Annotated in this window: 56 protein-coding genes, 1 pseudogene and 1 riboswitch (1 of these 58 cut by a window edge); of the genes and pseudogenes, 15 read left to right on the top strand and 42 right to left on the bottom strand. The window is 72.3% G+C overall.

Annotated features, from left to right (window positions below; all coding sequences use genetic code 11):
- Positions 1-375 carry the 3' end of a cytochrome P450 gene (locus ABD120_RS22960; RefSeq protein WP_343952044.1) on the top strand. Its footprint begins 807 nt before the window's first position, so 375 of the gene's 1,182 nt are visible here — the last part of the coding sequence; its start codon lies beyond the left edge, outside the window; its stop codon occupies positions 373-375.
- 25 nt (positions 376-400) lie between these two features.
- Here ABD120_RS22960 and ABD120_RS22955 read toward each other — a convergent pair whose 3' ends face one another.
- Positions 401-1,225 (bottom strand): class I SAM-dependent methyltransferase, encoded by an 825-nt coding sequence (locus ABD120_RS22955; protein WP_343952043.1) that lies wholly within the window; start codon positions 1,223-1,225, stop codon positions 401-403.
- A 28-nt stretch (positions 1,226-1,253) separates the two neighbouring features.
- Positions 1,254-2,315, bottom strand: a complete 1,062-nt coding sequence (gene pdhA / locus ABD120_RS22950) for a pyruvate dehydrogenase (acetyl-transferring) E1 component subunit alpha (RefSeq protein ID WP_343952042.1) — start codon at positions 2,313-2,315, stop codon at positions 1,254-1,256.
- 329 nt (positions 2,316-2,644) lie between these two features.
- Positions 2,645-2,758: riboswitch (TPP riboswitch) on the top strand.
- On the opposite strand from pdhA, the gene thiC reads away from it, so the two are divergent.
- Positions 2,754-4,490 (top strand): phosphomethylpyrimidine synthase ThiC, encoded by a 1,737-nt coding sequence (thiC, locus tag ABD120_RS22945; protein ID WP_343952041.1) that lies wholly within the window; start codon positions 2,754-2,756, stop codon positions 4,488-4,490. It overlaps the preceding riboswitch by 5 nt.
- A 154-nt stretch (positions 4,491-4,644) precedes the next feature.
- On the opposite strand, the gene ABD120_RS22940 is transcribed toward thiC, so the two are convergent.
- The 5 genes and pseudogenes from ABD120_RS22940 to ABD120_RS22925 form a co-directional block, all read right to left on the bottom strand.
- Positions 4,645-5,055 (bottom strand): VOC family protein, encoded by a 411-nt coding sequence (locus tag ABD120_RS22940; protein WP_343952040.1) that lies wholly within the window; start codon positions 5,053-5,055, stop codon positions 4,645-4,647.
- Between the two features lie 10 nt (positions 5,056-5,065).
- Positions 5,066-5,500, bottom strand: coding sequence for a helix-turn-helix transcriptional regulator (locus ABD120_RS22935; protein WP_343952039.1), 435 nt, complete (start codon positions 5,498-5,500; stop codon positions 5,066-5,068).
- Positions 5,497-5,646 (bottom strand): hypothetical protein, encoded by a 150-nt coding sequence (locus ABD120_RS22930; protein WP_343952038.1) that lies wholly within the window; start codon positions 5,644-5,646, stop codon positions 5,497-5,499. Before ABD120_RS22930 ends, ABD120_RS22935 begins: the two co-directional genes overlap by 4 nt.
- A 121-nt stretch (positions 5,647-5,767) precedes the next feature.
- Positions 5,768-6,070: pseudogene (locus tag ABD120_RS39865) on the bottom strand (SDR family oxidoreductase); the annotation flags it as partial.
- Between the two features lie 37 nt (positions 6,071-6,107).
- Positions 6,108-6,683 carry a TetR-like C-terminal domain-containing protein gene (locus ABD120_RS22925; RefSeq protein WP_343952037.1) on the bottom strand — a complete coding sequence of 192 codons (576 nt, stop codon included), beginning with the start codon at positions 6,681-6,683 and terminating at the stop codon, positions 6,108-6,110.
- A gap of 115 nt (positions 6,684-6,798) precedes the next feature.
- Here ABD120_RS22925 and ABD120_RS22920 point away from each other — a divergent pair, with 115 nt between their 5' ends.
- The 5 genes from ABD120_RS22920 (at position 6,799) to ABD120_RS22900 (ending at position 11,528) form a co-directional block, all read left to right on the top strand.
- The gene (locus tag ABD120_RS22920) at positions 6,799-8,076 is read left to right on the top strand and encodes an alpha/beta hydrolase (RefSeq protein WP_343952036.1); all 1,278 of its coding nucleotides are present in this window, start codon (positions 6,799-6,801) and stop codon (positions 8,074-8,076) included.
- Between the two features lie 134 nt (positions 8,077-8,210).
- Entirely contained in the window at positions 8,211-8,930 is a 720-nt protein-coding gene (locus ABD120_RS22915; RefSeq protein WP_343952035.1) for an SIR2 family NAD-dependent protein deacylase, read from the top strand.
- A gap of 101 nt (positions 8,931-9,031) precedes the next feature.
- On the top strand, positions 9,032-9,889 hold the full coding sequence (locus ABD120_RS22910) for a GNAT family N-acetyltransferase (protein WP_343952034.1): 858 nt from the start codon (positions 9,032-9,034) through the stop codon (positions 9,887-9,889).
- Positions 9,890-9,960: 71 nt separating this feature from the next.
- Positions 9,961-10,431 carry a carboxymuconolactone decarboxylase family protein gene (locus tag ABD120_RS22905; RefSeq protein ID WP_343952033.1) on the top strand — a complete coding sequence of 157 codons (471 nt, stop codon included), beginning with the start codon at positions 9,961-9,963 and terminating at the stop codon, positions 10,429-10,431.
- Positions 10,432-10,682: 251 nt separating this feature from the next.
- The gene (locus ABD120_RS22900) at positions 10,683-11,528 is read left to right on the top strand and encodes a S1 family peptidase (RefSeq protein ID WP_343952032.1); all 846 of its coding nucleotides are present in this window, start codon (positions 10,683-10,685) and stop codon (positions 11,526-11,528) included.
- Between the two features lie 35 nt (positions 11,529-11,563).
- On the opposite strand, the gene ABD120_RS22895 is transcribed toward ABD120_RS22900, so the two are convergent.
- Positions 11,564-12,448: an NAD(P)-dependent oxidoreductase gene (locus ABD120_RS22895; RefSeq protein WP_343952031.1), complete on the bottom strand. Its 885-nt coding sequence runs from the start codon at positions 12,446-12,448 to the stop codon at positions 11,564-11,566.
- A 59-nt stretch (positions 12,449-12,507) separates the two neighbouring features.
- Here ABD120_RS22895 and ABD120_RS22890 point away from each other — a divergent pair, with 59 nt between their 5' ends.
- On the top strand, positions 12,508-12,894 hold the full coding sequence (locus tag ABD120_RS22890) for a MerR family transcriptional regulator (RefSeq protein WP_343952030.1): 387 nt from the start codon (positions 12,508-12,510) through the stop codon (positions 12,892-12,894).
- Here ABD120_RS22890 and ABD120_RS22885 read toward each other — a convergent pair.
- From ABD120_RS22885 to ABD120_RS22830, 12 genes are all read right to left on the bottom strand, one after another.
- Positions 12,885-13,745 carry a hypothetical protein gene (locus ABD120_RS22885; RefSeq protein WP_343952029.1) on the bottom strand — a complete coding sequence of 287 codons (861 nt, stop codon included), beginning with the start codon at positions 13,743-13,745 and terminating at the stop codon, positions 12,885-12,887. The two genes, ABD120_RS22890 and ABD120_RS22885, sit on opposite strands and share 10 nt — an antisense overlap.
- A 20-nt stretch (positions 13,746-13,765) precedes the next feature.
- Positions 13,766-14,527, bottom strand: coding sequence for an alpha/beta fold hydrolase (locus ABD120_RS22880; protein ID WP_343952028.1), 762 nt, complete (start codon positions 14,525-14,527; stop codon positions 13,766-13,768).
- A gap of 87 nt (positions 14,528-14,614) precedes the next feature.
- Positions 14,615-15,592, bottom strand: a complete 978-nt coding sequence (locus ABD120_RS22875; protein ID WP_343952027.1) for a phage baseplate protein — start codon at positions 15,590-15,592, stop codon at positions 14,615-14,617.
- A 224-nt stretch (positions 15,593-15,816) separates the two neighbouring features.
- Complete coding sequence (locus ABD120_RS22870; protein ID WP_343952026.1) at positions 15,817-16,602, bottom strand: enoyl-CoA hydratase/isomerase family protein; 786 nt, start codon at positions 16,600-16,602, stop codon at positions 15,817-15,819.
- Positions 16,595-17,779, bottom strand: a complete 1,185-nt coding sequence (locus tag ABD120_RS22865) for a beta-ketoacyl synthase N-terminal-like domain-containing protein (RefSeq protein ID WP_343952025.1) — start codon at positions 17,777-17,779, stop codon at positions 16,595-16,597. The genes ABD120_RS22870 and ABD120_RS22865 overlap by 8 nt, the downstream gene beginning before the upstream one ends.
- Positions 17,772-18,530, bottom strand: coding sequence for a hypothetical protein (locus tag ABD120_RS22860; RefSeq protein ID WP_343952024.1), 759 nt, complete (start codon positions 18,528-18,530; stop codon positions 17,772-17,774). The genes ABD120_RS22865 and ABD120_RS22860 overlap by 8 nt, the downstream gene beginning before the upstream one ends.
- A 20-nt stretch (positions 18,531-18,550) precedes the next feature.
- Positions 18,551-18,790, bottom strand: a complete 240-nt coding sequence (locus ABD120_RS22855) for an acyl carrier protein (protein WP_343952022.1) — start codon at positions 18,788-18,790, stop codon at positions 18,551-18,553.
- Positions 18,791-18,984: 194 nt separating this feature from the next.
- Positions 18,985-20,082: a class-II aminoacyl-tRNA synthetase family protein gene (locus ABD120_RS22850; protein ID WP_343952021.1), complete on the bottom strand. Its 1,098-nt coding sequence runs from the start codon at positions 20,080-20,082 to the stop codon at positions 18,985-18,987.
- A complete protein-coding gene (locus ABD120_RS22845) occupies positions 20,079-21,470 on the bottom strand; it encodes a condensation domain-containing protein (RefSeq protein WP_343952020.1) in 1,392 nt (463 codons plus the stop codon). Before ABD120_RS22845 ends, ABD120_RS22850 begins: the two co-directional genes overlap by 4 nt.
- Positions 21,471-21,479: 9 nt before the next feature.
- Positions 21,480-22,817, bottom strand: coding sequence for an MATE family efflux transporter (locus ABD120_RS22840; RefSeq protein WP_343952019.1), 1,338 nt, complete (start codon positions 22,815-22,817; stop codon positions 21,480-21,482).
- The gene (locus ABD120_RS22835; RefSeq protein WP_343952018.1) at positions 22,814-23,653 is read right to left on the bottom strand and encodes a hypothetical protein; all 840 of its coding nucleotides are present in this window, start codon (positions 23,651-23,653) and stop codon (positions 22,814-22,816) included. Before ABD120_RS22835 ends, ABD120_RS22840 begins: the two co-directional genes overlap by 4 nt.
- A gap of 50 nt (positions 23,654-23,703) precedes the next feature.
- Entirely contained in the window at positions 23,704-24,636 is a 933-nt protein-coding gene (locus ABD120_RS22830; RefSeq protein WP_343952017.1) for a 3-oxoacyl-[acyl-carrier-protein] synthase III C-terminal domain-containing protein, read from the bottom strand.
- A gap of 205 nt (positions 24,637-24,841) precedes the next feature.
- Between ABD120_RS22830 and ABD120_RS22825 the strand changes: the two genes are divergently transcribed.
- Positions 24,842-25,096: an acyl carrier protein gene (locus ABD120_RS22825; RefSeq protein ID WP_343952015.1), complete on the top strand. Its 255-nt coding sequence runs from the start codon at positions 24,842-24,844 to the stop codon at positions 25,094-25,096.
- Between the two features lie 86 nt (positions 25,097-25,182).
- Here the strand turns inward: ABD120_RS22825 and ABD120_RS22820 are convergent, their stop codons facing one another.
- Genes ABD120_RS22820 through ABD120_RS22805 form a run of 4 tightly spaced genes read right to left on the bottom strand, consistent with a single transcriptional unit; the run spans position 25,183 to position 29,619 of the window.
- On the bottom strand, positions 25,183-26,193 hold the full coding sequence (locus ABD120_RS22820; protein WP_343952014.1) for a hypothetical protein: 1,011 nt from the start codon (positions 26,191-26,193) through the stop codon (positions 25,183-25,185).
- Positions 26,190-27,311: a hypothetical protein gene (locus ABD120_RS22815; RefSeq protein ID WP_343952013.1), complete on the bottom strand. Its 1,122-nt coding sequence runs from the start codon at positions 27,309-27,311 to the stop codon at positions 26,190-26,192. The genes ABD120_RS22820 and ABD120_RS22815 overlap by 4 nt, the downstream gene beginning before the upstream one ends.
- Positions 27,308-28,297 (bottom strand): Gfo/Idh/MocA family protein, encoded by a 990-nt coding sequence (locus tag ABD120_RS22810; RefSeq protein WP_343952012.1) that lies wholly within the window; start codon positions 28,295-28,297, stop codon positions 27,308-27,310. Before ABD120_RS22810 ends, ABD120_RS22815 begins: the two co-directional genes overlap by 4 nt.
- A complete protein-coding gene (locus tag ABD120_RS22805) occupies positions 28,294-29,619 on the bottom strand; it encodes an aspartate aminotransferase family protein (RefSeq protein WP_343952011.1) in 1,326 nt (441 codons plus the stop codon). Before ABD120_RS22805 ends, ABD120_RS22810 begins: the two co-directional genes overlap by 4 nt.
- Positions 29,620-29,817: 198 nt before the next feature.
- On the opposite strand from ABD120_RS22805, the gene ABD120_RS22800 reads away from it, so the two are divergent.
- Positions 29,818-32,196, top strand: coding sequence for a chorismate-binding protein (locus tag ABD120_RS22800; RefSeq protein WP_343952010.1), 2,379 nt, complete (start codon positions 29,818-29,820; stop codon positions 32,194-32,196).
- Between the two features lie 98 nt (positions 32,197-32,294).
- On the opposite strand, the gene ABD120_RS22795 is transcribed toward ABD120_RS22800, so the two are convergent.
- Positions 32,295-33,671 (bottom strand): class I adenylate-forming enzyme family protein, encoded by a 1,377-nt coding sequence (locus tag ABD120_RS22795; RefSeq protein ID WP_343952009.1) that lies wholly within the window; start codon positions 33,669-33,671, stop codon positions 32,295-32,297.
- Complete coding sequence (locus ABD120_RS22790) at positions 33,668-33,916, bottom strand: acyl carrier protein (RefSeq protein WP_343952008.1); 249 nt, start codon at positions 33,914-33,916, stop codon at positions 33,668-33,670. Before ABD120_RS22790 ends, ABD120_RS22795 begins: the two co-directional genes overlap by 4 nt.
- Positions 33,917-34,142: 226 nt before the next feature.
- Here ABD120_RS22790 and ABD120_RS22785 point away from each other — a divergent pair, with 226 nt between their 5' ends.
- The 3 genes from ABD120_RS22785 to ABD120_RS22775 all read left to right on the top strand — a co-directional run bounded on the left by ABD120_RS22785 (position 34,143) and on the right by ABD120_RS22775 (position 36,707).
- Entirely contained in the window at positions 34,143-35,162 is a 1,020-nt protein-coding gene (locus tag ABD120_RS22785; protein WP_343952007.1) for a MupA/Atu3671 family FMN-dependent luciferase-like monooxygenase, read from the top strand.
- A 150-nt stretch (positions 35,163-35,312) separates the two neighbouring features.
- Positions 35,313-35,885 carry a LuxR C-terminal-related transcriptional regulator gene (locus ABD120_RS22780; protein ID WP_343952006.1) on the top strand — a complete coding sequence of 191 codons (573 nt, stop codon included), beginning with the start codon at positions 35,313-35,315 and terminating at the stop codon, positions 35,883-35,885.
- Between the two features lie 9 nt (positions 35,886-35,894).
- Positions 35,895-36,707 (top strand): inositol monophosphatase family protein, encoded by an 813-nt coding sequence (locus tag ABD120_RS22775; RefSeq protein ID WP_343952005.1) that lies wholly within the window; start codon positions 35,895-35,897, stop codon positions 36,705-36,707.
- Between the two features lie 62 nt (positions 36,708-36,769).
- On the opposite strand, the gene ABD120_RS22770 is transcribed toward ABD120_RS22775, so the two are convergent.
- The 7 genes from ABD120_RS22770 to ABD120_RS22740 are packed head-to-tail and all read right to left on the bottom strand — an operon-like array spanning position 36,770 to position 42,078.
- On the bottom strand, positions 36,770-37,180 hold the full coding sequence (locus ABD120_RS22770; RefSeq protein WP_343952004.1) for an HIT family protein: 411 nt from the start codon (positions 37,178-37,180) through the stop codon (positions 36,770-36,772).
- On the bottom strand, positions 37,177-37,989 hold the full coding sequence (locus ABD120_RS22765; RefSeq protein ID WP_343952003.1) for an HAD family hydrolase: 813 nt from the start codon (positions 37,987-37,989) through the stop codon (positions 37,177-37,179). Before ABD120_RS22765 ends, ABD120_RS22770 begins: the two co-directional genes overlap by 4 nt.
- The gene (locus tag ABD120_RS22760; RefSeq protein ID WP_343952002.1) at positions 37,986-39,062 is read right to left on the bottom strand and encodes a glycosyltransferase family 4 protein; all 1,077 of its coding nucleotides are present in this window, start codon (positions 39,060-39,062) and stop codon (positions 37,986-37,988) included. The genes ABD120_RS22765 and ABD120_RS22760 overlap by 4 nt, the downstream gene beginning before the upstream one ends.
- On the bottom strand, positions 39,059-39,583 hold the full coding sequence (locus ABD120_RS22755; protein ID WP_343952001.1) for a dCTP deaminase: 525 nt from the start codon (positions 39,581-39,583) through the stop codon (positions 39,059-39,061). The genes ABD120_RS22760 and ABD120_RS22755 overlap by 4 nt, the downstream gene beginning before the upstream one ends.
- Positions 39,580-40,107 (bottom strand): dCTP deaminase, encoded by a 528-nt coding sequence (gene dcd / locus ABD120_RS22750; protein ID WP_343952000.1) that lies wholly within the window; start codon positions 40,105-40,107, stop codon positions 39,580-39,582. Before dcd ends, ABD120_RS22755 begins: the two co-directional genes overlap by 4 nt.
- Positions 40,104-41,069, bottom strand: a complete 966-nt coding sequence (locus ABD120_RS22745; RefSeq protein WP_343951998.1) for a diiron oxygenase — start codon at positions 41,067-41,069, stop codon at positions 40,104-40,106. Before ABD120_RS22745 ends, dcd begins: the two co-directional genes overlap by 4 nt.
- A 1-nt stretch (position 41,070) precedes the next feature.
- Positions 41,071-42,078: a polysaccharide deacetylase family protein gene (locus ABD120_RS22740; protein ID WP_343951997.1), complete on the bottom strand. Its 1,008-nt coding sequence runs from the start codon at positions 42,076-42,078 to the stop codon at positions 41,071-41,073.
- A 150-nt stretch (positions 42,079-42,228) separates the two neighbouring features.
- Between ABD120_RS22740 and ABD120_RS22735 the strand changes: the two genes are divergently transcribed.
- On the top strand, positions 42,229-44,022 hold the full coding sequence (locus ABD120_RS22735) for a glycosyltransferase (protein ID WP_343951996.1): 1,794 nt from the start codon (positions 42,229-42,231) through the stop codon (positions 44,020-44,022).
- An 82-nt stretch (positions 44,023-44,104) separates the two neighbouring features.
- Here ABD120_RS22735 and ABD120_RS22730 read toward each other — a convergent pair whose 3' ends face one another.
- Positions 44,105-45,328: an MFS transporter gene (locus ABD120_RS22730; protein WP_343951995.1), complete on the bottom strand. Its 1,224-nt coding sequence runs from the start codon at positions 45,326-45,328 to the stop codon at positions 44,105-44,107.
- Positions 45,325-46,263, bottom strand: a complete 939-nt coding sequence (locus tag ABD120_RS22725; protein WP_343951994.1) for a ParB/RepB/Spo0J family partition protein — start codon at positions 46,261-46,263, stop codon at positions 45,325-45,327. Before ABD120_RS22725 ends, ABD120_RS22730 begins: the two co-directional genes overlap by 4 nt.
- A 182-nt stretch (positions 46,264-46,445) precedes the next feature.
- Here ABD120_RS22725 and glf point away from each other — a divergent pair, with 182 nt between their 5' ends.
- Complete coding sequence (glf, locus tag ABD120_RS22720) at positions 46,446-47,582, top strand: UDP-galactopyranose mutase (protein ID WP_343951993.1); 1,137 nt, start codon at positions 46,446-46,448, stop codon at positions 47,580-47,582.
- Here the strand turns inward: glf and ABD120_RS22715 are convergent.
- The 7 genes from ABD120_RS22715 to ABD120_RS22685 all read right to left on the bottom strand — a co-directional run.
- A complete protein-coding gene (locus ABD120_RS22715; protein WP_343951992.1) occupies positions 47,573-49,363 on the bottom strand; it encodes an ABC transporter ATP-binding protein in 1,791 nt (596 codons plus the stop codon). The two genes, glf and ABD120_RS22715, sit on opposite strands and share 10 nt — an antisense overlap.
- Positions 49,360-51,195, bottom strand: a complete 1,836-nt coding sequence (locus tag ABD120_RS22710; protein WP_343951991.1) for an ABC transporter ATP-binding protein — start codon at positions 51,193-51,195, stop codon at positions 49,360-49,362. Before ABD120_RS22710 ends, ABD120_RS22715 begins: the two co-directional genes overlap by 4 nt.
- Complete coding sequence (locus ABD120_RS22705; protein WP_343951990.1) at positions 51,192-52,781, bottom strand: hypothetical protein; 1,590 nt, start codon at positions 52,779-52,781, stop codon at positions 51,192-51,194. Before ABD120_RS22705 ends, ABD120_RS22710 begins: the two co-directional genes overlap by 4 nt.
- A gap of 165 nt (positions 52,782-52,946) precedes the next feature.
- Positions 52,947-54,140 carry a cytochrome P450 gene (locus ABD120_RS22700; protein WP_343951989.1) on the bottom strand — a complete coding sequence of 398 codons (1,194 nt, stop codon included), beginning with the start codon at positions 54,138-54,140 and terminating at the stop codon, positions 52,947-52,949.
- A gap of 2 nt (positions 54,141-54,142) precedes the next feature.
- Complete coding sequence (locus ABD120_RS22695; protein WP_343951988.1) at positions 54,143-54,646, bottom strand: GbsR/MarR family transcriptional regulator; 504 nt, start codon at positions 54,644-54,646, stop codon at positions 54,143-54,145.
- A gap of 70 nt (positions 54,647-54,716) precedes the next feature.
- The gene (locus ABD120_RS22690; RefSeq protein ID WP_343951987.1) at positions 54,717-55,346 is read right to left on the bottom strand and encodes a response regulator; all 630 of its coding nucleotides are present in this window, start codon (positions 55,344-55,346) and stop codon (positions 54,717-54,719) included.
- Positions 55,343-56,085, bottom strand: a 743-nt coding sequence (locus ABD120_RS22685) for a sensor histidine kinase (RefSeq protein ID WP_343951986.1), incomplete at its 5' end; no start/stop codon positions are given. The genes ABD120_RS22685 and ABD120_RS22690, both read right to left, overlap by 4 nt.

Below are 56,085 nucleotides of genomic sequence, written 5' to 3'. Positions count from 1 at the left end.
GAGGAACTGCTGCGCGCCCAGTCCCACGGCGGCGACGGACTCGCCCGGTACGCCCGCACCGACCTCGACGTGGCCGGGGTGCCGGTGAAGGCGGGCGACCTCCTGCTGCTGGACCTCGGCGCGGCCAACCACGACGGCTCGGCGTTCGAGGATCCCGACCGCCTGGACGTCACCCGGGGCATGAACGGTCACCTGTCCTTCGGGCACGGCTCCCGCTACTGCCTCGGCGCACCCCTGGCCCGTATCGAGCTGCAGGTCGCCCTCACCCAGCTCGTCACCCGCTTCCCGACCCTGCGTCTGGACGCGGAGGTGGAGGAGCTGACCTTCAACACGACCGTCACCGGCGGGCTCATCTCCCTGCCCATCGCCTGGTAGTCCCCCTTCCACCTCCCGCCGACCCTCAGCGGCGCAGCCTGCGCCAGATCCTGATCTCCGTGGGCGGGAGGTGTTCGGCGTAGGGGCCGTTCCCGAGCAGGGCGCGCAGGTCCCGCTCGAAGTCTCCGGCCTGAGCGCCGAACAGGTGCGGCGCGGAATCGGAACGGGAGAACGCCCACGCCACGAGATCGTCGGCGCTGCGGGCCACCACCTGCCCGCCCGGCACCACGTGACGCTCGTACCCCTCGAACCCGGCCCGCGCGACGACCAGGTCCTCCCGGTCCGGGGTCGAGCCGGTGGCGATCACACCCTGCCCCGCGCGCCGTACCGGGCCGAGATAGCGGCGGACCAGTTCCCCGATCAGCCCGTACGGCGGAGCGGGCGCCGGCAGCGGCGTCCGCGCGGCGGGTGCCTCCTTCAGGTCGGCCACGTGCACGAACGCGCCGCCCGGCACCAGCATCCGCAGCACGGTCGCGGCCACCCGGTCCCGATCCATCCAGTGGAAGGAGGAGGCGAACACCACCGCGCGGAACTCTCCCAGCCCGGCGGGGAGGTCCTCGGCGCGGGCGCGCACCCAGCGCACGCCGGTCACGCCCCGGTCGGCGGCGTGACGCGCGGCCTCCGCCAGCATGCCGCCGTCCGGATCGAGTCCGACGGCCTCCTCGACCAGCGGAGCGAGGGCGAGCGTCACGTTCCCCGGACCGCAGCCGACGTCGAGCAGCCGTCCCCTGCCGTCGAAGCCGAGCGCCGCGCCGATCGTCTCCGCGAAGCCGGGGGCGTACGGAAGCCGTCCCCGCAGGTAGTGCTCCGCCGCCCCGGCGAAAAGGCTCTCATCCCACTGCCAGCTCATGCCGGTATCTCCCCCGTCGATGGCCGGCTCAGGCGAACTGCTCCAGGTATGCCTGGTACCAGGCGCGTTCCTCGGCCAGCAGGGCGTGCTCCCCCGTGTAGACGTGGTCGAACAGGTTCGTCACCGGCGGGTCGGGCATCGAGGTCACCCCCTCGCGCAACTCGGCCGCCAGCCGGTCGCCCTCCTGCCTGACCTCGGCGAAGAACGCCTCGTCCGCCATCCCCTCGGCCTCCAGGAACCGCTTCAGCCGGTCGATCGGGTCGCGGCGACCCCACTCCTCCACCTCGGCGGAGGGCCGGTAGCGTGCCGGGTCGTCGGAGGTGGTGTGGGGGCCCATCCGGTAGGTGTGCGCCTCGACGAAGACCGGGCCCGCTCCGGAGCGGGCGTGGTCGAGCGCCGCCCGGGTGACCGCCAGGCAGGCCAGCACGTCGTTGCCGTCCACCCGCACGCCCGGCATGCCGAACCCCTGCGCCCGCCGGTACAGCGGCGCGCCGGTCTGCCTGGCCGCCGGGTGGGAGATGGCCCACTGGTTGTTCTGGCAGAAGAAGACGACGGGGGCCTGGAAGACGGCGCCGAAGTTGAGGGCCTCGCTGACGTCGCCCTGGCTGGCCGCGCCGTCGCCGAAGTAGGCGATCACCGCCGACGGTTCCTTGTCCAGGCGCATGCCCATCGCGTACCCGACGGCGTGCAGCGCCTGCGAGCCGAGCACGATCGTGTACAGGTGGAACCTCTCCCGCTGCGGGTCCCAGCCGCCGTTGGTGGTGCCGCGCATCACCGCCATCAGCGACAACGGCGGCAGGCCCCGGCACCAGGCCACGCCGTGCTCGCGGTATGACGGGAAGACGTGGTCGTCGTGGGCGAGCGCGCGCCCCGAACCGATCTGCGCCGCCTCCTGCCCCAGACTGGGGATCCACAGGCCCAGTTCGCCTCGGCGTTGCAGGGCGAACGCCTCGTGGTCCATCCGGCGTACCAGCGCCATGTCGCGATATAGCCCGCGATACTGGCCCTTGGACAGGTTCACGTCGTAGGCGGGGTGGGAGATCCGCTCGCCGTCCGGGGTGAGCAACTGTACGAAATCCTCGTTCTCCACCTGGCCTCCTCTCAAGTCACGGTCACCTCCGGCCAGGTCGTGCGCCGAGACCTGACAGCTCCTCAGAGGGCGCACACCGAGTCGGCGGCGAGCAGATCGTAGACCTGTCCGGCCAGGTAGTGCCAGGTGATCCTGCCCGCGCGGCCATCGTGCCAGTCACCTGATGCGGATTACGGTCGAACCCGCCCGCCGGCGACCGACGGTCCAGGGGCGGGTGAGCACGGTGCCCGTGAGCGTCACCCGGCCCGTGCCATCGGGTACCCGTCTCGTTCCTGATCCGCTCGCCGGGTGACTATCCCAAGCGGGGCGGCACGGGTTAAGGTCGGGGACGAAAAGATCGCGGGGGTCCGGCGAACCGGGCTGAGATCGCGGCTGAGACGGCCGCTGACCGCTGGAACCTGACCGGGTAATGCCGGCGTAGGGAGAGATCGAGTCGTCATGACCGACAATGCGATGACGCCTGCCCGTAAGACGTACCTGCACGGATCGCGCTCGGACCTCCGGGTACCGATGCGGGAGGTGCCGCTCAGCACGGGCGAGGCCGTGGTGCTTTACGACACCTCGGGTCCGTACACCGACCCGGACCACGACGCCGACGTACGGCGCGGCCTGCCCCCGCTGCGGGCGGCCTGGATAGCCGAGCGCGGCGACACCGTCGCCTACCCCGGCCGCGCCGTACGCCCGGAGGACGACGGCCGCCGCACCGGCGACCCGCTGCGGCACGCCGCCGAATTCCCGGAGCGACCGCCGCGCCGGGCGAACGGCACGGGGGCGGTGACGCAGCGGGCGTACGCGCGGCGCGGCGAGATCACCCCCGAGATGGAGTTCGCGGCGCTCCGCGAAGGGGTCGCGCCGGAGGTCGTCCGGGCCGAACTGGCGGCGGGCCGGGCAGTGCTGCCCGCCAACGTCAACCATCCGGAGATCGAGCCGATGGTCATCGGGCGCGCCTTCCTGGTGAAGGTGAACGCCAACATCGGCAACTCGGCGGTGGCCTCCTCGATCGAGGACGAGGTGGCCAAGATGACCTGGGCCACCCGCTGGGGCGCCGACACGATCATGGACCTGTCGACGGGGCGGGACATCCACACCACCCGCGAGTGGATCCTGCGCAACTCCCCCGTCCCAGTCGGGACGGTGCCGCTCTACCAGGCGGTGGAGAAGGTCGGGGGCGACCCGGCCGAGCTGACCTGGGAGATCTTCCGCGACACCGTGATCGAGCAGGCCGAGCAGGGCGTGGATTACATGACGGTGCACGCCGGCGTGCTGCTGAGGTACGTGCCGCTGACCGCGCGCCGCCGTACGGGCATCGTGTCACGCGGCGGTTCGATCATGGCGGCCTGGTGCCTGGCACACCACCGGGAGAACTTCCTGTACACCCACTTCCGGGAGCTGTGCGAGATCTTCGCCGCCTACGACGTGACCTGGTCGCTCGGCGACGGGCTGCGGCCGGGCTCGATCTCCGACGCCAACGACGAGGCCCAGTTCGCCGAACTGCGCACCCAGGGCGAGTTGACGCGGATCGCCGCCGAGCACGACAACCAGGTGATGAACGAGGGCCCTGGGCACGTGCCCATGCACAAGATCAAGGAGAACGTCGACCTGCAGCGCGAGTGGTGCGACGACGCGCCGTTCTACACGCTGGGGCCGCTGACCACCGACATCGCGCCCGGTTACGACCACATCACCTCGGCGATAGGCGCGGCGATGATCGGCTGGTACGGCACCGCCATGCTCTGCTACGTCACGCCCAAGGAGCACCTGGGCCTGCCGGACCGCGACGACGTCAAGGCCGGAGTGATCGCCTACAAGATCGCCGCGCACGCCGCCGACCTGGCCAAGGGCCACCCCGGCGCGCAGGCGTGGGACGACGCGCTGTCGGACGCCCGGTTCGACTTCCGATGGGAGGACCAGTTCGACCTCTCGCTCGACCCGGACACGGCACGGGCCTTCCATGACGCCACGCTGCCCGCCGCACCCGCCAAGACCGCGCATTTCTGCTCGATGTGCGGCCCGCACTTCTGCTCCATGAAGATCACCCGGGATGTGCGGGCGTACGCGGCCGAGCGCGGCCTGGACGACACCGACGCGCTGGCCGAGGGGCTGCGTGAGAAGGCCGCCGAGTTCGGCGCGTCCGGCGGCCGCATCTACCTGCCGGTCGTGGGCGAAGACCGGTGACCCTGCGGGTCTCCGGCGGGTCCGCCGGGGACCCGTCCGGGCCGGTGGCAGCAGCCGCTCGTACGGCACCGCACGGCTCGCGCCCCCACCGACGTCAAGCCGGGGCAGCGCTGTGGGCCGCTGGGGACGAGGTGCCGACGGTGATCGCGGTGGTTCAGCGCACCTCGTCGATGCGGACGAGGTTGCCCGCAGGGTCGCGGAAGGCGCAGTCGCGGACACCGTACGGCTGGTCGGTCGGCTCCTGAACGACCTCACCCCCTTTGTCCTGCACGCGGGTGAACACGCCGTCGAGGTCGTCGGTCGACAGGACCACGCAGGCGAAGCTGCCCTTGGCCATCATCTCGGCGATCGCGCGACGCTCGTCGTCGGTGATGGCAGGGTCGGCGAACGGCGGCTGCAGGACGATCGAGGTGCCGGGCTGCCCCGCCGGGCCGACGGTGATCCAGCGCAGCGTGCCGTACCCCACGTCGTTGCGGACCTCGAACCCGAGCGCGTCGCGGTAGAAGGCCAGCGACACGTCGGGGTCGTCATAGGGCAGGAAGGTCTTGTGAATGCTGAGGTCCATGGTCAACAGCTTAGTTGACCTGCGCTTTCCGGCTTCTGACCGGCCGGGTCACGCGTTTCGCCACGCACGGCGGCATGCCCGCCGTCGCCCGCGCCGCCTCACGCCGGTAGACGCTGGGCGGCACCCCGACCAACTCGGTGAAACGCGTGCTGAACGTGCCCAGGGACGAGCAGCCGACCGCGAAGCAGACCTCGGTGACGCTGAGGTCGCCTCGGCACAGCAGCGCCATCGCGCGCTCGATGCGCCGGGTCATCAGGTAGCTGTAGGGCGATTCGCCGTAGGCGAGCCGGAACGCGCGGCTGAGATGCCCCGCCGACATGTGGGCCTCGCGGGCGAGCGCCTCGACGTCGAGCGGCTGGGCGTACTCGCGGTCGATGCGGTCGCGGACGCGACGCAACCGGGCGAGATCGCGTAGGCGCTGGTCAGTGACGGGTTTGCTGGTCACCTGTGCATCGTACGCGGTCGCACCGACAATTCCTCCGCCCGCTCCTGAGCGGCCATCACCTCGTCGCCGTGTCCGAAGGCCCACGCGCCGAACGCGTCGATCGTGCCCCCGCTGGCGTCCGCCGGGCCGATCGCGAACTGAGCCATTGGCAGATCGCGACCGGCCGCGAGGTGACGGGTGCGCCGAGGTCCGGGTGCGCGATCGACGCCGCCGCCGAGGCTTTCGCCGGCAGCCGGGCCCTGCTCGCGCCGCGGGCACCTCGTCGAAGTCGCTATCAGCGGCGTCGCGGATGTTCCTCATCGGATTGATCGCCGCGTTGTTGACCACCACGTCCAACCCGGCCAGGCTCCGGTCGACCTCGCCGAAGAGGCGCTGCACGTCCTCCAGGCGTCCCAGGTCCGCTCGTGCCGCCGCCTGACCGCCGAAGGCCGCCACTTCGGCCACCACGTCCTCAGCCGCCGCCCGGTCGCGGTTGAAGCTGAACACCACTACCGCGCCCTCGCGAGCGGGTCTCGCCCGATCCCCGCGACCCGCGGTCACCAGTGCCGTCTTCTTCTCCAAGGTTCCCATGTCGGCTCCTTGCCGTCGACCGCTCCCCTGATGGGAGTCAGGCTGCCCAGCCGCGCAGCGCGGCGGGGATCGTCGAGCGGAACGTGCTCTCGGCTGTGGCGGTGTCGAGGGCTCCGGCCAGTTCGAGAGTCACCAGGCCGTGCAGGGCCACCCAGAGTGAGAGCGCGATGGAAGTCGCGTCGCCGGAGAGCACGGAGGCCGACCGAGCGCGGTCGATCGCCTCGATGAGCGGCCTGATCGGATCCGCGGCGCCCACGTCGCCGGACGGGTCGAAGCTCTGAACACCGCCGAACAACACCGTGTAGAGGTGGGGGTGCTCGCGCCCCCAACGCCGGTACGCGACCGCGAGCGCGTAGAGGTCGGCGAGGGGGTCATCGCAGGACGACACCGCCGACAGTTCTCGCGACAGCCCGGCGACGGCCCTGTCGCGCACCTCGGCGATCAGCCCGTCCTTGCCGCCGAACAGCGAGTAGACCGCAGCGGTCGCGGTACCGGCGGCGGCGGCCAGAGCGCGGATGGTGATCGACTCCTTGGGGCGGGTCGCGAACATCTCGGTCGCCGATTCGATGAGGCGGTCCTTCACGGTGTCGTCGTTGGTTCTCGGCCTTCCCATGACGACCAGCCTAGCCGAGCTGATAGCGTATCCAAACATTGTTTTGAAACAGCGTTTGGATAAAATGATGTCTCTCCCCGTTCCTCTCCGCCTCATCGGTCGCCTGGTTCCGGCCATGCTCGCCGTCGTGGGCCTGGCCGGGCTGTTCCTCGCCTTGATCGTTCTGACGGACGGCGCACGCTCCGGGCTCGCCGCCTGGCTGACGGTCCTCGGCGCCGGAATCGTCGCCGCCCTTTGGCGAGGCCGAGGTCGTTCTCTGAGGGGCCGGCTGTGGCCCTTCGCGCCGCTTATCGTCGCCGCGGCGCTCACGGCGTCGGTCTGCATCCCCGCCTTCCCCACGACTCGGGAGTATCCGCCCGACCTGTCATTCGTCACGACGAGACATTGGAGCCTGAGCACGGGCAGCCGGGTCGCCGTCTACCGCTATCCCCCCGCCGCAGACGGGCCCCGGCACCCCACACCGCTCGTGTATCTCCACGGCGGGCCCGTCCGCTCCATCTCCGTGCTCGACCACCGCTTCCTGCGGCTCCTTGCCGGACAGGGCTACGACGTGTACGCCTACGAGCACCCCGGCGGCGGACGCAGCGACCTGCTGCCCATGGATCAGTACACGATCTCCAGGTCCGAACGCGACCTCGCCGCCTTCATCGATCGCCTGGGCAAGGGTCCGGTCGACGTCCTCGGATTCTCCGCGGGCGCGATCGTGCTCACCCGGGCCCTGGCCACCCCGGCCACCGCCGCCCGCGTGCACCGGGCGATCATCGCCGAGCCCGGCCCCATGGACGGCCCCACCGCACTGATCAGCGGGCGACAAGGGCGACCGTCCGCGCGTGACCTCGCGCCCGCCCTGAGCGGAGCGCGGGCGACGCACGTTCCCCGGTACGCCGTCGCGTTCGGCCTCATCCAGTTGGGGCTCCTCTCGCCGGACACCGGCCTGATCACGCAGGCCGAAGGCGTCAACGCCTTCCAGGCCGCCGATCTCGGCGGCGACACCGCCTCCGCCTACTGCGCGCGGGACGCCGACCGCATCCCCGCCGAGGACACGGCGGAGAACTTCTCCTTCAACGCCGCGGCGAGCCTTCGCATCCGGCAGACGATCAGGGACTCTCCCTCCATCGCCCCGAAGCTGAGCCGCTCGCGGACCCCCGCGATGCTGATGATCGCCGAATGCTCCTCACAGGTACGCCAATGGCAGACCGCCGTCCTCACCGCCGCCACCATCGAGCGAACCCAGTACATGCCCGGTGTCGGACACCGTATGTGGAACGGCCTCGGCGACAACAACGAGCGGGCCGCCGCCGTCATCACGGCGTTCCTCCAGGGCAAGACCTCGCCGCTGCGGAACTACCCGACCCGGGCCGACATCTCCGACTTCCTCCGCGACCACGGGTAAGGAGCCGCCGAGACCGCCCGGCCGCGGGTCCGGCCGGAGCTGGAATGCCCGATCGCCCGGCCATCGGGAACGCCGGGGAGCTCCCACCGGAAAACCGGTGGGAGCGGGAGCGTTCGACGCCGACAATGATCACCATGACTGCCACCGACCGCAGACCCCGGCTCGCGGTCCTCACGGGGGCCGGTGTCTCCGCCCCGTCCGGCCTGCCCGTCTATCGGGGCGGCGACGGCATGTGGGACCGCGACCCCGATCTCGCGAAGACACTCACCGCCGCCCACTGGCGCGGCCGGGCCGAGCAGGCGTGGAACCACTGGAGCGACCTGCGGCAAGCCGCCTCCGCCGCGCTGCCCAACCCCGCGCACGAGGCGCTGGTGTTCGCGGAGGCGCACTTCGACGTGCACATCGCCACCCAGAACATCGACGGCCTGCATACCCGCGCGGGCTCTTCCGACATCACGGAACTCCACGGGAACGTGTTCTTCACGCGCTGCTCGGGCAGGGCCTGCCACGCCCGCCACGGCGCCTGGTTCGACGACGCCCTCCACGAGACCCCGCCCGCCTGCCCGTACTGCGGGCGCGTCGCGCGTCTCGACATCGTCCTGTTCGGCGAACACCTCGCCGCCGCGAAGATGCGGGCCTCGGTCGAGGCCGCGCGCGGCGCCGACGTGTGGATGGCCGTCGGTACGTCGGGGACGGTCTTCCCCGCCGCCGGACTCGCCGACTTCTGCGAGCCGGGCACACTCCGGGTCCTCGTCAACGCGCAGCCGTGGAGCACGTCGGCGTTCGACCGGGAGGTTCTCGGCGACGCCGCCGCCGTACTCGGCGACGTCCTCCACGATCTGACCCGAAGATGACGCCGGCAGGCGAGCCTGACGGGCCGTACACGTGGAAAACGAGCTGCCCACGGCCTCGAATACGCGTACCTTGTCGATACTCGGCGCGAGAAGGAGTGACGGTGACGGGGATCAGGGCCGCGGCTGACGCCGACATGCCCGCCGTACGGTCGGTGGCCGCGCGGTTCGGACTGCTGCGGAGCTGGCCTGCGGGCCTCGACTTCCTCGACGCCGAGCGCGCCTTCGGCACGCTCCTGCTGGCCACCGCGCCGGACGGCGCGGCCCGGGGTTTCGGCGGGACATTGCGCCGGGGTGCCGTCACCCATCTGGGCGACCTGTTCGTGCTGGCCGAGCACCAGTCGTCGGGGGTGGGCCGTACACTCTTGGCGGAGCTGCTGAAGGGGGACGAGCCGAAGGTCACCTTCGCCTCCTCCGACCCCCGGGCGATGAGCCTGTACATGCGCCACGGCCTGCGTCCCTGGTCTCCGCTCCTGTACCTGACCGGTCCCGCAGCGGGTCTGTCCGGGCCGCCGGTACGGCAGGCGACGCCCGAGGAGGTCGCCGAGCTCGACGCGTACGCCGGAGGCGGCGCGCGAGCGCAGACCCTGGCCTGGTACGCCGCCGTGCCGGGCGTCACGTGTTACACGACCGGCGAGGGCTATGCCTTCGCCAGGACGACCGGCGACCGGGTCGTGATCGGCCCGGCCGGAGGCGCGACGCCGCAGGACTGCGCGGCAGCGGCACTCGGCGCGGTCGCCGCCTCGGCAGACGCGGCCGCCTCGACGGGTGCGGCAGGCTCGGCGAGCGGCGCCGGCTCGGCGAGCGTGGCCGTGATGGCGGTGCCGGGCGGGCATCTGCTTGCGCCGACGCTGGCCGAGGCCGGGTGGCGGATCGCCGACATGGACACGTTCATGGCCGACGAACGCGCCGTGGACCTCGTACGGACCGACCGTTACCTCCCTCACCCGGATCTCGGGTGAGCCTGGCTGTCACACATCGCCGCGCCGTTCCGTCAGCGAGGTGTAACAGCCAACACGACGTGGAGGTCTTCGTGGAAGCCCGTATCGACTACTACGGCAACGCCGTCGGCGCCAAGTTCGTCAAGTACATGCAGTCCGCCAACTGGGCGCTGTCGAACTCGACGCTACCGGCCGCGACGCAGGAGCTGGTGAAGATCCGCGCCAGCCAGATCAACGGCTGCGGCGTCTGCACCGACATGCACACCAAGGACGCCGCGCACTCAGGGGAGTCCTCCGTCCGCCTCAACCTCATCGCCGCCTGGCGGGAGGCCACCGTGTTCACCGACGCCGAGCGGGCCGCCCTGGAACTGACCGAGCAGGGGACCCGCACCGCCGACACGGCGGGCGTCAGCGACGCGGTGTGGGCTCGGGCCGCCGCGCACTACGACGAGGAGCAGCTGGCCTCGCTGGTTTCGCTGATCTCGTTGATCAACGCCTTCAACCGGCTGAACCTCATCGTCCGGCAGCCGGCCGGCGACTACCAGCCGGGGCAGTGGGCATAGGCGTCGTCACGCGGGGCGGGACGGTGAAGATCGTCCCGCCCTTACGCCAGGTATCAGTCTTGGCACGCTCCGGCTAGCTCCCGCATCACGCCTTGAATGGTAACTCTGAGTAGTCATCAACTCCGGTCCCCGTGGCCGGGACGTTGCGGCTCTCGCCGTCAGAACCAGCAAGGATCTCGATGCGCTCTTGTCCCCAGCCGTCCCGTTGGTCGGCCCTCGCCCTCGTCGTCACCGCCGCATGCGTACTCCCCGTGACCGCAGCGGCTGCGGCCACCGCCCCGCCGGGCGCCGGTACGGCATCCGTCCCGTCTCCGCAGTTGGTCGCGCTGAAGAAGCGGCTCGACGACCTCGCCGCGCAGAAGCGGGCCGGCAACGCCCAGTACTGGTACATCGACGCGGCCAAGGGCAAGGTGCACGTGGCCGTCCTGCGCGGCGCGCGCGACGCCGCCACGAACTCGTTCCTCACAACCTTCGCCGCGCTCACCGACACGGCCGACGTCGACAAGCCCGTCACGCCGTTCGTGGCTCCCGCGACGGCGCAGCGGCCGACGCGGGCCCGGCAGGGTACGGTCTTCGGCGGGCAGCGGATCGAGACCGCGTCGGGCGGCTTCTGCTCGACCGGGTTCAACCGCCAGCACAACGGTGCCTGGATCACCACCACGGCCGGACACTGCCACAAGGCCGCCCGCGACTGGTACATCGGCGGCGCCCTGTTCGGGCCGCTGACCCGCTACGTGTACCCGGGGCGCGACTACGCGGAGATCACCCCGACGTCGGCCTGGTTCCTGCGCACGGCCGTACGCGAGCAGAACGGGCACATCCAGGAGATCGCCTCCTTCGGCGACCCGTACGTCGGCCAGCCGCTGTGCAAGACCGGCGCCAGGACCGGCACGACCTGCGGCCAGGTCACCGCGCTCGACGTGACCGTCAACTACTCCGACGGCCCGGTCTACGGTCTGGCCGCGACGACGGTCTCCGCCGCCGAAGGCGACAGCGGCGGCTCGGTCTACAACGGCTCGACCGGTGTCGCCATGATCAGCGGCGGCCCGAGGGGCGGCGGGAACGCCTGGGTCTACCCCACCCGCGTCATCCCCTGATGCAGGTCGGGCGCCACCGCCGGGGGTGGTGGCGCCTATGGCCGCTTGAACGCCTCGAACATGGAGAAGTAGTTGTCCTCGCCGTGCCCCTGGGCGATCACGCGCTCGGCGAGCTCCTGCATCAGTGTCGGCCACGCCGTGTTGACGCCCTGCTCGGCGCTGGCTCGGGCGATGTGCTCAAGGGCGTTGAGGTTCATCACCATGGTCCCGAGCTCGCCGGGGTAGGCGCCGTCGTCAAGGCTCGGCGCCTGGCTCGCCAGGCCCGCCGGGTCGAGCACCACGGGCGCGAACCAACCCAGCGCGAGTTCCGCGAACTCCGCCGCGGGCACACCCGCCGAGCCGACCATGGCGGCCGCGTGCAGGAAACCGTTCATGTGTGCGTACATGAAATGGAGCAGCGCCGTGTTGTACAGCACGGCGAGGCCCGGATCGGCGCCGAGGAAACGCGGGTCGCCGAGTTCCGCCAGCGTCGCCCGGTGGCGGGCGAACAGGTCCTGCGGCCCGGAGTAAAGGAAAACCGATCCCGGCCCGCCGACGAGCGTGGGCGGCACCATGATCGCGCCGTCGAGGTAGTCGAGGCCCTGTTCGGCCGCCCAGTCCGCCATGGCACGGGCCTCGGAGGGGGTCCCCGAGTTGAGGTTCACCAGTGTGCGGCCCCTGAGGCCGCCTTGGGCGCCGTCAAGGACCCGGTACATGGTCGGGTAGTCGTTGATACAGGCGATCGTGAACGGGGAGGCGGCCATGGCCTCGTCGACAGTGGCCGCCAGGTGCGCCCCCTTCGCTACCAAAGTGTCGGCCTTGCCGGGTGTACGGTTCCACACCGTCACCGAAATGCCCTTGCCAAGGAAGGTCTCCGCCAGCGCCGCGCCCATCGGCCCGAGGCCGACGACCGAGACAGCGGATGAGTGCTGAAATGTCATACCGGATAGTCTTAACTCTGACACCAGCGTGAGAGTCAACCTGAAGTGGCGGTGATCGCATGCGGATCGGAGAGCTGTCGCGGCTCACGGGCGTCAGCGTGCGCTCGTTGCGTTACTACGAGGAGCAGGGCCTGCTCCAGCCGACACGGCGGCCCAGCGGGTACCGCGAGTACGAGAAGGACGACGCCGACACGGTCCGCGGCATCCGGCTCATGCTGGCCGCCGGGCTCAGTACCACGACGATCCGCGAGATGCTGCCCTGCATGATCGACGACGGCGAGCGGCTTCTTCCGGGCTGCGGCGGGATGCTCCCCGACCTGTTCCGCGAACGGGAACGGCTGAGCGCCGCCGCCGAGGAACTGCTGGCGGCGCGCGACCGGCTGGACGCTCTCATCGGGGACACCGCGCGCTTCGACGTCGAGCCGGAGGCCGCCGCTCAGGTGTGAGGGGTGGCGCAGAAGCACGGCAGGGCGCCGTACATCCGGGCCATGACGTCGAGTCTCGCCGCGTACTGCGGGCGGCCGAGATCGGTGTAGGCCCGCGCCCACAGCGGCTTCAGTTCGGCGAAGAGGCAGAGCGGGGTGTTGACGTAGGTGTCCTTGAGGCCGAGCAGCGCCGTCGCCGGACGACCGGCGTCGAGCCACCGGGCCGCGTCGGCGAGCGCCGGTTCCAGCGGTTCGTCCTGGTCCACCAGCGCGACGACCGGATCCTGTCCGGCGAACGCCGCAGCGGGCGCGAGCACGCCGATGCCGTCGTAGCCCGGCTCGCACCGCCAGCCGGGGGGCACCTCGAAGTCGACGTCGTCCGGACCGTCGGGGATCGGGTCGAGGGTCACGCCCAGTTCACGCGCCAGCCGCTCATCGGCGGAGCGGACGCGCGCCAGCAGGTAGGCGAGTCCGGCTCGGGTGTCGTCGCCACAGGGGGTGAGGCCGTACTGGTGACCGTCCGCGATGCACACCGGGTGGTCCGTCCGCCCGAGTTCCGGGGCGGGCACCGCCCAGCCGACCCACCCGCCGTCGCCCCGGCTGCCGAAGGGCACGAACTCCGGCACGGAGAACATCGGCACGTCGCACCCCCCGTCTGGCCTCGGCAGATCGGTGCTTTCCCAGCCGGCGGGCGGGCCTGGGACGGCCGCCAGGTCGAACATGAAGTCGTAGTGGCATTCGAGCATGATGTAGTCGTAGTAGCCCTCACGCAGCATGTTCTCCCAGGCCAGGTCCACCAGCCTGGCCAGGGGCGGCGGAGTGGGGAACGGGAAGAGGTCGTCGGTCCACGGAGGGAGGGCAGGCTCTGACAAGGGGGTTCCGCCTTAGGTTCTCAGCGTGCGGCGAGGAAGGCCAGCGTGTCGGAGGCAAAGCGCCGGTCGGTGAAGGTGGCGTTGTGGCTGAGGCCCGGATAGACGATCAGCCGGGCGCCGGGGATGCCGTCGGCGGTCTCCCTGGCCAGTGCGAGCGGATAGACGAGGTCGTGCTCGCCGTGGACGAGCAGGGTGGGCGCTTTGATGTCGCTCAGCCGTCCGCGCAGGTCGAAGCCGTCTTCGGCGTTGAGTACGGTCGCCGCGTCGGTGAAGTCCCGCTGCCCGGTGTCCGACAGCCACAGCAGCGCCCTGAGCATCCGGCGGCCGATCACCGACTCGGTGACGATGTCGGCCAGCGCGGGGCTCGGGCGGCTGCCGTCGCGAACCCGGTCGAGGTAGGCGCGCTGGGCCCGTCTGCCCTCGGGGCCGAGGGTGCAGGCCGTACCCGCGAGGACGAGGCGGCCGACCAGGCCGGGGTGGTCGGCGGCGAGTTGGAGGGCGATGGCGCCGCCGGTGGACCCTGCCAGTACGTCCACCGGGGCGTCGAAGGCCGCCGCGAGCCCTCGGGCGTAGACGGCGGCGAGGCCGGCCATCGTCGTGTCCGGCGGCAGGCCGGGCGGGCGGTTGACGACGTAGCAGGTGAACCGCCCGGTGAAGGGGCGGATCAGCCGCATCGTCGACCAGCGCGCCAGGCCCGTCGGGGCGGCCGCCTGCGGGGTGTAGAGCAGGACGACCAGGGGCGGGCCTTCGCCGGCCGCCAGGTACGGCAGGCCGTTCAGCATACTGTCTCCCTATGAACAGATCGGATATCTGTTCATAGGGTACTCGTGGGTGCCCGATCACGAGGGCGCGACCGGGCACCACGGCGGCTACATCCAGGCCGACTTGTAGAACATGCTGGCCACTCGCGCACCGGTCGGCCCCGAGCCGAAACCGAAGCAGAGCTGAGGCTGGCCGTTCACGATCCGGACGGACATACCTTCGGGCTCACGGCCGTCGAGCGAGATGCCCGCCTGCGAGAAGGAGCGGTGCACCACCGCCGCCGTGCGCATGTCGATACAGGTGATGTAAGTGTCACCCTCGGGCAACGACGGCTTCGCGTAGGTGCCGTCCAGGGTGTACAGGTACTCCCCGTAGGTCGCCCAGCCCTGATGGGTGACGGTCTGGCCGGCGGGCACCAGCGGCGGCTCCGCGAACTGGTAGACGGGGTTGTTGAACCGGCGGGCCTTGAAGTCCGCGAGGGAGTAGACCGCGTAGCGTCTGGGCTCGGCTCCGTTGAGCCAGTACTGCATGGTGATCCGGTTGGTCGAGGGGTCGATCGACGGCGTGGTCACGGTGGCCCCGGGAATCGGCACGTACTTGTCCGCCCAAGCCTTGCTGTCCACTTCCGTCGCATTCTGGAAGGGGAACCTGATGATCGTCCTCCCGAACGAGTACTCGTTCGGGAACGGCTGGGCGTCGGCCTCCGTCCAGATGAAGACCTGGTTGCCGACGGGCTCCACCGCCATCGACACACCATGGCCCGCATCCCTGACGTACATGTGGCCGAGGTTCGCACCGGTGGCGGACAACTTGGTGATGGTCAGGTCGCCTCTGGCACGTGCGCCGGTTCCGTGCATCACCTGGATCGTGTAGATGTGGTTGTTGACGGTGTCGAAGGCGAACGACTGCATGATGCTCGGGTCTTCAAGCGGGTTCTTCCAGATGAAGCTGTACGACGGCGAGGCGAGGTTGAACCTTCCCTCCACCGCCTGTGCCGGTCGGGCGACGAGCCCGGCGACCGTGGACGCGGCGGCGAAGCCGGCTCCCAGCTTCAGCAGACCACGGCGCGACATCGCATCTGTCATGGCACGACTCCTGTTACTCGATGCTTCTCAGAGCACGCGTGCGAAGCCGCGCACACCCGCGGCTTCGGAATCAAGGGGGACCGCGCCGACACGACGGGTCGGCGCGAGGATCAACGACAGATGCAGTATCGCGCAGAAACCGGGGCGTTCCATGTACGGACCTAGGCAACTTCCTGCCAGCGCGGACGCCCGACCACAGCCGCCCGAAACTGTCAAGACGGACGCTACCGGCCGTCGTAGACCGTCTCGTGCTCCGGGCCGCTCGCGATGAAGGCGGCGACGGCTCTGCGGTGATCCGTCGTCGCGGCCAGTTCCCCGGCCAGCTCCGGCAGCACCCGGTCCGCTGCCTCCACTCCCCCGTCCCCGAACTCCCGCAGCACCCGCTTGGTGGCCGCGTGCGCCCGGGTGGGGCCCTCGGCCAGGCGGGCCGCGTAGGCGCGGGCGTCGTCGTGGAAGGTGGCCACGGGCAGCAGGGCGTTCACGACGCCCCACTCGGCCAGCCTCTCCCCCCGGTACAACTCCCCCGACAGGACCAGCTCCGCCGCGCGGGCCGTACCGGCCCTGGCGGCCAGCCGCTGGGTGCCGCCCATCGCCGGTGTGAAGGCGATCCTGCGTTCCACCAGCCCGAACCGGGCCGAGCGGGTGGCGACGACGAGATCGCAGGCCAGCGCGATCTCGAAGGCCGCGGTGAGAGTCAGCGAGTGCGCGGCGAACACCACCGGGCACGGCAGCCGTTCCAGCGCCCGCACGGTGGCCAGCTGCCCGGCCCAGAACGCGGCGGCCTCCTCCGCCGGGAGGTCGCGAAAGAGGGTCACGTCCACGCCCGCGCTGACGACCGGGCCTTCGGCGCGGATCAGCAGGCCGCGCGGCGGTCGCGCGGTGAGCCGCTCGACCGCCGCCGACCACGCGCGCACCATGGCGGAGTCGAAGAGGTTCGCGGGCGGGCTGTCCAGGGTGAGGACGGCGAGCGGCCCGTCTCTGGTGAGCAGAAGGGGCCGGTCCTCACTCATCGACGGCGCCGAAGACGGCGATGGCGTTGTGGCCGCCGAACCCGAACGCGTTGTTCTGGACGTACCGCAGCCCCTCGACGGCGCGCGGCGCGCCCGTCACCAGGTCCAGGCCGAGTTCCACCTCGTCGGCTTCGACCCGCGTCGGCGGCACCAGTCCGTGCCGCAGCGCCAGGCACGCGGCCACCGCCCCCGCCGCCCCGGCGGCGCCCATGAGATGGCCGATCGTGCCCTTGATCGCGGTCACGGCGGCCTTCGGATAGCGCTCCGCGAAAATCGCACCCTCGATGGCGTCGTTGGCGCGGCTGCCCGTGCCGTGCGCGAACACCGCCCCGATCTCGTCGGCGCCGACCCCGGCCTGCTCAAGGGCCAGCCGGTGGCAGGCGGCGACGCCGTCGGGGTCGGGCGCGGTGGGGTGGCGCGCGTCGTTGGTCACGGCCACGGCCTTCACCTCCGCGTACGGCCGCCGCCCGCCCAGCGCCGCCGCCGTGCTCAGCACCAGGATCCCGGCCCCCTCCGACGGGGTGACGTAGCGGCGGTCGCGGCTGAACGGCCGGCAGGCGGCGGGCCCGAGCGCCTGCAGGCTGCTGAAGCCGATGATGTTCTTCTCCGAGTAGGCGTCGCAGCCGCCCACGATCGCGGTGGCGGCGACGCCCGCGCGCAGCATGTCGAGCGCGCAGGCCAGTGCCACGTTCGCGGAGGCGCAGGTGTTGTGCACGGTGAAGGCGGGCCCGTGCGACCCGGCCGCGCGGGCCAGGCCCTCGGCCAGGGTGTGGCTCGACAGCCCGGCCGCCTCCTCGATGCCGCAGCGCCCGGCCACCAGATTCTCCAGCGCGGCGGCCTGGCCGTCGTTGGTCCCCACACAGACGACGGCGTCGCGCAGCACGGGCTCCCCGGGGGTGAGCCCGGCGTCGGCCAGTGCCTCCAGTGCGGCGTACTCGGCGAACAGCGAGGCCGGATGCCGGGTCCCCGCCGAGGCCGGACCGACCTCGGCCAGCGCCCGCTCGCGAGCCGCCTGCGGGACCCGGGCGGCGAGCACGCCGGGTTTCATGCCCGCGTACAAGGGGGTCAGCTCCTCGAAGCGGCCCCGGGCCGCGCACAGGTCCGCCCAGAACGGGGCGGTGCCCGCGCCCGCAGGGGAGATCATGCCGAGGCCGGTGACGTAGACGCGCTCATCCATGGGTGCCCCGCTTCCGTGACACGGTCAGCCGCGCCGTCCGCCCGCCGGAGCCGCCGCAGTGGAGGACGACGTGCTCGCCGGGGCTGAGGGAACGGACCCGCCGCAGGTAGTCGGCGGTGGCGAAGGCGCCGTTGCGTTCGGTGGCGGGCGCCGTGCCGTCGCCGGGGGCGAAGTCGAAGGCGGCGGTGAGGTCGCCGTCCGCGCGCACCCGGGCGTAGGCCACGCCTGACCGGCAGGTGAGCGCGGAGTCGTGGTGGCGGGCGTCCAAGCGGGACTCAGGAGAGTAGACCTCGCCGATCAGGACGTGCCCGGTCCTCGCGGGCGTGCGGGTGAAGGACGACAGCGCGTGCCACAGCGCCAGCACCGGGGTGAGCGGGCCGGCGTTGAGCGTGATCGAGCGGCCTGTCGCCCCGGTCGAGAGGTTCACGTAGGCGGAGGCGGCGCAGCTGTGCGCGTTCGGGAAGAACTGGGCCGACAGGCGGCGCCCCTGCTCGGCGGCGGCACGCTGCAGGTCCGCGACGGCGGCGGCGTTGCCGTACTCCGTGCCGATCACCACGGTGTCGTCCGTACGCGGGTGGTCGGCGTCGGCCCCGCGCAGCGCCAGGTACAGGCACAGGCGGCTGAACCAGTCGCGGAAGCGGTCGCCGCCGGTGCCGATGACCTCCCACAGGTCGGCGGGCAGCGCCTCGGGGTCCACCTCCCCGGTGTCCGGCAGCGTGACCAGCTCGACCGCGTCCAGGCTGAACCGCACGGCCCCGGGTCCCCCTGTCACTAGGCCGGTTCGGCGACGTGCCGGTCGAGGTCGCCCGCTGTCGCCATGCGCGGGACCTGCTCGTCCTCGATCGCCACGCCGAGTTCCTCCTCGACGTGGACGACCACGTCGATGAGTTTGAGCGAGTCGATGCCGAGATCGTCGCGTAGGTGCTGCTCGGCGGTGATGTCGAGGTCGGGGGGAAGCTCCCCGACCCGCCGGATGATGGCGGCGATCGTCGGGTGAACGGATCTGGTCACTGCACCTTCCCTCTGTTGCCCTCACGAGCGGGGTCCACCGTTAGGAGTATTCGGCGCGCGCGGAGGCGGGCCAAGCGCCGACGGGCGCCCGAAAGGGGTAGCCATCCCGGCGTCCGATCGTGTCCGGGCGGCGGGCGTGCGACGGCCCCCGGGCACGGCGGCGGCCGAGCCGGGGGCCTGTGGAAGGGTTCAGGTCAGGACGGGCAGTGCTTGCCGATCGCCTCGGGCCAGTCGCGCGGATGCGGGCCGAAGCTCTCCAGCGTGAGCTCGACCCACCGATCCACGCCGAAGGCCACGCACCCGGAGTGCGCCGTCCTGCCCGCCGCGTCGCGGATGCCGAACTGGCGGCACAGCGAGTCCCTGACGTTGTTGAAGGAGACGATGGCCGACTGCCCGCCGCCCGGACGGTGGCCGACCAGCTCGTACTTCACCTTGGCCAGCAGTTGGTGCTGGCGGATGGCGGAGTCCTCGACGTAGTAGAAGGGGTCGGTGGCGGTCTCGACGCGGCCGTGCAGGCCGAGGTCCAGATATAGCCGCCAGACCTGGTCCAGGAGGGTGTTGCGGATGTCCTCCACCTCCGCCTTCCCGCCCAGGAAGACGATCTCGCGCATGGTGAAGGACGGCAGCCGGAAGGCGTCCAGCCGCCATGGCGCTTCGTGGCGGAAGCAGCCGCCTGCCGCCGTCACGACGCTGAGCCCGTCGAGGGCGGTGTCGGCGTACTCGTCGTAGACGTGGAAGCACAGGGCCGGGTTGAGCATGTAAGGGCTGGAGCGGCGCAGGTCGTCCACGGTGGTGGTGCCGTCGCGCAGCCGCGCCAGGTGGGGGCGGTGGTGCGCCAGCTCGTCCACCAGGTAGGCGTTCTGCGGGAACAGGTCCACGTAGCGGCAGCGCTCCATGACCCGCAGGTCGATCAGCGCGGGCAACTGCCGCTCGGTCGCCCCCGCGCCCCTGGCCAGTTCCAGGAACAGGGCGTCGAAGGCCCGGTGCAGCAGCGGGCGGGCGCGGGCGAACCCGTCCCGGTCAGGCCACGGCGGGCGGGACGAGGCGGGCTCGTGGCGGCGAACCACCTTCGGCTCGCTCACCCGGGCCGACAGCGCCTCGTCGGCCAGTTCGCGCACGACCTGGCCCACCTCGTCGTCGTCCGGCCAGCCGTCGTGGGTGACGCTCAGCGCGGGCGGCGAGATCGTCACCTCGATCCCGGTGATGCCCTCCACACTGTAGACGAGCCGGTCGGCGATCGCCCGCACCTGGGCGGGCGCGCAGTTCTCCGGCAGTTCCACACGCACGGTCATCCAGCCACCTCCACGGTCGAGAACCCCGCCACCGGGTCCAGGTCGGACGGCTTCGCGTCGGCGCCGTCGGCGCTCAGGGCGACCAGCAGCGCCTCCACCCGCCGCAGGAACTCCTCGGCGCCCTCGGCGGTGACGGTCCTGGTGTCCACCAGCAGGCTCATGCTGATCAGTTCGGTGGATTCGGCCAGGTCGTAGGTGGTGAAGAAGAAGTCGACGTTGTCGCGGTCGTAGCGTTCGGTCCAGCGGAAGCGGGAGTCGGCGACGGCCGCGCGGACGGCGGCCGGGTCCGGCGACGCGGTAGCGGACGGTTGGAAGGCCGACCAGGTGTCGTTGAAGAAGGTGTTGAGCTCAAGCGTGTCCCCCCTGGTCCTGCGCACCTCGTCGATGACGGCCTCCACCCGGTCGGGGTCGCAGCGGCCATGGCGGTGGGCCAGCACCGAAGCGCGCCAGGCGGCCCGGACGAGTCCGGCGAAGGAGTCCTGGTCGAGGGCCAGGGTCGCCACCGACTCCTGCGTCGGCGTACTGATCATGAAACGTGACTCGGGCAGTTCCCGGTTGTCCACGACCATGCGCAGCGTGCACGCCCGCTGTCCGGTCGAGCGGCCCAGCAGTGCCGCCACCGCCGCCAGCAGCACGCTGGAGGGACCACTGCGGTAGCGGGAGGCGAGCACCGCGAGCGCCATCGGCACCGCCCGGGAGATGCGTTCGCCGCGCCAGAATCTCGGCCACTCCCCCGCCATCGTGTGGCGCACCGGGAACATGCTCCGGGGGGCGGCGAGGAGCTGGCGGCGCCAGTGCTCCACGGCCCGGTCGCAGACCTGCTCCCCGGCCGGGGAGCGCTCCCGGATGGCCTGGTCGACGGGCTGCTGGGCGGGGCGGCGCGGCGGCGGCGGACTCCCCGCCACGGCGGCCTCCACCAGCTCCCTCAGTTCGGCGACCAGCAGCCGCTGGCTGGCGTGGTCGGCGGCCAGATGCGAGGTGCACAAGGCGACGGTCGCGGGGCGTGCGGTGCCGTATCTCACCAGGAAGCGGATCGGGACCTCACGGGCGGTGTCGAACCCGCGCCCGCGCCAGTCGGCGAGGGCCTCGTCGAAGGCGGCGTCGGAGACGTCGGTGAGGACCTCTACCTCCACCTCGCCCGTCGCCAGCACCAGTTGCCGGTCGGCCGTGTAGAGGGTGCGGAGGGACTCGTGGCGGCCGACCAATTCGGCGATCTGCCCGGTGAGGTGCGGCAGCCGGGCGCCCTCCGGCATGGGGACGGCCAGCCAGATGTCGAAGAAGGCGCGGTCGGGCAGCATCCACTGGATGTCGTTCCACACCTGTCCCTGGCTCCAGGTCAGCATCGCGGAGGCGCTTCGCCGCCCCCGGAACGGGATCATGTGACGCATGCGTGCTCCTCAGGCCCTGCGGGCGCGCTGCCGGATGTGCAGAGCGATCCAGATGTTCGGCACCATCGCGGCCACGTTGAAGGCCGCCACGGTCCAGTACAGTCCGAGCGAGTCGTCGAAGGCCCGCGCGGCCCAGCCGCCGACCGCGGTGGTCCCCGCGAAGTAGACGAGATTGAGGACGGTCGCCAACGGCCCCATCCCGATCTGCTCGATGGCCGTCAGCGTCAGCAGCGACAGGCCGAGCATCGCGTAGGTGGGCGCGACGACGGCCAGGAACTCGGCGGTCTCGGCGCGGATACCGGGGTCGGTGGTGCTGAGCCCGGCCAGCCAGTCGCGGGCCAGCCACATCGCGGCGGCCAGCGGCAGGTAGGCGCCGGCGCAGACCTTGATCCCGGCCGTGAAGACGTCGCCCAGCTCGCCTTCCCGCCCGGCGCCGCGCTGTCTGTTCATGATGATGGCGGTGGCCGAGCCGAGCACCACGCCGGGGACCGTGACGAAGGTCTGCAGCGTCAGCGCGTTGGCATACCCGGCCTGGACGGTGGCCCCGAGCGGTCCCAGCAGGCCGAGCAGGACGAAGTTGCTGACCGACAGGATGCCGTACGACAGGCCGACGGGCAGCCCGACCGAGGTGAGCCGCGACAGCGCCGTGCGGGTGTGTACGGCCAGGTCGAGGCGGCCGGGCCGCCACAGCCCGGCCCTGAACATCAGGGACAGGCCGAGCGCGCCGCCCGCGACCCCGGCGAGCGCGAAGGCGATGGGGATCGCGTTGGCGCCGTGACCTCCCCAGACCCCGAATCCGGCCACGCTCGCCAGTTCCAGCAGCGCGGTGACGGTGCTCACGACGGTCGCGGCCCCGGGCCGTCCGGCGCCGCGCAGGGTCGCGGCGCTCAGGACCGGCAGCCCCATGATCGGGTGGCAGATCGCCGACCAGCGCACGAGCGTGACGAAGGCGTCGTGGGAGGCCGGCTCCACGTGCAGCGCGGTGGCCAGAGCGGGCGCGCCCAGCCACACGCCGGCCGCCATGACGGCGCCGACCAGCGTCCACAGTACGGCCAGGCCGGTGATCTGCGCGCCGATCTCCTTGTGGCGACGGGCTCCGGTGCCGAGCGCGGCGACGACCTGGCCGCTGGTGGCGAACGCGAACTGGATCGCGATGTAGATCAGCTCCATCGGCAGGTACAGCGAGCGCAGCACCAGCGCGTGCTCGCCGACGGCGCGGCCGAGGATGGCGACCATGGCGATCGGGACCAGCACCCCGGTCGCCTCGCCGACGAGCATCGGCCCGGCCAGCCCCCTGATCTCCCGGGAGACGCCGGGCGGGCTGGGCGCGCTCCTGCTCACGGTCATGCGGGCAGCTCTCCGGCCGGCAGCGCGGCCAGCGCCAGGAAGCCGTGCCTGGCCTCGTACTCGGCGAGCACGACCTGCCCCGCCGGCCCGCGCAGCGCGGGCGCGTGCTCGGCCAGCGCCGCCCATACGCCGGTGCCGCCGAGTCCGGGCCGGGCGCGCACCACCCCGGCCGCTCCGATGTGCTCCAGCCCGGACAGTCCCGCGCCCAGCACCACCGTGTACGGTTCCCCGCCCGGCACCACCTCCTTGACGGCCACGGCGAAGGCGTCGCCGAGCCGCTCAGGGGCGATCCCGGTGAGCCTGCACGTCCGCATCCCGGCCGTCCCCTGCGACCTGGCCAGCGCGAGCACGACGACCGAGTCCCGCTCGACCGCCGCCGCCTCGGGCACCGGCGCGGCGGGCGTGATGCCGCCCTGCTCCATCACCAGCAGCAGGGTGCGGTCCACGTCGTGCAGCCCGGCCAGCCGCAGTGCGGTGAAGGCCGCCACCGTGCCCTCGTCGCACACCAGGTACGGCAGGGGCCGATCGCCGAGCAGCCCGGCCAGTTCGGAGGTGGGCGAGCGGCGCGCGTCGTAGTCGGGGGTCGAGCAGGCGACCATGAGCAGGTCGGCCGCGTCCCGCTCGGGGTCCAGCGCGGCGGCGGCGAGGTCACCGTACGGGGTGCGGGTCTCCGCCGCGAGGTTTGCGAAGGGGACGGGCACGCCGTACAGGGCGAGCATCTCCTCGTAGTGGCGGGTGACGGTGGCGCGGTCGTCGTCCGAGGCCGTCCACCGGCCTGGCGGCGGCAGCAGGTGGCGGCAGGCGGTCAGGCGTAACGGCAGCGTCCCGGAGGGCACCGGCCGGTCATAGGCGGTCGTGTAAACGGCTCCTCCTCATGGTCGGGCCTTCAGCGGCGGAGCAGCATGGCGGAGAAGGTCCCGCTCAGCCCGGCCGAGACCATCAGGTACGGGTCGCCTGGCCGCAACCTGCCGTCACCGGTCGCGGTGGCGTGGTTGATGAACGGGTCGGCGGAAGAACTGTGCCCCGACACGCGGATGTTGTCCAGCACGACGCGTTCGACGGGGTAGCCGAGCTGTGTGCACAGGCGGCCCCAGGACATGACGTTGACGCCGTGCGGCAGGATGAGCGCGACCTCGTCGAGGCAGAGCCCGCCCTGTTCCGCGGCGCTGGTCATGACCTCGGTGAGGGCCTGTGGGTAGGCGTCGGTGTAGGCGCTGAAGGAGCCCGGTGCGCTCTTCCAGAAGGAGGCGAAACGGCCGAGGGTCTGGGTGGCGTATGAGAGGACCCGGTCGCGTTCGCCGTCCGGCCCGACCAGGACGGCCGCCGCGCCCTCGCCCATGAGGGTGATGTCGCTGATCACCTGCATGCGGTGGCTGAAGATCTTCTCTCCGGTGAGCACCAGCGCCAGCGCCAGCGGGTCGCCGTCCGACGCCAGCAGCCTGCCCGCCGCGTCCACGGCCTGCAGGCCGGAGGCGCAGCCGTGCGCGGCGAGCGCGAAGCTGTGGGCGTGGCCGAGCCCCAGCAACTCGCGCACCTGCTGGAGCGGGTTGATCGGGTACGGTGCGATGTCGGCGACGCCTCGCGCGTAGAGGAGGTAGCGCACCCGGTGCCGTACCTCGGGCAGGGTCTCCAGGGCGGTCGCGGCGGCCGTCAGCAGCTCCACCAGGGTGCCGTCCGGCTCGTAGCAGATCTGGTCGAACCCGAAGAACCGCCGGAACATCCGTACCGTCGCCGGAGGCAGGTCCATGCGCTCGGCGATCTCCTCCAGGGATCTGCGGCCGGGCGGCAGATAGGCGGCCACGGCATGCAGCGCGATCATGGCCGCCCCCCGGTGCCGCTGGATGCTCTGTGCGATCCCACCCCGACAGCATGACCGGCGGGCGTCGGCGGCCACAGGCCACGCGGGCGGCGGTTGATGCGGGCGTCCGGCTATGCCTGAACGGCTATCCGCGTTCGCCTTGATCGGGAGGGCGGAGGCGGCCTAGCGTGGTCGGGCCGGTGCGGACTCTTAGAGGGAGTGGTTCGTGAGCGACGTCAGACAGGAAGTCATCGCGTTGCTCCGAGAGACCCTTCAGGTCGAGCCGGGCGAGGACGGTTCGCAGGATCTCAGCGAGCGCGGGATCACCTCCTTCCAGTCGGTGGTGCTGCTGACGGTCCTGGAGGAGAGGTACGGGGTGACGGTGCCCGACGACGCGCTGGACCTGGAGAACTTTCTCACGGTGGACAGCATCGTCGCGCTGGTCGAGTCACTGCTGGCGGAGGCCGAACTGCCCCGCTGAGTTGCCCCGCTGAGCCGCCGCCCCCGCTGGCCCGCGCTGCCCTGCTGGGCCGCTGCCCCGTTGAGCTGCTGCCCGGGGCCGGTCTCCTACAGCAGCCGGGCCGCCGCCCGCTCACGGGTGCCTCGGTAGCAACCCGCCATCGGGTCGCCGGTGGAGTGCGGGCCGAGGAAACCCGGCGTCAGGAGCGCGGCAGTGCGTACCATCTCGGGCACGAGATCGGCTCGCGCAGTCTCGGGCACGAGGTCGGCGCGCGCCCGGGTGGCGGCGGGGATCGGCAGCACGGCTCCGGGCGTCATCACGACCTTGAGCACCGCGGCCGGAAGCCCGGGGGAACCCATGCGGCCCGCGCTCGCCGGTGACCCCCCGCTCCTTCGCGCGCCGAGGAGCACATCGGCCGGGTCCGACGTCTCAGGCCGGTGCTCTTCCTTGAGCAGCGGGTCGATCCAGCTCTCCGCCACGTTGAGCCGCCACAGCGACCGGGCCCGCTCACGCGGGCCGGCGCCGGAAAGCGGGCCTGGAGATCTCTCTTCCACCCGCGCGGCCAACCAGGCGGCGCGGGTGGCGAAGCGGGCCATGACCGGCCCCTCGCTTGCGGCGAGCACGATCGGCAGCAGAGCGCGCGGTTCGATCGACTCGCAGCCGAGGATCGTCAGCACCGGCAGCGCCGGGTCGGCGGCCTCCGCCGCAACCAGCCGCGCCGCCCCTGCGGGCGGCAGTCCACGCCTCCGGCCACCCGCCTGCGGGGGCGATCCGGCCGGACGCGGCGGGCGGCCCGCCGGATCTGCGAGAGGGGAAGGCAGCCCGGCTCGGCCCGCCGGATCTGCGAGTGCGTCCGGCAACCCGGCAGGGCACCACGGGCAGGGGACGATCTCGACGGCGACTCCGGGTTCCGGGCCGCCGAACGTCGTCGGCGCGGGCACCGGCGGCGTCGGCAGGAACCCCACCGCCGCCTCTCTGCGCGCCAGCAACTCCACCATTCGCCCGGCCAGCCGTACGGCCCGCCCGTCGGCCACCGTGTCAGCCGCCGCACCGACCACTGTGTCGGCTGCCGCGTCGGCCGATGGGGCCCCGTCCTCGCGACGGGGTGCTCGGGTCACTGTGGCTCCAGTGGGTCGGCGGCGCCCTCGGTCACGGCGGCCACGCCCACCTCGGCCAGCTCGCGCACGCCCGCCTCCCCGAGTCTGACCAGGTCGTCCTCACGCAGCCCCGACCGCACCCAGCTCTCCACGGCCAGCCGCACGAACCCGGGGCGCCCGGCTCCGGACCGCGCGGGCGCGACCGCTGCCGCGTCCGCCCCCAGCAGGTAGCCCGCCGCCCACACCTCAAGGGCGGGCCAGGGCGGCTCGGGCCGGTCACGGCGGTGGCGGTCGAAGGCGTCGGCGATCCGGCCGGGGTCGGCGCCGACGAGGAAGCACCAGTCGTGCCAGTACCAGCCGAACGTGTGCTCCACCGGCTCTCCCCGCTCCAGGCCGAGCATCCGCAGCAGGCAGCGCGACCCGGCCAGCTCGACCGTGAACGCCCTCGGTCCGCTCAGCGCCGCCCGCTCGCTGAGCGCCCGCTCCAGGGCGGGATCGAGGGTCCAGTGGGTGTGCGGCACCGGCTGCGCCGGCTGGAAGAGGGTGGCGTGGAAACGTCCGGGATGCCCGGCCAGGGTGCCGCTCTCGGTGTGGTCGAGCAGATGCGGGACGGTCGCCATCACGGGCGCGCCGAGGCCGCGCAGGTACGTGAGCACCAGCCAGTCCTCGTCCCTGACCACGTCGGGGAAGCGGGCGAGGAAAACGGCCAGCTCACGGGCCCGCGCGGCAGGCAGCACCAGCCCGAGCGTGGGGGTCCACTCCCCGGCCGACAGCGGGGCCAGGGCGGCGCCGAGCGCGGTGGCCAGCCGTACCAGGTAGGAGTTCTGCGGGGTGTGCCAGCTCGTGTAGAGCGTCAGCGCCCGGCCGGGGTGGCCGGCCAGCAGCCCGAGGAGCTGGCCCGCGAAGTCGTCGGCGAGCCGGACGTCGTCCTGCAGCACGAGGTGGTGGGTGGCGTCGTCGGCGACGGCGGCCCAGGCCGCCTTGGCGGTGCGCAGCGGGCTGGCGAAGTCGTCCGGCCTGGGGTCGGGTATGACGCGCGGGTCGAGCTTGGCGCACGCGGGCAGCAGGTCGGCGAGCAGCGGCGCGCGGGCCGGGTGGTGCATGACGACCGTGCTGAGCCGGACGGGTGAGCCGCTCACACGGGTTCCACGGGTTCTCCCGCGCGGACGGCGGAGGCGTAGGCGGCCTCGACGACGCGGGCGGTGGACAGGATCTCCTCCAGCGGGTCGGGTTCGCCGCCCGGCCGCTCCAGGTGGGTGAGCAGGTCGGCGAACAGGTCCGGGAACCACTCCTCGTGGGTGCCGCTCGCCGTCGGCGAAGTCAGGGCGGCGGTCTCGGTGCCCGACGGCGTCTCGATGAGCACCCGGTCGTCGTCGATGGCGATCGAGCCGTTGGCGCCGTCCAGGCGGTAGAGGTTGCGGCGTTCGGTACCGGCCCAGCTCAGCTCGATCACGCAGGTCCCGCGCGCGAAGTCGAGCCGGGCCGAGACGGTCTCGTCCAGGCCGCCCGCCCCGTCCCGCGTCGTGCACGTCACCCGGTACGGCACGCCGCCCAGCAGCCGGGTGGCCATGTAGACGCAGTGGGTGCCGTGGTCGAGCAGGATGCCGCCGCCGGCGACCGCCGGGTCGCGCCGCCAGTCCGGCCGCCAGCCGGGCGTGCCCGCCGCGTGGGTGGTGCGCCGGATCTCGAAACGGGCGTTCACCGGTTCCCGCAGCCAGGTGGCGGCCTTCGCCAGGGTGCGCATCATCGGCGAGTACACGTAGTTGAAGACCGGGTAGAGCATGCGGCCGGTCCGACGCGCGCACGCCACCATGCGCAGGCTCTCCTCGACGTCCAGGCCGACCGGTTTCTCGCAGAGCACGTGGCAGCCTGCCTCCATCGCCTGGACGGCCAGCGGCGCGTGGAAGACCGGCGGGGCGCAGATGTCGACCAGGTCTATCGGGCCGCCGTCCAGCGCCTGCTCCAGTGAGGCCGCCTGCCGGATGCGGCCGTCCAGTGCGGCGGCGTGGGCGCGGCGCTCGGGCGAGGGGTCGATGACGGCGACGACGTCGGCCCCCACGACCCTGCGGTAGGCGGACAGGCGGGCCGCCCCTGCGACGCCGAATCCGGCGATGGCGACCCTCATCGGCCGAGCTCGGTGAGCGTGCGGGTGATGATGTCGGCGGCGTCGTGCGCCTCGTCGTCGCCGATGTTCAGCGGCGGGTACAGGCGCAGGGTGTTGCCGCCGGTCATGACCAGCACCCCGGCCTGGAGCAGGGCGGTGAACGCCTGCCGTACCAGGTCGGTGGAGGCCGGCGCGCGGCTGTCCTTGTCGGTGACCAGCTCGATGCCGATCGCGAGGCCGGCGCCGCGCACGTCGCCCACGAGCGGCGCCTGCTCGGCCAGCGGCGACAGCGCCTCCAGCAGTTCCTTGCCGAGCTGCTCCGCGCGCTCCACCAGCCCGTCCCGCTCGATCACCGACACCGTGGTCGCGACCGCTCTGCAGGCCATGGGGAAGGCACCGAAACTGGAGGAACTGGCGCTCGGCTCACTGAAGGCCCCGCTCGACATCGTCGCGGCCGCGGCGATCACGCCGGTGACCGGATACCCGGCCCCCATGCCCTTGCCGACCGTGACGATGTCGGGGGTGATCCCGTCGTGCTCGAATGCGAAGGCCGCGCCGGTGCGGCCGAACCCGGTCATCATCTCGTCCGCGATGAGCAGCGCGTCGAACTCCGCCGCCAGCTCGGCGAGGGCCGCCAGGTAACCGGGCGGCGGCACCACGTTGCCCGAGCGGCCCTGCACCGGTTCGACGACGATCGCCGACAGGGCGCCGGTGGACTGCTGCTTGACGACCTCGCGGGCGTGCTCGACGCAGGCGAACCCGCAGCCGGGATGGCGCAGCTTGAACGGGCAGCGGTAGCAGTTGGCGTACGGCGCGCTGAAGAAGCCCCCGGGCAGCGGCCCCAGCTCCCTGCGCGCCCCGGCGGTCAGCGCCAGGCTGCCGAGCGTCTTGCCGTGGAAGCCGCCCCAGAAGGACAGCACCTCGTACTTGCCGGTCGCCGACTTGGCCAGACGCAGCGCGGCCTCGACCGCCTCCGTGCCGCCGCTGTACAACTGGACGCGGTCCAGCCCTTCGGGCAGAAAGTCGCGGAGCGCGTTCAGCATGTCGAGCCGGGCCTGCGAGCCGAACGCCCCGGCCGTCCACGTGGCCAGTTGCTCGGTCATCGCCGCGACGAGCGTGGGGTCGGCGTGCCCGATGGAGTTGACGCCGCCCGCGCCCTGGAGGTCCAGGACCTCGTTGCCGTCCAGGTCCGTGAGTACGGCCCCGCTCGCCCGCGCCACCGTGAACCGCGACCACAGCATGACCGCCTGCAGACCGGGCCCGATGACCTCCTGCTCCTCGGCCCAGTGACGATGCGTCTCCAGCGGCGGGGTGTTGAGCCCCCACCGCTCGTTTCGCGCCATGGTGCGCTCCCTTCGCTCCTGCCCGCCTGCCGTCTGGAGTATTCGCCCGCGTCCGCACCCGGGCCAAGCGCCGACGTGCGCCCGAAAGTCCTAGACGAACCGCCCGTCCGTTCGCCGTCGCCGCCGCCGGTCCGAGAGGTGAGACTGAGCGTCGCCGCACCGGGAAGCGCCCGGGGCGCCGAGGATCCGGGAGGCGTCGTGCGAGTGCTGCTCATCGACAACCACGACTCCTACACCTTCAACCTGGCCCAGCTCATGGCGCGCGAGTACGGCCGGATGCCGTCGGTGATCCGCAACGACGACCCAGCGCTGCTGGAGGTCGACCTGTCGGCGTTCGACGCGATCGTGGTCTCGCCGGGGCCCGGCCGTCCGCAGGAGCCGCGCGACCTGGGCCTGTCGGCCGCTCTGCTGCGTACGGCGGCGCTGCCTGTGCTGGGGGTCTGCCTGGGTCACCAGGCGATCGGCTGGCTGAGCGGCGCGTGGGTGGGTCCGGCGCCGCTGCCGCGCCATGGGTTCGTCGACCGGATCAGCCATACGGGCACCGGTCTGTTCGAAGGGCTGCCGCAGGGGTTCGCCGGTGTGCGCTACCACTCGTTGTGCGTGGCGGCCGAGGGCGTACCAGAGCTGGAGACGACCGCGTGGACGCGCGACGGCGTGGTGATGGGACTACGGCACCGCTCCCGGCCGTGGTGGGGGGTGCAGTTCCATCCGGAGTCCGTGGGCACGCGGCACGGGGCGCGGCTGGTGGAGAACTTCGCCGCTCTCGTACGGGGCGACCGCGCCGTCACCCTGGCTCCACCGCCCTTGCCGTCCTCAGCCCCCGCGCCGGCTTCTCCGCCTTCCCCACCCTCCCAGTCCTCGCGGTTCTCTCCGCCTTCGCCGCCCTCGCTGTCCTCCCAGTCCTCGCGGTCCTCACGGCCTCCGTCGCCCTCGCCGTCCGCACTCCCCGCACCGCCCTCGCCCGCGTCCCCCACTGCCCCGGGAACGTCGGGGACATGGCGGCTGCGGGTGCGGACGCTGGCGTTCGAGGCCGACACCGAGCAGGTGTTCCGCCGGTGGTTCGCGCCGGAGCCGTCGGCGTTCTGGCTGGACAGCAGCAGGGTCGAGGAGGGCCTGTCGCGTTTCTCCTTCGCCGGGTTCGCCGGCGGCCCCCATGGGGAGCGGCTCGCCTACCGGGCGGGGAGCGGCCGGGTCAGCAGCACCCGCGCCGACGGCACGACCACCTGGCTGCCCGGCTCCGTCTACGACGTGCTGGCCGCCCGGCTGCGCGAGCGCGCGCTCGGTGAGGACCCGGGTCTGCCGTTCGACCTGGACGGCGGCTACGTCGGTTTCCTCGGCTACGAGATGAAGGCCGAGTCCACGGGCCGCGCGGCCCACCGGTCCGAGCTTCCCGACGCGGTGTGGCTGTCGGCCACCCGCTTCGTCGCCGTCGACCATCTGGAGCACCGCACCTACGTGGCGGCCCTGGCGGGGCCCGCCGACGGGGACACGGCCGAGGCCGACCGGTGGGTGGACGCGCTCGCCACCGTCTTGGACGAATCGAGGACACCGGACGCGCAGCCCGCAACCGGGCCTTCAACCGGCCCCTTCGGCGGGCCTCCGGACGGCCACCTCACCGGACCTCTGGCAGGTCCACTCTCCGGACGTCCAGCCGGACCTCCGGCGGGTCCAGTGGCGGGGCTCCCGCCCGAGCCTCCGGTCGGCGGGATCGAGCGGTGGCTGGCCCGCCCGCGCGAGCACTATCTGGCCGACATCGCCGAGTGCGACCGCCTGCTGCGGGCGGGCGAGAGCTACGAGATCTGCCTGACCGACACCCTTCGCGTGCCGTACACGGCCGACCCGCTGGACTTCTACGCCCGCCAGCGGCGGCTCAACCCCGCCCCGTACGCCGCCTACCTGCAGTGGGACGGCTACCGCGTGGCCTGCTCGTCCCCGGAGCGCTTCCTGCGGATCGGCCGGGATCGCGTCGCCGAGTCCAAGCCGATCAAGGGCACCGCGCCCCGCCACCCGGACCCCGACCTCGACCGGGTCGTGCGCGAGGAGCTGGCGGCCGACCCCAAGAGCCGCGCGGAGAACATGATGATCGTGGACCTGATCCGCAACGACCTGGGCCAGGTCTGCGAGATCGGGACAGTCGAGGTACCCCGGCTGATGGCGGTCGAGTCGTACGCGACCGTGCACCAGCTCGTCTCCACCGTCCGCGGACGGCTGCGCGAGGACGTGGACGCGCTCACCGCCACCCGGCACTGCTTCCCCGGCGGCTCGATGACGGGGGCGCCGAAGATCCGGACCATGGAGATCATCGACCGGCTGGAGGGGGCGCCGCGCGGCGTCTACTCGGGGACGCTCGGCTACTTCGCACTCAGCGGGGCGGCGGACCTCAACATCGTCATCCGCACCGCCGTCAGCGACGGTCGCCACCTGTCCGTCGGCGCCGGCGGCGCCATCGTGCTCGACTCCGATCCAGCGGCCGAGTACGAGGAGATGCTGCTCAAGGCGCACGCTGCGCTGCGCCCACTACTGGGCTCACAACTGGACCCGCTGCCGGCGGCAGAGCCCGCCCGCCAGTCACGCTAGATCCCGCCAGGCGGCCGGGTCCGGGGCCGGGGCGGAGTCCGTGCGTCACTCAGGCCAGGGTCCGCCAGGCGGCTGGGTCCGGGGCCGGGGCGGATCAGTCAGGCCAGGGTCCGCCACAAGCTGCCCATCGGCACCTTGCCGCTGGAAGTCCTGGGCAGCTCGGGCACCAGGTGCAGGCGCTTGGGGATCTTGTAGGTGGACAGCACGGCGGCCAGCGCGCGACGCAGGCTGAGCTCCGAGTGCGGCGGGTCGGCGACCACGAAGGCCACGTACCCGGCCTCGTCGCCGACGGCGACGACGCAGTCGCGGACCCCGTCGAGCGCCCGCAGCGCGCCCTCGACCTCGGCCGGGTCCACTTTGCGCCCGGCCACGACGACCCGCCTGCCGATCCTGCTGGAGACGACGACGGCGCCGCCCTCGACGCGACCCCAGTCGCCCGTGCGAAACCAGCCGTCCGCGTGCGCGCGGCCGGTCAGCTCCGGCTGACCGAGGTAGCGGATCCGCGGGCCCGGGACGCGCACCAGCAGCTCGCCCTCGCCGTCGGCGTCGGCGCCGTCGATCCTCACCCGCACACCCGGGACCGGCCGCAGCACGCCGTCCTGTCCGGCGAAGGCGATCTGGCCCAGCTCGGTGGCGCCGTACTGGTCGCGCAGCGGCACGCCGAAGGCCTCCCGCCAGGCCGCGCCCACAGTTTGGGGCAACGGCTCACCGGCCGAGACGCACAGGCGCAGGGTGGGCGGCCGGTGCCCGGGGGCGGCGCGGAGGGCGGCGCCGTACAGGAAGGGGACGGACTGCACCACCGTGGCGCCGGTGTCCCGCAACAGGCCGGGCAACGCGGACGGCAGCGGCGGGTGCGGCGCGAGCACGATCGTGCCGCCGTGGAACAGGACCGGTACGAGTACGACGCCGAAGGCGAACGCGTGGTGCAGCGGGGTGGTGCACAGCACCCGGTCCGCGCCGGTGTATCCGGCCGCCTCGGCGAAGCGCACGCTGTTGTCCGTGACCGCGTCCCAGTGCTTGCCGACGACCTTCGGGATGCCGTTGGTACCCGAGGTGACCAGTGCCACCTCGGCGCGGGCGGCCGAGCCTGGCTGCGGCCACGGCCGGCTGCCCCCGTCGACGATTGGGGCGACGATCGGCGTGACGAGCCGGTGCGCTCCGGCCAGCTCCATGAACCGGTCGCGCTCGTACGCGGTCGCGTTCGCCTCGAACAGCAGCGGGACGGCCTCCATCGCGGCCACCGCGAGGATCGTCACGATCGACTCGGCGGTGTTGGCGGTGGGGACGGCGACCGGCTCGCCTGGCCGCGCCCCGTCCGCGCGCAGCAGCGCGGCCGTCGCCGCGACGGCCCGGACGAGCGCGCCGTACGACAGTGCGGTCCCGTCGGCGCTGACGACGGCGTCGGCGGTGGGCCGCTCGGCGGCCCGGCGCCGGATCCGCTCGAACAGTGCCGAGCGGCCGAGCAACCCGCTCACTCCGTGCCCGCCAGGTAGGCGACCAGTGAGGAGACCGACGTCGCCACCGCCCACAGCTCGGCCTCGGCAACCGGCTCGGCGCCGGTGTCCTCCTCCAACTGGGCGACGAGGTGCATCAGGTGCACGGAGTCGACTCCGGCCGTGAGGAACGGCTCGTTCGCGCCGACTCCGTAAGCTACCTCCTCACCGGTCTGCTCGGCCAGGCGTCTGCGTACCAGCGCCTCCAGCTCGTGCTGTGTGCTCACCCGGTTCTCCCCTGGTTCATGGCGGAGGCTGTGTCGGCGACCGGGCCCGACACGATGCCTGACTGTGGGGCCGGGCCATCGTGGCAGGTGGCGTTCGGACCGGACAACGGCGGTTCGGGGGAACTTTCGGGCAGGGCGGAGGTGTGCCCGTTCCGTCCTCCAGCCCGGTGCTCCCGCGCGCGGATACTGGCCCGCAAACCCACACGTACAGCGACGGGCAGGGCGGATGGACTTCAGCCTCTTCTACTTCGGCGACGGCGGCGACACCGGCGACCGCTACGATCTGCTGCTCGACGGCGCCCGCTTCGCCGACCAGCACGGCTTCCACGCGGTCTGGACCCCTGAGCGGCACTTCCACTCCTTCGGCGGCCTGTACCCGAACCCGTCGGTCACCGGTGCGGCGCTGGCCGCGCTCACCGAGCGGGTACGCATCAGGGCGGGCAGCGTCGTGGCCCCGCTGCACCATCCGCTGCGCATCGCCGAGGAGTGGGCGGTCGTGGACAACCTCTCGGGCGGCCGGGTCGGCGTCTCCTTCGCCTCCGGCTGGAACGCCGCCGACTTCTGCCTCGACCCGGCCGCCTACCCAACGCGTAAGTCGGCGCTGCTGGAGCAGGTCGGCACGGTGCGCGCGCTGTGGCGCGGCGAGCCGCTCGACACCGTCGACGGCCAGGGCAGCCCGATCCAGGTGCGGGTGCATCCCTCCCCCGTGCAGCCGGAGCTGCCCACCTGGATCACCAGCGCGGGCGACCCGGTCACGGTGGAGGGCGCGGGCGCGGCCGGGTACGGGCTGCTGACGCACCTGCTCGGCCAGGACTTCGACCAGCTCGCCCAGCGGATCGCCGCCTATCGCGCCGCCGCCGCCCGCGCCGGGCACCCCGGGCACGTGGCGGTCATGGTGCACACGTACGTCGGCACCGACGACGCCGAGGTGAAGGAGCTGGTGCGCGGGCCGTTGTCGGCCTATCTGCGCCGCTCCCTCGACCTGTCGCGCTCGCACGTGCCGTCGGAGCATCCGCTGTCGCGCGAGCACGACCACGAGCGGGCGGCGGAGCGGGCCGTACGGCTGGCCTTCGACCGGTATCTGGCGGGCGGGCTGCTCGGCGGCGTCGCCACGTGCGTCGAGCGGGCCCGGCGGCTGGCCGGGATCGGCGTCGACGAGGTCGCCTGCCTGATCGATTTCGGGCTGCCAGCGGCCCAGGTGCTCAAGGGGCTCAGGCAACTCGACGAGGTGCGCGCCGCCGGGTAGCCGGTGTTCGACTGGTGATCGGTTCCACTTGTCTCCCCCCGAAACCGCTGGGTACCGTCCACGCCATCGGTGCGGGACCGATATTCGCAATGAGTACGTGGGGGGACGATGAACCTGCCCATTCGAGTTGCCGTATGCATAGACGATGAATTGCTCCGTCTCGGCCTGGAGACATTGCTGCCGACGCTTTCCCTGTCCACTGACGTTCGCTATCTCCGGGGCGCGGGAGAATTGCGGGAACTCCTCGCCGGCGCTCGCGTGGACGTCATCGTGGCCACGCCGGACAGCCTCGACGGCACGCCGCTCGACGTGCGGACCCTGCTGCTGATCGACGAGCACGAGATCTCGGCGGGCTTCGACGTCGCCGCCAACCCGGCCGACGGCTACCTCATCCGGCAGAAGCTGACCGCCGAAGCCGTCGAGCGCGCACTGGTGCAGTTGGCCTCCGGGGAGATGCCGCTGCCCGCCGAGCTCGGCCGGCTGCTCATCGGGCGGAGCGCGGGACTGCCGGTGGGCTCGGCCCGCCTCACCTACCGCGAGCAGGAGGCGCTCACCCACCTGGCCAGGGGGATGAGCAACCGGCAGATCGCCTCGCGCATGCGCATCTCGGAACACGGCGCCAAACGCCTGGTCAGCAGCCTGCTGCTGAAGCTGAGCGCGGACAACAGGACCGCCGCGGTGGTCACGGCCATCAAGTACGGGCTGGTGACCAGCACCACCTGAAGGGATGAGATGTCGGAGATGGTGGAGGTGGCCGCCGGCGCGTGCCGCCGCGCCGGCGCCCTGCTGCTGGAGTCCTTCTCCCGGCCCGCCCGGGTCAGCGTCAAATCCAGCCGGTACGACCTGGTGACGGAGTACGACACGGCGGCGGAGCAGCTGATCAGGCAGGAGCTGAGCCGGGCCTTCCCCGGCAGCGTCGTCGTGGGCGAGGAGGGCGGCGTCACCGGTTCCGGGGAGCTCGCCTGGTACGTGGATCCGATCGACGGCACCCACAACTTCGCCAGGGGCCTGCCGTTGTTCTGCGTGTCCATCGGAGTGGCGCGCGGTGGGCGCCCGGTGGCGGGCTGTGTGTACGACCCGGTCCGCGACGAGCTGTTCAGTGCCGACGCGGACGGCTTCAGGCTGAACGGCGAGCCTGTGCGCGGGCCGGAGAAACCGTCCGGCGCCCTGATGGGAGCCGGTCCCCCCTCGCCGGACGCCGAGGGGGGACGGCTGCCGATGCTGCTGACGGACCTGCCCAATCCGGGGGCTCCGGAGGCCGAGGTCGAGGTGTTCCGCCGCCTGCTCGCGACGGCCGACGTGCGCCGGATCGGCAGCTCCGCGCTGGCGCTGGCCTACGTGGCGGCTGGCCGGGCCGACGTCGCGGCCAACACCGACACCTTCCCGTGGGACATCGCGGCGGGCAGGGTGCTGGTGACGGCGTCGGGCGGCCGGTTCACCGAACTGCCCGCCCGGGGTTCGGGCCTGCCGGGCGGTTTCGTGGCCTGGCGTCCGTCGGCCGACGGCCTCGGGCGGAGCCTGGTGCACGACCTGGGGAGCGGGTGAACGCGACGCCGACCCCATGCCGGTAGCCGCAGACCGGGCCGGGCCGGGTACCGGGGCCGTCGTCAGTGGGTCGCCAGCTTGGCGCGGGTGGGTTCGAGCACGGCCAGGTCCACCGGCTCGGCCACCCACGGCCGGTGCAGATGGTCGCCGGAGGCGCGCGGCACCAGGTGCACGTGCAGATGGAAGACGTCCTGCCAGCCGGAGGCCCGGTTGGCCTGGAAGAGCGTGAGCCCGTCGGGGGCCAGCACCTCCCGGATGCGGGCGGCCATCAGGTGGACCGTACGCATGACCGCCTCGGCGTCCTCAAGCGAGATCTCCCACAGGTCGCACGCGTGCCGCTTGGGGATGACCAGCGTGTGCCCGTCCATGACGGCGGTGATGTCCAGGAACGCCAGCGTGGCCGCGTCCTCGTGGACGATCGCGGCGGGCTGACGCCGCGCCACGATGTCGCAGAACACGCACGGCTCGCTCACAGGGCGACCCCGGCGGTGAGCGCCTCCAGGGCCTCGGCGACGCCGTCGTCGTCGTTGGCGCCGATGACGTGGTCGACGGCGGCGAGGACGTCCGGGTGACCGTTGGCGACGCCGTACGAGGTGCCCGCCCACGCCAGCATGGGCAGGTCGTTGGGCATGTCGCCGAAGGCGATCACCTGCTCGGGCGTGATGCCGAGCCGTGCGGTGTAGGACCGCAGCGCCGACGCTTTACTGACGCCGGTGGCGATGGCCTCGACCAGCCGCGAGCCGTTGGAGTGGTAGACGGTGACGAGCGGCGACAGGTGGGGCGCGGCCAGCGCGAGCAGTTCGTCGGCGCTCAGCTCGGGATGGCGGCCGAGCAGCTTGGGCGCCGGCCGGGCGAACAACTCGGCGTCGGGCAGCCGCTGCACGGAGATGCCACGGTCCCAGTCCCACGGCTCGTAGTGGTCGTCGGCGGCCAGCGTGCCGGCGAACTCGACGGCGATCCCGATGCCGGGCACGGCCGCGCGCAGCCGTCCGGCGGCCTCGGCCAGCACCTCGGGGTCGATGGCGAACTCCTCCAGGACCTGTTTGCCCGACAGGTCGTAGACGAGCGCGCCGTTGGAGCAGATCGCGGTGCCGTGGTGGCCGAAGAAGGCGGTGATCTCCTCGATCAGGCGCGGCGGGCGGCCGGTGACGAACACGTACGGGGTACCGGCCCGGCGCAGGCGCTCGAACGCGGCGACGGTGCGCTCGGAGACGGTCCCGTCGCCGCGTACGATCGTGCCGTCCAGGTCGGTGGCCACCAGGCGGGGCATCGCTGGGTTCACGGTCCTCTTTCCACGAGTTCGGCGGACAGGCGCAGGATCTCCCGCGCGGTCCTCGACAGCGGGAACCGGGCGGCGTTGCGGCGCCCGGCGGCCCGCAGGTCGGCCAGCGCCGCATGATCCTTCGCCAGCCAGGCTACGGCGTCCAGCAGCGCCTGCGGTCCCGAGGCCAGGTCCACGGCGAGCGAGGAGTCGGCGAGCACCTCGGCCAGGCCGGGCACCCGCTGGTGGAGCACGGGCAGCCCGCACGCCTGCGCCTCCACGGCGACCAGCCCGAACGCCTCCAGTCGGACCGACGGGACGACGAGCAGGTCGTGGGCGGCGAACGCGCGCCAGAGCGCGGGCCGGCTCAGCCAGCCGAGGTAGTGGACCCGCGACACGTCGGCGCGCGCGGCCAGGGCCGCGTACTCCGCCGTGGGGGCGGCGACGGCGAGGCCGACGCCGTCCATCCGGGCGACCGCCTCAAGAAGGTTGTCCACGCCCTTCTCGGGGGTGAGGCGTCCGGCGTACAGCAGCCGCAGGCCGCCCTTGTCGTCGGTCTCTTCCGCGCGCGGCGGCGGGTCGGCGAGCAGCCGGTCCGGTACGCCCCAGGGGATGTGCTCCAGGCGGCGGGGACGCACCGGCAGCAGGTCGGCCATCGCGGCGGTGGGCACCGAGACGGCGCCCGCCTCGGCCACCGCCTGGCCGAGCACCTCCTGCTGCGTCGGGTGGTCGGCGGCGAACAGCAGGTCGGTGCCGTGCACGAAGGCGAGCGTCGGGCTCGCGGGGAAGGCGCGCAGCAGCGCGGGCGTGGCGCCGAAGGCGAGGTGCTGCAGGTGGACGAGGTCGTGTCCGTCCTCCGGGAAGCGCGCCCTGATCGCGGCGGCCAGGGCGCGGGTGTAGGCCCAGAAGCCGCTGCCGTCGAGCTGCTTGCCCGGGACGTCCAGTTCGACGGGCGAGCGGGCCGCGCCGTCGCCGCCCAGCATGAACACCTCGGCGGCGATCGGCGCGTCAGGGGCCAGGTAGAGGTCGCGCAGGAGTTCCACGCTGCCGCCCGGACTGCCCACGGGCAGGTCGACGCCGGTGAGGACCCTCACCGCAGCTCCTCGTACAGCCGGGAGACGTCGATGCCGCCGGTCTGCCGGTATTTGCGGCCCATGTGCTGGTAGCTGGCCACCTCTCCCTCCGCCCGGATGAAGATGATCTTCCCGAAGGTCATGAGCGGGTAGACGCGGACCGGCCGGACGACGCGGATCTCCAGCGTCCAGGCGATGGCGTGGCCGACGTGCCCGAGCGGGGCGGAGATGTGCACCCACACGCCCAGTCCGCCGATCGTCCGGTCCCCGTTGATCATCTGGGCGTAGTGCTCGGAGCCGGTGCGCTCGTGGGTGACGCCCAGGTACAGCCGCCCCGGCTGCAGGACCAGCCCGTCGGCGGGGATCTCCCGCTCGGGGAACTGGGTCAGGGCCGCGGCGTCGAGTTCTCCGTCGCACTCCCTGATGCGCCGGCCGAGCCGCCAGTCGTAGGCGTTGGGCGAGATCCTCGCGGGGTCGAACGGGTCGATGACGATCTCGCCGGTGCCCACGGCGGCGCTGATGGCCTGACGGGTGAGGATCACCGCACGGCCATCCGGTCGTACCAGTAGCGGGAGGCGCGCGGACCGTCGGCGGACTGGTACTTGCCGGAGTAGAGGTCCACGTCGCCGAGGGAGACGAAGAACATGATCTGCCCGATCTTCATGCCGGGGTAGACGCGCAGGGGCCGTACCGGCGACAGCATGAGCGTCCACTGGCCGTGGAAGCCGATGTCGCCGATCGGCGCGGTGATCTCGACGAACAGCCCCAGCCTGCCGACCGAGGAGCGGCCGAACAGCAGCGGCACGTACACGTCCGAGCCGACCTTCTCCTCGGTGTGGCCGAGGTAGAGCTCGTCGGGCCGCAGCACGTAGCCCTCCTCGCCGATGGAGATCTCCTTCGTCGGGTTGGGCTGGTAGGCGTCGATGACCTCGTCGGTGTACGTCAGCAGCGTGGCGCCGAGCCGTACGTTGTAGCTGTTGGGGTTGACCTGGTCGGCGGTGAATGGTGTGATCCCGATCCTGCCGTCCCCGGCCGCCGCGATGATCTCGGGGCCGGTGAGGATCATCCGGTGGCCTGGTTCGTCGCGAAGTCGAAGGCCACCTGGTCGGCGATCTCCAGATCCTCGACCAGCCGCTTGATCGGGGCGAAGTCGGTCACCAGGAGGTCGGCGCCGGGCAGCACGCGGCTGTCCTCGACGATCTGGCGGGCGTCGCCGAACCCGGCGAAGGTCAGGATCTCCAGCCACAGCGCGTAGTCCTCGGCGCCGAAGGCGAGGATCGCCTCGGGGAGGGTGCGGGTGATCAGCGCCCGCTGCTCCTTGTTGAGGTGGACGAAGACCTCCTTCATCAGCTCGTACAGCACCGGCCCGTGGGCGGCCTCGTCACGGGCGTGCAGGCGGGCGATGAGCGCGTGCATCGGCTGGATCGCGTCGTCGCCCGCCACCAGGTCGAGGAACTTGTTGATGCTGATCTCCCCGACCGCCGTCCACAGCAGGTAGAGCAGGTCGCGTTCCCACTTCTCGCTCGCCTGCGCCTCCAGGGCGTACAGCCTGCGGTTGGTGACCGGGTGGTCGTAGGTGTCGGGCTCCCTGGCCAGGCCGCGCGCCTCGCGGGTGCGCTGCATCGCCAGCATGTGCATGTACGTGTGCCACACCTCGTCCACGTGGGACTGCTGGACCGCTTCCTTGGCCTCGAAGGAGGTCAGGCCGGGGAAGACGCCGTGGGCGAGCATGGTGAACGTGGGGTTGGCCACGTGTTCTTCCGCGGCGATCACCCGCTCGTTCCACGACAGCCACGCCAGGGTGTTGACCAGCCGGCGCTGCTCGGGCTCGGCCGCCAGATAGGAGGGGTGCTCGCCGAAGGGCAGCAGCGAGGCGGGGTAGTCGAGCAGTTCCGCGTCGTAGGCCCCCGGGTTGGTGACGTTGGCCAGGTCGGTGCGGATCGTGGCCCGCTTGGGCCAGGCGGCCACCAGGCGCCGCAGAGTACTGGGGCCGACGCTCGGTGTGTCTTCCTCGATAGCGGAGGTCATCTCATCTCCCCTTGAGCAGTTCGTCGACGAGCACGAACCGGTAGTCGCGCTCGAACAGGCCCTCGATGAGGGCGGGAAGGGCGGCGACCGTCTGCGAACGGTCTCCGCCGCCGTCGTGCAGCAGGATGATGGAGCCTGGGCGGGTCTGCTCCAGAGCGATACGGGCGATCTCCTCCGGGCCGGGCCGCGCCCAGTCGTTCGGCTCGACGTCCCAGAGTGCGATCGTGACGTCCTCCTCGCCCAGCCAGCTCATCACCTCGGGGGTGCGCGAGCCGTACGGCGGGCGGAACAGCGTCCCGCCGCCCAGCAGTTCGGTGGTCCGGGTGATCTGCTCGCTGAGCTGCGGCCGGGACAGGTCGGGCAGGTAGGGGTGCGACCAGGTGTGGTTGCCGAGCCCGTGCTTCTGCTCCCTGATCCGGGCGATCTCATCGGGGAAGGCGCTGCTCTGCAGGCCGACGCAGAAGAACGTGGCCGGGATCTGATACTCGGCGAGGATGTCGAGGATCTGCCCGGTATAGGGCGGTTTGGGGCCGTCGTCGAAGGTGAGGGCGATCTCACGGCCCTCGCGGGAGCCGTGACTCAGGCACCGGCCGGCCTTCCGCATCCGCTCGTCGTCGGCGGCGCTGGAGTCGATGGCCGCCACCAGTTCGTCGATGCGCCCGGTGAGCGTGCCGCCGGTGATCTCCAGCCTGGTCAGGCTCGACAGATCGCGCCGGGCCACCTCGGCCAGATCGCGCGCCGGGACGGAGGCCAGCAGCGGCCGCTCCGGCAACGACCACGGGTCGGCGCGGTAGACCGCGATCCCGGCCAGCACCAGCCCGCCGTCCAGGACGCCGTTGGTGCTCTCGACCACCGCCACGAGCGGGGACCCCGCGCTCTTGAGGTAGGTGGTGATCGCGGCGGCCTGGCCCGGTCCGAACCTGGCGGACGGCAGCGCCTGCCGACCCTCCTCGTCGAGGGTCTCGATCACGAAACCGGCAGAGGTCCAGGCAATGCCCGAGTACAGCATGCAAATCCTTCCCGCCTCGCAAATGTAATTGCCGAACGGAAAACCGTCCCCCCATTCATCGGCAAACGCGGTACATCGTCGGCATCGGGACAATGCGCTGTCAAGCCATGTACCGTCCGGCACAGATCCGAAAAAGACTGGGAGTATGCAGTGCGAATCGTCCAGCGGGGAATGTTCGCCGGACCGGCGGAGACCGTGAGCAAGGACCTGTACGCGACCATCGAAGGGGGCTCGGTCACCCGGCGCCGCAGCAGCCTCACGCTCGGCCCGTCGAGTGAGGTCACGTGCGACACCTACTTCGGGCGCTTCCCGGCGAGCTACTGGCAGCGGTGGACGCGGGTGGGCGAGGTGAGCCTGCGCGCGCGGGTGACCGGCGCGGGCCGGTTGAGCCTGGCCGCCTCCGACGTCGGCGGGTTCGCGGCCGTCGTCGCCGTCTGGGAGGACACCGAGGGCGGCGCCCGTGAGATCGTGCTGACCGCCCGCCTGGACCGCTTCGCCGACGGCGGCTCCCTGTGGCTGCGGGCGCAGACCGAGGCCGGGCAGGACCTGCGGGTGGAGGACGTGCGCTGGTGCGTCTCCTCGCCGGGCGCCGGACGGCGCACGGCGCTCGCCATCTGCACGATGAACCGTCCCGCCGACTGCCTGGAGACGCTGCGCGCGCTGGCCGGGGACGCGCAGGCGCTGGCCGCCGTCAGCGCCGTGTACGTCGTCGACCACGGCGACGACCTGGTGCGCGACCAGGACGGGTACGCGCAGGTCGCCAAGGACCTGGGCGCCGGGCTGCGCTACCTCACCCAGCCCAACCTGGGCGGCGCGGGCGGGTTCACGCGGGGCCTGTACGAGGTGGCGGGCGAACGCATGAGCACGCTGCTGATGGACGACGACGTGCTGCTGGAGCCGGACCTCGTCGTACGGATCACCGCCTTCGCCGACCAGGCGGCCGAGCCGCTGATCGTGGGCGGGCAGATGATCAACCTGTACCACCCGACGATCCTGCTGGCCGACGCCCAGCAGACCGACCTGGACGGCATCCAGCCGGGCGTGCCGATGCCGCACAGCGGCGTGGACGTGGACCTGCTCGGGGGCAGGCTCCAGGAGCGGCGCCTGGACGCGGGCTACAACGGCTGGTGGGCCTGTCTGATCCCGCCCGAGGTGGTCGAGCGCGTCGGCTACCCGCTGCCGCTGTTCTTCCAGGGCGACGACGCCGAGTACTCCTACCGTGCCCGTGCCCGGGGCGTCCCGACGGTCACGCTGCCGGGCGCCGGGCTGTGGCACACCGACTTCGCGTGGAAGGACCTCGACGAGTTCAACCGCTACTTCCTGCTGCGCAACTACACGATCATCTCGGCGCTGCACGGCCGCTTCACGCTGCTCAGGCTGGTGCGCAAGCTCGCGGCGGAGTTCGCGCAGCACCTGCTGTCGATGCGGTACGGCCTGGCCGAGACCCTCCTGATGGCGGTGGAGGACTTCCTGGCCGGCCCCCGGATCCTGCACGACGGCGGCGTCGACGCGCTCGCCCGCGTGCGCGCGGCCCGCGCCGCCCATCCGGAGACGCGGCGGCATCCGGCCCCGGAGCTGCCGCGCCTGGTGCCGGAGGCGCCGCCCATCGTCGGCGCCGGGCGGCGGCCGCCGTTGGCCGCTGCCAGAGGGCTGCTCGGCCGCCTCCTGGGGCGGCACCGGCACGCCGTCGGCGCGGTCCCGCACGACGAGGCGCACTGGTGGCACGTGGCCGGGTTCGGCACGGCGGTGGTGACCGACGCCTCGCAGCAGGGCTTCCGGGTCAGGCGCCACGACCGAGGGCGCATGCTGACGCTGGCCCGCAGGGGCGCCCGGGTGCTGCTGCGCCTGGTCCGGCGGGGACGGGCCGCGCGCACCGCCTACCGCAGGGCGCTGCCCGAGTTGTCCAGCAGGCGGAACTGGAGCCGGCTGTTCGGCGCCGACTGAGGCTCACGACGGCCGCGCCACCGGGTGCCCTCGCCAGGGATACGGGCGTTGAGAAGCGCGCCCCACCGTCGGGGCGCGCTCCTCACGGTGCGACGCGGGCCTTCTCCCCGGTACGGCCTGCCGCGCGGGCGAGCACGACGGGGCCGAGCCCGACGATGACCACGCACAGCGCGGCCGGCAGGAGCATGGCGGTGCCCAGGGAGGTCAGCTCGGCCAGCGGGCCGATCAGCGCCGGCCCCGACAGCAGCCCGACATATCCGAACATCGACACCCAGGACAGCATCCGCCCCGCCCCGCCGTCGGAACCGTGATGGGCGCCGATCGCGCTGAAGACCACCGGCACGACGGTGGCCAGGCCCAGCCCGGCCAGCGCCCACCCGGTGTAGGCCAGCGCCGTACGCACCGGCAGCCCCATCCCCGGAACCCACGAGACCACCAGCACCAGACAGAACCCGGCCAGCGCGGTCAGCCCCGCCCAGCGCAGCGTCCGCTCGGGTCCGAGCCGCGCCCGCAGCCCGTCGCCGAGCAGCCGCACGAGCGTCATCGTCGCGGAGAACACGGTGTAGGCCACGGGCGCGAGCGCCGTGCTCACCCCGAGCACGGTGCTGGCGTGCAGCCCCGCCCAGTCGGCCGCCGCGCCCTCGCTCACGAAGGCGCAGAAGGCGACCAGGCCCAGCAGCAGCACCAGGTGGAAGCGCATCGGCCGCCCGCCGCCCGCCGCCTCCGGCGCCGCCGCCTGCGCTCGCACCCCGTCGGGGAGCAGGGCGCGGCGCGGGAACAGGAACAGCACCGCCGCCACCAGGGCGCCCGACGCCATCACCCAGCCGATGTCGACACCCGCGTGCAACCCACCCGCGACGGCCGCGCCGCCCGCCACCCCGCCGAGGCTCCACACGCCGTGGAAACCGGACATGACCGGGCGGCCGTACAGCGCCTCCACCTCGATGGCGTGCGCGTTCATCGCCACGTCGAGCAGCCCCAGCCCGCCGCCCAGCACGAACGCGGCGGCCAGCATCAGTGGGAACGAGGGCGCGAACGCGGGGCCGAGCAGCGTCAGCGCGGCGAGCGTGCCCGCGACGCCGAGCACCCGCCTGCTGGAGAACCGATCGCACAGCCGCCCGCCGACCGGCATCACCGTCAGGGTGCCGAGGCCGACCACAAGGAGTACGGCCCCCAGCCGGATCTCGCCCAACTGGAGGCGGTCGTTGATCGCGGGCAGGGCCGCGCTCCACAGGGCGCAGACCAGGCCGCTCAGCCAGAAGACGCAGAAGACGGCGACGCGCGCCCTCGACACGGTCGCGTTCACGCGGGCTGGTACCCGCGTGTCTCGACCTCTCTGGCGAAGTACAGCCAGGTCTCCGCGCATGTCCTGGCCACCTGCGCGAGCATCTCCGTGGTGTGGGGCGGCACCCCGTGCACCAGGCGCGTCCACTCGTCGGCGCTGACCGTCTGCATGGTGCCCATCAGACGCAGCACGGTCCGGCCGGTGTCGGTGAAACGCAGCGACGGGTCGCGCCGCAACCTGTCGATGAGCTCCCTGATCTCCTCCGCCGGCATGCTGGTGACGGCCGCGCCACAGTAGAAGTCCGCCCGCTCCCCCAGTTCGCCGCGCAGCTTCGGCGGCACGGGGTCCTGTCCGTGGCCGACGCGCTGGCGTACGTCCCGCGCGGTGGAAACGGCGATCCCGGCCTCCTCCGCGATCTCCCTGAGCGAAGCTCCTGGCCGCTCGGTCATCAGACGGAAGGCGAGCCTGCGGCCCTCCGCCGCGTTGAGCGGGCGCACCCGCCCGTCTCTGCCGCGCCTGGTGTTCGAGTGGACAACATCCCCGGTCGAACGTCTGCGGATCGCGGCGACCGTACGGTGCGACAACCCGCTGGCCGAGGCGATCAACCGGTCCGACCACTGGGGGTGCGACCGGATGATGCGCGCGGCCGCGGCGGACCGGTCCGACTGCGTCAGCGGCAGCCCGTGCGCCGCGTTCAGCCGGACCGCCAGCACAAAGGCGTCCTGTTCGTCGCCGTCGTAGAAGCGCGCCGCGATCTTCTCGTCGCCGCGCAGGCGGGCCGCACGCAGGCGGTGCATGCCGTCGATGACCCTCATGCTGGGCCGATGCACCACCAAGGGTGGTAATTCGGCGTCGAGTTCGGCCAGCGCGAGGATGTGCGCGGCGTCCTCGCCGGCCACCCTGGGCGAGTCGGCGGGGAGCAGGGATTCCAGCTCGACCTGCTCGATGTCAGACAAGAGAACGTAGTTCGGAATTGCCAACCTTGCGCTCCTTCACCCTCCGCCGTCAAGCTCCACCGAAAGCAGCAATGGTAGGAAACCTTCTTAACTAAACGCCCAGAAGGGCGGTTTAGGCAAGTCAAAAGTACGGAAAACAGAGGTCGTTGCCCGCCGAGTGAGCGGCTCCGTAGCCTGCCCCCATGAGAGCAGATCTTGTTGTCGTCGGTTCCGGATTCTTCGGCCTGACCGTCGCCGAACGCGCCGCCGCCGAGCTCGGTATGGACGTGGTCGTCGTCGAACGCCGCGACCACCTCGGCGGCAACGCCTTCAGCGAGTTCGAGCCCGCCACCGGGATCGAGGTCCACCGGTACGGCTCCCACCTGTTCCACACCTCGAACGAGCGCGTCTGGCGCTACGCCAACCGGTTCACCGCCTTCACCGACTACCGGCACCGGGTCTTGTCCGTGGTCGGCGATCGGGTGTATCCGCTGCCGATCAGCCTGGCGACCATCTGCGCGTACTTCGGCAGGATGATGTCGCCCGCCGAGGCCAGAAGGCTCATCGCCGAGCAGGCGGCCGAACAGGTGGACGTCGGGACGCTCGAAGGGCGGGCCATCTCCCTCATCGGGCGGCCCTTATACGAGGCGTTCGTCCGGGGGTACACTGCGAAACAGTGGCAGACCGACCCGCGAGAGCTGCCCGGCGACGTGATCTCCCGGCTGCCGGTGCGCTACACGTTCGACACTCGCTATTTCAACGATCTTTATGAGGGTCTGCCGGTCGACGGATATACGGCCTGGCTGGAGCGAATGGCCGATCATCCGCGCATCGAGGTCAGGCTCGGCGTCGATTTTTTTGAACTGGACGACAGCCCGGTCGGCACGATTCCGGTGGTATACACGGGGCCCCTTGATCGCTATTTCGGATATACCGAGGGACGACTCGGCTGGCGCACCCTGGATTTCGAGTTGGAGATCAAATCGGTGGCCGACTTCCAGGGTGCGGCGGTGGTCAACTACGCCGATGCGGAGGTGCCGTATACCCGCATCCACGAATTCCGGCACTTCCACCCCGAACGCGATCACTATCCGGACGACCGGACAGTGATCATGCGGGAGTACTCCCGTTTCGCGGGGCCGGGCGACGAGCCCTACTACCCGATCAACTCCCCCGCCGACCGGCGGATGCTGGCACGCTACCGCGAACGGGCAAAGGCCGAGCGCGGCGTGCTGTTCGGCGGCCGGCTCGGCACCTACCGGTATCTCGACATGCACATGGCCATCGGCTCGGCGCTCAGCATGGTGGACAACCGGCTGCGGGTGCCCGCTCAGCGGTAGGCGCGCGCCTGCAGGCCGTACAGTTCCGCGTACAGGCCCCCGTCGGCCATCAGCCGCGCGTGGCCGCCCGACTCCACGACCCGGCCCTGGTCCAGCACCACGATCAGCTCGGCCATCCGCACGGTCGAGAAGCGGTGCGAGACGAACACCGTGACCGCGCCGGACTCCTTGCGCGCCTGCCCCGCCGATGCGGCATACCTCTCGAACAGGGCGTGCTCCGCCGCCGCGTCCAGCGCGGAGGCCGGCTCGTCCAGCACCAGGAGCAGCGGATCCTCCCGCAGGTGCGTACGGCTCAGCCCCAGGCGCTGCCACTGCCCGCCGGACAGGTCCACGCCGTCGCCGTACCCGTGCCCCAGCAGCCCGTCGAGGCCGCCGGGCACCATCTCGGGCAGCCTCTCGGCCCCGGCCCGTGCCAGCGCGGCGGTGATCGCCTCGTCGTCGCGCAGGCGGCGCAGCTCGCCCGCTCCGGCGTTGTCGCGCAGGCTCAGCTCGAACCTGGCGAAGTCCTGCAGCAGCGTCGCCAGCCGGGCCCGCCATGCCTCGGGCGGCAGGTCGCGCAGGTCGAGGCCGTCGGCCAGGACGCGTCCCGACGTGGGCTCGTACAGGCCGCACAGCAGTTTGACCAGCGTGCTCTTGCCCGCGCCGTTCTCCCCGACGACGGCGACGGTGGCGCCGGGCGGGATCTCCAGCGACACCTCGTGGAGCACCGGCCGGTCCGCGCCCGGGTAGGAGAAGCCCACGTTCTCCAGCCGGATGCCCCGCTCCAGCCGCGCGGGCAGCGCGTCCGCGCGCGTCCGGTCCTCCCCGGGTGCCGGTTCCAGGCGGCGTCGGGCGGCGTGCAGCCGGGCGAGGGTGGCGGCGGCGCCCTGCAGCCGGGCCAGCAGCCCGAGCACGCCCGAGACCTGCACACTCACCTGGACGGCCAGCGTGATCACCAGCACGACCTGCCCGACGCTCGCCTGCCCGGCCACCGCTCTGGAGATCACGGCGACGATCGCGCCGCCGTAGGCGAGGGCGAAGAAGATCTGCCCTCCGGCGCGCAGCGCCGCGCTGCGCAGGTGGGCGGCGCCCAGCGCGGCCGAGACCCGCTGCCAGGCCGCCGACTGGCGGGCGATCAACTGCTGCTCGGCCTGGAAGATCCGCACCTCCTTGACCGACGCGGGCGAGACCGCGACGGCCAGCAGGTGGGCGGCCAGCCGGGTGCTCTCGCCCACCTTCTCCTTGGCGGTGTCCAGCACCCGCTGGGCGCGTTCGGCGATCAGCACCGGGGGCAGCGCCGCCAGCGGCAGCAGGAGCAGCCACGGGTCCAGCCGGACGAGCAGCACGGTGGTGAGCCCGACCTGGAGCGCCAGGCCGCAGAACTGCAGCAGCGCCTCGACCCCCTCCCTGGTCTGGGCGAAGCCCTCCCGCATCAGCGTGACCGAGTTCATCACCTGCGGCTCGTCGAAGTGGTGCACGCCTCGGGCGCCGTGCAGCAGCCCGCCCAGCCGCTCGTTCAGCCCGACCTCGGCCAGTTCGCCCACCTCGAAGTAGGACAGGTGCGCGAAGTGCACCGCCATGAGCTCGACGACCAGCAGCACCGCCACGGCCAGCGCGTACGCCCCGGCGGCCGGGCCGTCCCCCGCGACGGCGGCGTCGGTCAGGCCCATGAGGGCCACCGCGATGAGCGGCGTGGCCAGGTAGCCGAGCAGGACGAGCAGGGCCGCCCGCACCAGCCGCCACCGGTCGGCCCGCAGCGCCAGCCCGGCCAGCTCGCGCGCGCCGCGCAGCAGGGTTCTCATCGGGCCGCCTCCAGGGTGGTGCCGTCGTCGGCGGCGAAGCGCCGGGCCTGGGCGTGGAACAACGCGGCATACCGGCCGTCTCGCGCGAGCAGTTCCTCGTGGGTGCCGGACTCGGCGACGCGGCCGTCCTCCAGCACGACGATCCGGTCGGCCCGCCGTACGGTGGAGAAGCGGTGGGAGACGATGATCGTGGTCAGGCCCCGGGTGAGTTCCAGGAACCGGTCGTGGAACTCGACCTCGGCCCGCACGTCCAGTTGCGCGGTCGGCTCGTCGAGCACCAGCACCGACGCGCCGCCCGCGACGGCCAGGAAGGCGCGGGCCAGCGCGATGCGCTGCCACTGGCCACCGGACAGGTCGCGGCCGCCGGTGTAGCGCCCGGACAGCGGAGTGGCCAGCCCGTCCGCCAGCGAGCGCACGGTCTGCGCGGCGCCCGCCCGCTCGACGGCCGCCGTCAGCGCCGCCTCGTCCTCCAGCAGGTCCGGGGCGCCGAGGCCGATGTTGTCCGCCGCGCTCAGCTCGTACTTCACGAAGTCCTGGAAGATGACCGCCAGCCCGCGCTGCCAGGCGCGCGGGTCGGCGCCCGCCAGGTCGGCGCCGTCGGCGAGCACCCTGCCCTGCTGCGGCTCGTACAACCGGGCCAGCAGTTTGACCAGCGTGGTCTTGCCGGCGCCGTTCAGCCCGACGATCGCCGTCGAGCTTCCGGCGGGGATCTCCAGGTCGAGGCCGCGCAGGACGGCACGCTCGCCGTACCCGAAGCTCACGTTCTCGAAGCGGATCGACTCCCTGGGCCCGCACACTGTGGGCTGGCTCTCTGCGGGGCTGCTCTCTGTGGACCGGCTCTCTGCGGGGGGCAGGACGGCCGCGCTCTCGAAGGCGCTCATCGCCCGGTACGCCTGCAGGCCCACCTGCGTCTTGACATCGCTCTCCGGGAAGTAGACGCCGAACCTGATCGGCACCAGCGCCGCCTGGATCGCCAGCGACAGCTCGAACAGGCTCAGCCCGCCGCCGGACGCCTCCCTTGCCAGCAGGAACAGGGTGAGCCCCCCGCCCGCCAGCCCCACCAGGGCGTAGCCGAGGAACGGCCGGGCGTAGATCCGCCTGCGGCCGGACCACAGCAGGGAGAGGTAGGCGCGCGAGTCCTCGTCGTGGCGTTCGCGCAGCCACGGCAGCAGCCGCAGCAGCCGGATGTCCTTGGCGCCCTCCGGGCCGGTCAGCAGCCGCCGCAGGTAGCCCGCGCGCCGCCGTTCCGCCGCCAGGCTCTCCCACAGCGCGGAGAACAGCCCCAGCGAGCGCCGCTGACCGAACCTGATGACCAGCGCGGTGCCCAGCACGACCAGGCCGGGCAGCGGGCCGAGCACCACGGAGATGATCAGCACCGCGCTGACCAGGTGCGTGTAGCGGGCGATCAGCGCCAGCGTGCCCGCGACCGCGTCGCCCGGCGTGGGCTGCACGCGGTCGAAACCGTCGCGGGCGTCGGCGAGCAGCGCGGCGGCCCGCTGCTCCTCCAGCGCCGCCAGCGGCGCGCCGACCAGGGCCGAGTTCATCAGCCGCCGGACGCAGGCGCCGTCCACCCGCCGGGTGATCATCTCGCCCAGCGCGGTCTGGAACGGCGCCAGCGCCTGCTGGAGCACGAACGCGCCCACCGCCAGGCCGATGGCGAACGCCAGCTCCGCCGTCCCGCCTCGCAGCCGGTCGAACATGAGGCCGGTGCAGACGATGAAGGCGGCGGGCAGCAACCCGATGGCGAGGTTGAGCAGGATCGAGGCGGCCAGCAGGGCCGGGCCCGCGTGCCCGGCCAGCCGCGCGACGGTCGTCGCCGAGGCGAGTCTCACCGGTCACCGCCGCCGAGCGCGTGCGCGACCGAGGCCAGCCGGGCCGCGAGGTAGCGGCGGTTGAGCCCGGCCATGAGCGGCCCGTCGGCGTGCGGGGTGAGGAAGTGGGCCGCTCCTCCCCCGTGCGCGCTGGAGACCGGCAGCACCTCGTCCAGGTTCTCCTGCTCGTCCAGTTCGCGTAGCCCGTGCCAGACGTCGTCGGCCGTCAGCGGCCCGGTGCACTTGCCCGCGAACTCGGCCCAGAAGGCGGCCCTGGTCCGCCGGCGCCCGCCCCCGCGCAGCGCCAGCAGGTTCCTGGCCGGGACCTCCTCGCAGCTCAGCACCGTCAGCACCGGCACGTCGGCGGGTCCGCCCCGATAGGTCGCGACCTCGCGGATGGGCGGCCTCGGGCGCGGGACGGCCGCGCACCAGGGGCACGGCCGGACGTCGAACAGGATCTGCGGCCGCTCCGGCACGTCGACCCGGACCTCGTCCGGCGGCACCAGGGCGAGCACGGCGGCCTCGCGCCGGGCCAGCCTGCCGACCAGTTCCGCCCGCGACGCCTCCTGCCCCGCCCGGAACCCGGCCAGGCAGACCTCCGTCAGCGCCGCCTTCGTCTCGGTCGTGCCGCCGCCGCAGGCCGCCCACGAGGCGATGGCGGCGCGCAGCGCGGGGCGCTCCTCCTCCTCGGCCGGGTCTCGGGAGACGTCGGTGCCGAGCAGGTATCCGGCCGCCCAGAACTCCAGCCCTGCCGCGTCCTCAACGGGCCACGGCCCCGACTCCGCCCAGCTGTCCACCACGTCTCCCGCCTCGACACCCAGCAGCGCGGACCAGTCCCGCCACCGCCAGCCGTACAGGTGGTCGACGGGCTCACCCGACCCGGGCCTGGTGAAGCGGACCAGGCACTGGGAGTCGTACATCTCCAGCACGAACGGCGGGATCCCGTCCCACGCCTCCGGCACCTCGCGTGCGCCCGTCCAGTAGCCGTCGGGCAGGACCACTTGGTCGGCGAAGACCGCCGCATGCCTGGCGCCGTGGTTGCCGTTGCCCGCCACGCTCGGCAGATCGCCGTGCTCGATCAGGCTCGGTACGGTCGCCGCCACCGGCAGCCCCCGCTCGCGGCAGAACAGGGTCACCACCTCGTCGTCGTCCCTGAACTCGTCCGGGACCGTCCGCAGGTAGGAGGCCAGCTCCCGGGCGTCCTGCGCGGGGAGCACGAAGCCCAGGGTCGGCGTGTACTCCGCCGACGACAGGCGCGACCAGCGCGCGCCGGAGGCGGCCGCCCGCCGTACCAGGTAGCCGTTCCTGAGGCTGCCCCGGTTGACGTACAGGGCGAGGCCGTGGGTGGGGCGGCGGGCCACCACCGCCTCCAGGTGGGTGAGGAAGTCCCTGGCCAGGACGGCGTCGTCCTGGAGCACCAGGTGGTGGGTGGCGTCGGGGCGCACCGCCGCCCAGGCGGCCTTGGCGGTGCGCAACGGGCTCGGCACACCTGTCGGGTCGGGGTCGGCGACCAGCTCCGGCCGCAGCGGCGCGCATTGGGCGGCCAGGGCGCGGGCGTGGGCGATCCGGCTCGGGTGGTACATGACGGCGAGGCTGATCTTCAGCACCAACGGGCTCCTTCACGGGCGCGCGGGGTGCTCATGACAACACGGCCGTCGGCGAGGCTCCAAGAGTGATCGACTTGGGTGGACACCGCTCGCCGGTCCGTGCGAACGTGGCGACGACCACGACCCGCAGGCGGGCCGTGGTCGTCGTGGGACCGGGGGCGGGGCTCAGGCCAGGTGCAGGCGCTTCACACCGGTGACGGTCGGGGTGGGGATCAGTTCCACGGAACTGCCGGGCTCGACGCGCAGGTCGTCGAACCGGTCGAGCAGCAGGTCGATCGCGATCCGCCCCTCCAGCCGGGCCAGCGGGGCGCCCAGGCAGAAGTGGATGCCCCGGCCGAAGGCCAGGTGCGGGTTGTGCTCACGGCCCGGGACGAACAGTTCGGGGTCGGGGAACTGCAGGGGGTCCCGGTTGGCGGCGGCCAGCCAGACCAGGACCAGTTCGTCCGCCCCGATCTTGTGGCCGCTCAGCTTCACCTCGCGGGTGGTGCTGCGGGCCATCATGGCGAACGGGGTGAGCAGCCGCAGCGACTCCTCGATGACGTCGGGGATCGTCGAGCGGTCGGCCCGCGCCCGCCGTTGCTCGTCGGGGTAGGCGTCCAGGCACAGCACGGTGTTGCCGAGCAGCACGGTCGTGGTGATGTGCCCGGCGAGCAGCAGCAGGATCCCGAAGTTGACCACCTGGTCGTCGGGCAGGCGCTCGCCGTCCACCTCCGCCTCGACCAGTCTGGTCAGCAGGTCGGCACGCGGCCTGCGGCGGCGCTCGTCGGCGTGGGAGCCGAGGTAGGCGGACATCTCGTGCCAGGTGCGCATCCTGTCCTGCGCCTGGGCCTGCTGCTTCTCGCTGGCCTTGCGCGTGATGGTGGAGTCGCTCTTGAACAGCTCGTCCGCCCATGCCTTGAACAGACCCCTGTCACTGCTGGGCACGCCCAGGAGTTCGGCGATGACGGTGATCGGCAGCGGGTAGGCGAGGTCGGACACGAGCTCGAACCGGTCGCGTTCGCGGGCCTGGTCGAGGAATTCGCAGGTGATCTCGGCGATCCTGGGTTCGAGGTCGGCCACGACCTTCCGGGTGAAGGCGCTGCTGACGAGTTTGCGGAGCTTGCTGTGGTCGGGCGGGTCCACCTGGGTGAGGAAGCCGTCGAAGGAGACGCCCTCGTCGGGCAGGAGCTCCTTGGGGGTGACCCTGAGGGTGTTGGAGGAGTACGTCTCCGGGTCGCCGAAGATCTCCATCGCCTCGCGATAGCCGTAGACGTTCCACATCTCGGTCTTCTCGTCGTACTCGACCGGCGGCTTGGCGATCGGACCGTGAAGCCAGAAGAAGTGCTGGGGTATGTCGTACTTCTTACCGATGTTGACCATGCTCAGTCCTTTGACGGTTGGTGATGCTCCCTGCTTTCCATGTGCTGGGCCTGCTCGTACCGGTACTGCTTCCAGCGCTCGACCACGTTGGCTCCGTCGCGCGCGGTGAAGGCGTAGAAGTCTCTGGTCTCCTCCAGTAGCGCGCGCTGTTCCGGCCGGTCGGCGCCGACGACGGACAGGCCTGTTTCCAACGCCTCGATCAGGGGTTGCATCCGGGCCGTGCGGTCTGCCAGCAGCTGCTCCCAGCCTCCGGCGGCCACCCGGTAGTGGTGCTGACGTCCTGCCACCGGCACCCGTTCGAGGATCGCGCCCGCCTCCAGGTATCGCGCCACCGTGCTGACCGCCGTCTTGCTCACGCCGAGGGCGGCGGCGAGGTCGGTGAGCGACTGGTGGGGCGGGTCACAGACCATCAGCCAGGCCCAGAGGCGACCCATCGTGCGGGTGCCGCCCAGTCGTTCCAGGGCGAGGCCCATCCGGTCGACGAACTCTTTGTCCAGGGCGTCCATGCTGCTGTCCCCTACGTCAAGTACGTACTTTACGTAGAGTACGCCGCTATCGTGGGGAAGGCCATGGCCCTCAGCCCATCACACCGCTCTCCCAGGCCCAGGCGGCGATCCCGACCCGGTTGCGGACGCCGAGCTTGGCCTGGACGGCGGAGACGTGACCCTTGACCGTGCTCACCGACAGGAACAGCTCGGCGGCGATCTCCTGGTTGGTACGCCCCTGGGCGACGGCCCGCACCACCTCGGCCTCCCGCGCGGTCAGCGGATGCGCGAGCGCCCGGCCGCCCCGGTGGGCGAGACGGCGCAGCAACCGCACGGCGATCGACGGCGAGATGAGCGCGTCGCCCGCGTGAGCCGCCCGCACGGCCTCGACCAGCAGGCTCGGGCCCACGCCCTTCAGCACGAAACCGGCCGCGCCGCAGCGCAGCGCCTGATGGACGTACTCGTCGAGGTCGAAGGTGGTGACCATGACCACCTTGGTCCTGGCAGAGGCCAGTTCCCTCGCGACCCCGAGCCCGTCGAGGCGGGGCATCTGGATGTCCACCAGGCACACGTCCGGGCTCGTCCGGCGGACCTGCTCGATCGCCTCGACGCCGTCGCCCGCCTCGGCGACCACGGTGATGTCGGGCTGGTCGTCGAGGATGATGCGCAGGCTGGCCCTGATCAGCTCCTGGTCGTCTGCCAGCAGTACCCGGATGGTCATCGCTCGACGGGGATGCTCGCACGCACGGACCAGCCGGAGCCGGGCCGGGGGCCGGCCGCCAGGGTGCCGCCGAGGGCTTCGAGGCGTTCCCGCATCCCCACCAGGCCGTATCCGGCGCGGCCGCGTCCTGCGGACGCCGGCGCGTCGTCCTCGACGGTCACCGTGACGGCCGCCGTGTCCTCGGTGACCTCGACCGTGACCTCGCGCGCCTGCCGGGCGTGCCGCAGGACGTTGGTCAGCGACTCCCGGACGACGCGGTGCACGGTGGTGGCCACCTCCGGCGGCCACCCGTCGGGCTCGGCCGCCAGCCGCAGGCTCGCCCGGACTCCGTGGAGCCCGAAGTCCTCGACCATGTCGCGCAGCCGCCCGTGCTCGGCGGGGGCCGCTCCGGCGGTGCGCAGGACGTCGACCACGCGGCGGGTGGCGGCCAGGGCCCGCGCGCCCGAGGACTCGATGGCCGAAAGGGAGTCCGCCGCCTGGTCGGGGTGTCTGCGAGTGACGACCTGGGCGGCCTGGGCCTGGAGCACGATGCCGGTGATGTGGTGGGCGACGACGTCGTGGAGTTCCCTGGCCAGGTCGAGGCGCTCGGCGCGGCGTACGCGCTCGGCCATGGCGTGACGGCGGACGGCCAGCAGCCGCGACGCGAGCCCGGCCGCCGCTCCGGCGAGCACGGTCGCCAGGCTCAGCACCGGAATCGCCGAGGTGGGGACGGCCAGCAGACCGGCCGCCGAAACGGCCG

It is taken from the genome of Nonomuraea longicatena (assembly GCF_039525605.1).
Lineage (GTDB): Bacteria > Actinomycetota > Actinomycetes > Streptosporangiales > Streptosporangiaceae > Nonomuraea > Nonomuraea longicatena.
This window is presented reverse-complemented; position numbering and strand designations above follow the sequence as displayed.

Excerpts from the sequence above, each read along its gene's own strand:
- ABD120_RS22955 (WP_343952043.1), bottom strand. The coding sequence starts at position 1,225 with ATGAGCTGGCAGTGGGATGAGAGCCTTTTCGCCGGGGCGGCGGAGCAC.
- thiC (WP_343952041.1), top strand. The coding sequence starts at position 2,754 with ATGACCGACAATGCGATGACGCCTGCCCGTAAGACGTACCTGCACGGA.
- ABD120_RS22940 (WP_343952040.1), bottom strand. The coding sequence starts at position 5,055 with ATGGACCTCAGCATTCACAAGACCTTCCTGCCCTATGACGACCCCGAC.
- ABD120_RS22930 (WP_343952038.1), bottom strand. The coding sequence starts at position 5,646 with ATGGCTCAGTTCGCGATCGGCCCGGCGGACGCCAGCGGGGGCACGATC.
- ABD120_RS22925 (WP_343952037.1), bottom strand. The coding sequence starts at position 6,683 with ATGGGAAGGCCGAGAACCAACGACGACACCGTGAAGGACCGCCTCATC.
- ABD120_RS22920 (WP_343952036.1), top strand. The coding sequence starts at position 6,799 with ATGCTCGCCGTCGTGGGCCTGGCCGGGCTGTTCCTCGCCTTGATCGTT.
- ABD120_RS22915 (WP_343952035.1), top strand. The coding sequence starts at position 8,211 with ATGACTGCCACCGACCGCAGACCCCGGCTCGCGGTCCTCACGGGGGCC.
- ABD120_RS22895 (WP_343952031.1), bottom strand. The coding sequence starts at position 12,448 with ATGACATTTCAGCACTCATCCGCTGTCTCGGTCGTCGGCCTCGGGCCG.
- ABD120_RS22890 (WP_343952030.1), top strand. The coding sequence starts at position 12,508 with ATGCGGATCGGAGAGCTGTCGCGGCTCACGGGCGTCAGCGTGCGCTCG.
- ABD120_RS22880 (WP_343952028.1), bottom strand. The coding sequence starts at position 14,527 with ATGCTGAACGGCCTGCCGTACCTGGCGGCCGGCGAAGGCCCGCCCCTG.
- ABD120_RS22875 (WP_343952027.1), bottom strand. The coding sequence starts at position 15,592 with ATGACAGATGCGATGTCGCGCCGTGGTCTGCTGAAGCTGGGAGCCGGC.
- ABD120_RS22870 (WP_343952026.1), bottom strand. The coding sequence starts at position 16,602 with ATGAGTGAGGACCGGCCCCTTCTGCTCACCAGAGACGGGCCGCTCGCC.
- ABD120_RS22865 (WP_343952025.1), bottom strand. The coding sequence starts at position 17,779 with ATGGATGAGCGCGTCTACGTCACCGGCCTCGGCATGATCTCCCCTGCG.
- ABD120_RS22850 (WP_343952021.1), bottom strand. The coding sequence starts at position 20,082 with ATGACCGTGCGTGTGGAACTGCCGGAGAACTGCGCGCCCGCCCAGGTG.
- ABD120_RS22845 (WP_343952020.1), bottom strand. The coding sequence starts at position 21,470 with ATGCGTCACATGATCCCGTTCCGGGGGCGGCGAAGCGCCTCCGCGATG.
- ABD120_RS22840 (WP_343952019.1), bottom strand. The coding sequence starts at position 22,817 with ATGACCGTGAGCAGGAGCGCGCCCAGCCCGCCCGGCGTCTCCCGGGAG.
- ABD120_RS22830 (WP_343952017.1), bottom strand. The coding sequence starts at position 24,636 with ATGATCGCGCTGCATGCCGTGGCCGCCTATCTGCCGCCCGGCCGCAGA.
- ABD120_RS22810 (WP_343952012.1), bottom strand. The coding sequence starts at position 28,297 with ATGAGGGTCGCCATCGCCGGATTCGGCGTCGCAGGGGCGGCCCGCCTG.
- ABD120_RS22805 (WP_343952011.1), bottom strand. The coding sequence starts at position 29,619 with ATGGCGCGAAACGAGCGGTGGGGGCTCAACACCCCGCCGCTGGAGACG.
- ABD120_RS22785 (WP_343952007.1), top strand. The coding sequence starts at position 34,143 with ATGGACTTCAGCCTCTTCTACTTCGGCGACGGCGGCGACACCGGCGAC.
- ABD120_RS22775 (WP_343952005.1), top strand. The coding sequence starts at position 35,895 with ATGTCGGAGATGGTGGAGGTGGCCGCCGGCGCGTGCCGCCGCGCCGGC.
- dcd (WP_343952000.1), bottom strand. The coding sequence starts at position 40,107 with ATGATCCTCACCGGCCCCGAGATCATCGCGGCGGCCGGGGACGGCAGG.
- ABD120_RS22745 (WP_343951998.1), bottom strand. The coding sequence starts at position 41,069 with ATGACCTCCGCTATCGAGGAAGACACACCGAGCGTCGGCCCCAGTACT.
- ABD120_RS22740 (WP_343951997.1), bottom strand. The coding sequence starts at position 42,078 with ATGCTGTACTCGGGCATTGCCTGGACCTCTGCCGGTTTCGTGATCGAG.
- glf (WP_343951993.1), top strand. The coding sequence starts at position 46,446 with ATGAGAGCAGATCTTGTTGTCGTCGGTTCCGGATTCTTCGGCCTGACC.
- ABD120_RS22715 (WP_343951992.1), bottom strand. The coding sequence starts at position 49,363 with ATGAGAACCCTGCTGCGCGGCGCGCGCGAGCTGGCCGGGCTGGCGCTG.
- ABD120_RS22700 (WP_343951989.1), bottom strand. The coding sequence starts at position 54,140 with ATGGTCAACATCGGTAAGAAGTACGACATACCCCAGCACTTCTTCTGG.
- ABD120_RS22695 (WP_343951988.1), bottom strand. The coding sequence starts at position 54,646 with ATGGACGCCCTGGACAAAGAGTTCGTCGACCGGATGGGCCTCGCCCTG.
- ABD120_RS22690 (WP_343951987.1), bottom strand. The coding sequence starts at position 55,346 with ATGACCATCCGGGTACTGCTGGCAGACGACCAGGAGCTGATCAGGGCC.